General features: G+C 60.2%; 44 protein-coding genes. 23 read left to right on the forward strand and 21 right to left on the reverse strand.

Translation table 11 applies throughout. The annotated features are described in order from the left end of the window. Nucleotides 1-268: 268 nt before the first annotated feature. The 5 genes from oscA to ACSFE6_RS19250 all read left to right on the forward strand — a co-directional run bounded on the left by oscA (nucleotide 269) and on the right by ACSFE6_RS19250 (nucleotide 4,511). Complete coding sequence (gene oscA, locus ACSFE6_RS19230; protein ID WP_022643503.1) at nucleotides 269-451, forward strand: sulfur starvation response protein OscA; 183 nt, start codon at nucleotides 269-271, stop codon at nucleotides 449-451. Nucleotides 452-593: 142 nt separating this feature from the next. Continuing rightward, nucleotides 594-1,607, forward strand: coding sequence for a sulfate ABC transporter substrate-binding protein (locus ACSFE6_RS19235; protein WP_435429075.1), 1,014 nt, complete (start codon nucleotides 594-596; stop codon nucleotides 1,605-1,607). Nucleotides 1,608-1,812: 205 nt separating this feature from the next. Beyond that, entirely contained in the window at nucleotides 1,813-2,631 is an 819-nt protein-coding gene (gene cysT, locus ACSFE6_RS19240) for a sulfate ABC transporter permease subunit CysT (protein ID WP_053160682.1), read from the forward strand. A 13-nt stretch (nucleotides 2,632-2,644) separates the two neighbouring features. Further along, nucleotides 2,645-3,517: a sulfate ABC transporter permease subunit CysW gene (gene cysW / locus ACSFE6_RS19245; RefSeq protein WP_435429076.1), complete on the forward strand. Its 873-nt coding sequence runs from the start codon at nucleotides 2,645-2,647 to the stop codon at nucleotides 3,515-3,517. Nucleotides 3,518-3,521: 4 nt separating this feature from the next. Further along, nucleotides 3,522-4,511: a sulfate/molybdate ABC transporter ATP-binding protein gene (locus tag ACSFE6_RS19250; RefSeq protein WP_435429077.1), complete on the forward strand. Its 990-nt coding sequence runs from the start codon at nucleotides 3,522-3,524 to the stop codon at nucleotides 4,509-4,511. A gap of 91 nt (nucleotides 4,512-4,602) precedes the next feature. Here ACSFE6_RS19250 and ACSFE6_RS19255 read toward each other — a convergent pair whose 3' ends face one another. Then, nucleotides 4,603-5,124 carry a DUF962 domain-containing protein gene (locus tag ACSFE6_RS19255; RefSeq protein WP_435429078.1) on the reverse strand — a complete coding sequence of 174 codons (522 nt, stop codon included), beginning with the start codon at nucleotides 5,122-5,124 and terminating at the stop codon, nucleotides 4,603-4,605. A gap of 85 nt (nucleotides 5,125-5,209) precedes the next feature. Between ACSFE6_RS19255 and ACSFE6_RS19260 the strand changes: the two genes are divergently transcribed. Beyond that, complete coding sequence (locus tag ACSFE6_RS19260; RefSeq protein WP_435429079.1) at nucleotides 5,210-5,896, forward strand: Crp/Fnr family transcriptional regulator; 687 nt, start codon at nucleotides 5,210-5,212, stop codon at nucleotides 5,894-5,896. A 135-nt stretch (nucleotides 5,897-6,031) separates the two neighbouring features. Here ACSFE6_RS19260 and ACSFE6_RS19265 read toward each other — a convergent pair whose 3' ends face one another. Beyond that, on the reverse strand, nucleotides 6,032-7,036 hold the full coding sequence (locus ACSFE6_RS19265) for an AraC family transcriptional regulator (RefSeq protein ID WP_435429080.1): 1,005 nt from the start codon (nucleotides 7,034-7,036) through the stop codon (nucleotides 6,032-6,034). Nucleotides 7,037-7,136: 100 nt separating this feature from the next. On the opposite strand from ACSFE6_RS19265, the gene ACSFE6_RS19270 reads away from it, so the two are divergent. The 10 genes from ACSFE6_RS19270 (at nucleotide 7,137) to ACSFE6_RS19315 (ending at nucleotide 17,345) form a co-directional block, all read left to right on the forward strand. After that, nucleotides 7,137-8,210, forward strand: coding sequence for a fatty acid desaturase (locus ACSFE6_RS19270; RefSeq protein ID WP_435429081.1), 1,074 nt, complete (start codon nucleotides 7,137-7,139; stop codon nucleotides 8,208-8,210). 456 nt (nucleotides 8,211-8,666) lie between these two features. Next, on the forward strand, nucleotides 8,667-9,248 hold the full coding sequence (locus ACSFE6_RS19275; RefSeq protein WP_435429082.1) for an alpha/beta hydrolase: 582 nt from the start codon (nucleotides 8,667-8,669) through the stop codon (nucleotides 9,246-9,248). A gap of 53 nt (nucleotides 9,249-9,301) precedes the next feature. Next, the gene (locus tag ACSFE6_RS19280) at nucleotides 9,302-10,225 is read left to right on the forward strand and encodes a sigma 54-interacting transcriptional regulator (protein ID WP_435429083.1); all 924 of its coding nucleotides are present in this window, start codon (nucleotides 9,302-9,304) and stop codon (nucleotides 10,223-10,225) included. A 262-nt stretch (nucleotides 10,226-10,487) separates the two neighbouring features. Continuing rightward, the gene (locus tag ACSFE6_RS19285) at nucleotides 10,488-11,270 is read left to right on the forward strand and encodes a MetQ/NlpA family ABC transporter substrate-binding protein (protein WP_368556474.1); all 783 of its coding nucleotides are present in this window, start codon (nucleotides 10,488-10,490) and stop codon (nucleotides 11,268-11,270) included. 422 nt (nucleotides 11,271-11,692) lie between these two features. Next, complete coding sequence (gene speB / locus ACSFE6_RS19290) at nucleotides 11,693-12,643, forward strand: agmatinase (protein WP_433739309.1); 951 nt, start codon at nucleotides 11,693-11,695, stop codon at nucleotides 12,641-12,643. 9 nt (nucleotides 12,644-12,652) lie between these two features. After that, nucleotides 12,653-13,075, forward strand: a complete 423-nt coding sequence (locus ACSFE6_RS19295) for a YybH family protein (protein WP_435429084.1) — start codon at nucleotides 12,653-12,655, stop codon at nucleotides 13,073-13,075. 55 nt (nucleotides 13,076-13,130) lie between these two features. Then, entirely contained in the window at nucleotides 13,131-14,642 is a 1,512-nt protein-coding gene (locus ACSFE6_RS19300; protein ID WP_435429085.1) for a purine-cytosine permease family protein, read from the forward strand. Between the two features lie 205 nt (nucleotides 14,643-14,847). Continuing rightward, nucleotides 14,848-16,227: a sodium:solute symporter gene (locus tag ACSFE6_RS19305; protein ID WP_435429086.1), complete on the forward strand. Its 1,380-nt coding sequence runs from the start codon at nucleotides 14,848-14,850 to the stop codon at nucleotides 16,225-16,227. Nucleotides 16,228-16,312: 85 nt separating this feature from the next. Continuing rightward, nucleotides 16,313-17,038 (forward strand): MBL fold metallo-hydrolase, encoded by a 726-nt coding sequence (locus ACSFE6_RS19310; RefSeq protein WP_435429087.1) that lies wholly within the window; start codon nucleotides 16,313-16,315, stop codon nucleotides 17,036-17,038. 55 nt (nucleotides 17,039-17,093) lie between these two features. Beyond that, on the forward strand, nucleotides 17,094-17,345 hold the full coding sequence (locus tag ACSFE6_RS19315) for an acyl carrier protein (protein WP_435429088.1): 252 nt from the start codon (nucleotides 17,094-17,096) through the stop codon (nucleotides 17,343-17,345). A gap of 187 nt (nucleotides 17,346-17,532) precedes the next feature. On the opposite strand, the gene ACSFE6_RS19320 is transcribed toward ACSFE6_RS19315, so the two are convergent. Beyond that, entirely contained in the window at nucleotides 17,533-17,661 is a 129-nt protein-coding gene (locus tag ACSFE6_RS19320; protein ID WP_007914492.1) for a PA1414 family protein, read from the reverse strand. A 139-nt stretch (nucleotides 17,662-17,800) separates the two neighbouring features. Continuing rightward, a complete protein-coding gene (gene ptrR / locus ACSFE6_RS19325; protein WP_435429089.1) occupies nucleotides 17,801-18,694 on the reverse strand; it encodes a putrescine utilization regulator PtrR in 894 nt (297 codons plus the stop codon). A gap of 104 nt (nucleotides 18,695-18,798) precedes the next feature. Here ptrR and ACSFE6_RS19330 point away from each other — a divergent pair, with 104 nt between their 5' ends. Further along, a complete protein-coding gene (locus tag ACSFE6_RS19330; protein ID WP_435429090.1) occupies nucleotides 18,799-19,980 on the forward strand; it encodes an MFS transporter in 1,182 nt (393 codons plus the stop codon). On the opposite strand, the gene ACSFE6_RS19335 is transcribed toward ACSFE6_RS19330, so the two are convergent. Together ACSFE6_RS19335 and ACSFE6_RS19340 are read right to left on the reverse strand one after the other, a co-directional pair. Further along, on the reverse strand, nucleotides 19,925-20,857 hold the full coding sequence (locus ACSFE6_RS19335) for a DMT family transporter (RefSeq protein WP_435429091.1): 933 nt from the start codon (nucleotides 20,855-20,857) through the stop codon (nucleotides 19,925-19,927). The two genes, ACSFE6_RS19330 and ACSFE6_RS19335, sit on opposite strands and share 56 nt — an antisense overlap. 233 nt (nucleotides 20,858-21,090) lie before the next feature. Then, a complete protein-coding gene (locus ACSFE6_RS19340) occupies nucleotides 21,091-21,927 on the reverse strand; it encodes a CvfB family protein (RefSeq protein ID WP_435429092.1) in 837 nt (278 codons plus the stop codon). A gap of 350 nt (nucleotides 21,928-22,277) precedes the next feature. On the opposite strand from ACSFE6_RS19340, the gene ACSFE6_RS19345 reads away from it, so the two are divergent. The 5 genes from ACSFE6_RS19345 to ACSFE6_RS19365 all read left to right on the forward strand — a co-directional run bounded on the left by ACSFE6_RS19345 (nucleotide 22,278) and on the right by ACSFE6_RS19365 (nucleotide 25,725). Then, on the forward strand, nucleotides 22,278-22,466 hold the full coding sequence (locus tag ACSFE6_RS19345) for a hypothetical protein (RefSeq protein WP_016702300.1): 189 nt from the start codon (nucleotides 22,278-22,280) through the stop codon (nucleotides 22,464-22,466). 206 nt (nucleotides 22,467-22,672) lie between these two features. Next, entirely contained in the window at nucleotides 22,673-23,392 is a 720-nt protein-coding gene (locus ACSFE6_RS19350; protein WP_435429093.1) for a TorF family putative porin, read from the forward strand. Between the two features lie 77 nt (nucleotides 23,393-23,469). Continuing rightward, nucleotides 23,470-24,339 carry a DUF6279 family lipoprotein gene (locus ACSFE6_RS19355; protein WP_435429094.1) on the forward strand — a complete coding sequence of 290 codons (870 nt, stop codon included), beginning with the start codon at nucleotides 23,470-23,472 and terminating at the stop codon, nucleotides 24,337-24,339. Between the two features lie 145 nt (nucleotides 24,340-24,484). Next, nucleotides 24,485-25,219 (forward strand): DUF899 domain-containing protein, encoded by a 735-nt coding sequence (locus tag ACSFE6_RS19360; protein ID WP_435429095.1) that lies wholly within the window; start codon nucleotides 24,485-24,487, stop codon nucleotides 25,217-25,219. Nucleotides 25,220-25,449: 230 nt separating this feature from the next. Further along, nucleotides 25,450-25,725 (forward strand): hypothetical protein, encoded by a 276-nt coding sequence (locus tag ACSFE6_RS19365; RefSeq protein ID WP_435429096.1) that lies wholly within the window; start codon nucleotides 25,450-25,452, stop codon nucleotides 25,723-25,725. A 7-nt stretch (nucleotides 25,726-25,732) separates the two neighbouring features. Here the strand turns inward: ACSFE6_RS19365 and ACSFE6_RS19370 are convergent, their stop codons facing one another. From ACSFE6_RS19370 to ACSFE6_RS19395, 6 genes are all read right to left on the reverse strand, one after another. Continuing rightward, on the reverse strand, nucleotides 25,733-26,536 hold the full coding sequence (locus ACSFE6_RS19370; protein ID WP_433739294.1) for an IclR family transcriptional regulator: 804 nt from the start codon (nucleotides 26,534-26,536) through the stop codon (nucleotides 25,733-25,735). Nucleotides 26,537-26,596: 60 nt separating this feature from the next. Then, complete coding sequence (locus ACSFE6_RS19375) at nucleotides 26,597-27,907, reverse strand: MFS transporter (RefSeq protein WP_435429097.1); 1,311 nt, start codon at nucleotides 27,905-27,907, stop codon at nucleotides 26,597-26,599. A gap of 186 nt (nucleotides 27,908-28,093) precedes the next feature. Continuing rightward, complete coding sequence (gene dgoD / locus ACSFE6_RS19380) at nucleotides 28,094-29,242, reverse strand: galactonate dehydratase (RefSeq protein WP_016770960.1); 1,149 nt, start codon at nucleotides 29,240-29,242, stop codon at nucleotides 28,094-28,096. Between the two features lie 46 nt (nucleotides 29,243-29,288). Then, the gene (locus ACSFE6_RS19385) at nucleotides 29,289-29,909 is read right to left on the reverse strand and encodes a 2-dehydro-3-deoxy-6-phosphogalactonate aldolase (protein WP_435429098.1); all 621 of its coding nucleotides are present in this window, start codon (nucleotides 29,907-29,909) and stop codon (nucleotides 29,289-29,291) included. 19 nt (nucleotides 29,910-29,928) lie between these two features. Beyond that, nucleotides 29,929-30,921, reverse strand: a complete 993-nt coding sequence (locus ACSFE6_RS19390) for a 2-dehydro-3-deoxygalactonokinase (protein WP_435429099.1) — start codon at nucleotides 30,919-30,921, stop codon at nucleotides 29,929-29,931. A gap of 174 nt (nucleotides 30,922-31,095) precedes the next feature. Continuing rightward, nucleotides 31,096-31,578: an N-acetyltransferase family protein gene (locus ACSFE6_RS19395; RefSeq protein ID WP_435429100.1), complete on the reverse strand. Its 483-nt coding sequence runs from the start codon at nucleotides 31,576-31,578 to the stop codon at nucleotides 31,096-31,098. Between the two features lie 347 nt (nucleotides 31,579-31,925). Between ACSFE6_RS19395 and ACSFE6_RS19400 the strand changes: the two genes are divergently transcribed. Next, the gene (locus ACSFE6_RS19400) at nucleotides 31,926-33,128 is read left to right on the forward strand and encodes an MFS transporter (RefSeq protein ID WP_435429101.1); all 1,203 of its coding nucleotides are present in this window, start codon (nucleotides 31,926-31,928) and stop codon (nucleotides 33,126-33,128) included. Between the two features lie 105 nt (nucleotides 33,129-33,233). Here the strand turns inward: ACSFE6_RS19400 and ACSFE6_RS19405 are convergent, their stop codons facing one another. The 9 genes from ACSFE6_RS19405 to ACSFE6_RS19445 form a co-directional block, all read right to left on the reverse strand. Continuing rightward, complete coding sequence (locus ACSFE6_RS19405; RefSeq protein ID WP_435429102.1) at nucleotides 33,234-34,163, reverse strand: PfkB family carbohydrate kinase; 930 nt, start codon at nucleotides 34,161-34,163, stop codon at nucleotides 33,234-33,236. Next, entirely contained in the window at nucleotides 34,156-35,622 is a 1,467-nt protein-coding gene (locus ACSFE6_RS19410) for a purine-cytosine permease family protein (RefSeq protein ID WP_435429103.1), read from the reverse strand. The genes ACSFE6_RS19405 and ACSFE6_RS19410 overlap by 8 nt, the downstream gene beginning before the upstream one ends. A 186-nt stretch (nucleotides 35,623-35,808) precedes the next feature. Further along, on the reverse strand, nucleotides 35,809-36,807 hold the full coding sequence (locus ACSFE6_RS19415; protein ID WP_435429104.1) for an ADP-ribosylglycohydrolase family protein: 999 nt from the start codon (nucleotides 36,805-36,807) through the stop codon (nucleotides 35,809-35,811). After that, a complete protein-coding gene (locus ACSFE6_RS19420) occupies nucleotides 36,804-37,517 on the reverse strand; it encodes a GntR family transcriptional regulator (protein ID WP_435429105.1) in 714 nt (237 codons plus the stop codon). The genes ACSFE6_RS19415 and ACSFE6_RS19420 overlap by 4 nt, the downstream gene beginning before the upstream one ends. 187 nt (nucleotides 37,518-37,704) lie before the next feature. Then, entirely contained in the window at nucleotides 37,705-38,673 is a 969-nt protein-coding gene (gene araH / locus ACSFE6_RS19425) for an L-arabinose ABC transporter permease AraH (protein ID WP_433741331.1), read from the reverse strand. Between the two features lie 12 nt (nucleotides 38,674-38,685). After that, nucleotides 38,686-40,230, reverse strand: coding sequence for an L-arabinose ABC transporter ATP-binding protein AraG (gene araG, locus ACSFE6_RS19430; protein WP_435429106.1), 1,545 nt, complete (start codon nucleotides 40,228-40,230; stop codon nucleotides 38,686-38,688). 64 nt (nucleotides 40,231-40,294) lie between these two features. Then, complete coding sequence (locus tag ACSFE6_RS19435) at nucleotides 40,295-41,299, reverse strand: substrate-binding domain-containing protein (protein ID WP_435429107.1); 1,005 nt, start codon at nucleotides 41,297-41,299, stop codon at nucleotides 40,295-40,297. A gap of 124 nt (nucleotides 41,300-41,423) precedes the next feature. Continuing rightward, nucleotides 41,424-42,242 carry an SDR family oxidoreductase gene (locus ACSFE6_RS19440; protein WP_435429108.1) on the reverse strand — a complete coding sequence of 273 codons (819 nt, stop codon included), beginning with the start codon at nucleotides 42,240-42,242 and terminating at the stop codon, nucleotides 41,424-41,426. A gap of 284 nt (nucleotides 42,243-42,526) precedes the next feature. Next, nucleotides 42,527-43,402 carry an SMP-30/gluconolactonase/LRE family protein gene (locus ACSFE6_RS19445; RefSeq protein ID WP_435429109.1) on the reverse strand — a complete coding sequence of 292 codons (876 nt, stop codon included), beginning with the start codon at nucleotides 43,400-43,402 and terminating at the stop codon, nucleotides 42,527-42,529. Nucleotides 43,403-43,507: the final 105 nt, after the last annotated feature.

Here is a 43,507-nt window from a genome sequence, read left to right on the forward strand (position 1 = left end):
CCCCTCCTACCCCCCCTCTCCCCCCCCCCCCGCCCCCCCCCCCCCCCCCCCCCCCCCCCCCCCCCCCCCCCCCCGCTCCCACAGGGGTTTGTGTGCGTTTGAAAGTAATAAATCCCCGCAAACCCTTGTCCCGCCAAATAATCTCTTCTGGTTATATAAACATTCTTAAATAGTCTTTTTAAGAATATCCGCGCCTCTCTACTATTGGTTTCACGCCGCAAGCAGTGCCGCCACTGCCAGGCAACCTCTCAGTCGAAGGAGCAGCACCATGAGCGCATCTCTACGTAGCGTTGACGGCCAGGACGAAGCAACCATCCTGCGTGAAATCCAGAGCGCCCTGCGCGATCTGCGGTTTGGCGCGGTGGAAATCACCGTGCACAACGCCCAGGTGGTTCAGATCGAACGCAAGGAAAAATTCCGCCTTCAGCAACCAGGCAACAAACCGAGCTGAGGTGAAAGATCAAAAGATCGCAGCCTGCGGCAGCTCCTGCAAAGGATGGCCGGGGGCTGCCGCAGACTGCGATCTTTGAGCGGTACCCGGTTTCAGATCATAAGAAAAGCCAACACATTCAAGAATTCCAGGAGCTTTCACCATGTCGTCGATTCGCCATTTCGCCTTGGCCGCCCTGGCCAGTGCCCTGTTTGCCGGTTCCGCAGTTGCCAAGGATTACGAACTGCTCAACGTGTCGTACGACCCGACCCGTGAGCTGTACCAGGATTACAACGCCGAATTCGTCAACTTCTGGAAGAAAAGCAATCCAGGTGACACCGTCAAGATCCAGCAATCCCACGGCGGTTCGGGCAAGCAGGGACGGGCGGTAATCGACGGTCTGCGTGCCGACGTAGTGACCCTGGCCCTGGCTGGTGACATCGACGAAATCGCCAAACTCGGCAAGACCCTGCCGGCCGACTGGCAGAAGCGCCTGCCGGAAGCGAGCACACCTTACACCTCGACCATCGTGTTCCTGGTGCGTAAGGGCAACCCTAAAGGCATCAAGGACTGGGGCGATCTGGTCAAGAACGACGTCTCGGTCATCACCCCGAACCCGAAAACCTCCGGTGGTGCGCGCTGGAACTTCCTCGCGGCCTGGGCCTATGGCCTGAAAGCCAACGGCGGTGACGAGGCCAAGGCCAAGGAATACGTGCAGACCCTGTTCAAGCACGTGCCTGTACTGGACACCGGTGCTCGCGGTTCGACCATTACATTTGTGAACAACGGCCAGGGTGACGTATTGCTGGCCTGGGAAAACGAAGCCTTCCTGGCGCTAAAAGAAGACGGCGGCGCCGACAAGTTCGACATCGTCGTGCCTTCGCTGTCGATCCTCGCCGAGCCGCCGGTGGCCGTGGTCGACAAGAACGCCGAGAAAAAAGGCAACGAGCAGATCGCCGAAGCCTACCTCAAGCACCTGTACAGCCCGGCGGGCCAGGAAATCGCGGCGAAAAACTTCTATCGTCCACGTGACAAGGATGTTGCCGCCAAATACGTCAATCAGTTCCCGAAACTGGAGCTGGTGACCATCGACAAGGACTTTGGCGGGTGGAAAACCGCGCAGCCGAAGTTCTTCAATGACGGCGGCGTGTTCGACCAGATTTATCAGGCGCAGTAATCCTGATGCCAATTGGCTATTGTGTTTAGCCTGTGGGAGCGAACTGTGGCGAGGGGATTTAGCGAAACGTCGCACCGCCCCGTTGGACTGCGCAGCAGTCCCATTTTTTGGGGCCGCTTCGCAACCCATCGGGGATAAATCCCCTCGCCACAGCTCGCTCCCACATGATTGCACTTGGCAGAACAATATTTAACCAAGGACTTTTATGTCGCGTCGTATCTCCCCCGTCATACCCGGCTTCGGGCTGACGCTGGGCTACACCTTGGTGTACCTCAGCCTGATTGTGCTCATACCACTGGCGGCGATGTTCGTGCATGCCGCTCAACTCACCTGGGATCAGTTCTGGGCAATCATCTCGGCACCACGGGTGCTGGCGGCGTTGAAGCTGAGCTTCGGCACCGCACTCTACGCCGCAATCATCAACGGCATCATCGGCACGCTGCTGGCCTGGGTGCTGGTGCGCTACACCTTCCCTGGACGCAAAGTCATCGATGCCATGATCGACTTGCCTTTCGCGTTGCCCACTGCAGTGGCTGGTATTGCATTGACCGCGCTGTACACCCCGACCGGCCTGGTCGGTCAGTTTGCCGCGGATCTGGGTTTCAAGATTGCCTACACCCCTTTGGGCATCACCCTTGCCCTCACTTTTGTGACACTTCCATTCGTAGTACGTACCGTACAGCCAGTATTGGCCGATATTCCCCGTGAAGTGGAAGAAGCGGCGGCGTGCCTGGGGGCGAAACCGTTGCAGGTTTTCCGCCATATCCTGGTGCCGGCGCTGCTGCCTGCCTGGTTGACCGGGTTCGCGTTGGCCTTTGCCCGTGGGGTCGGCGAGTACGGTTCGGTGATTTTCATCGCCGGCAACATGCCGATGAAAACCGAGATCCTGCCGCTGCTGATCATGGTCAAGCTCGACCAGTACGATTACACCGGCGCTACCTCCATTGGTGTACTGATGCTGGTGGTTTCCTTCATTCTGTTGCTGCTGATCAACTTGCTGCAGCGGCGCATCGAAACCCCATAAGGAGGCGCAGAACATGTCCCAATCGTCTATTGCTGCCGCTTCCTCGGCCAACGCTGCCCGCCGTGGCAGTGCCACCTCGCGCCGCATCCTGATCGGCCTTGCCTGGCTGATTTTTGCGCTGTTTCTGTTACTGCCGCTGTTCATCGTGGTGTCCCAGGGTTTGAAGAATGGCCTGGGTGCGTTCTTCACCGCGATCTTCGAGCCGGACGCGTTGTCGGCCCTGAAGCTGACGGTGATCGCCGTGCTGATCTCGGTGCCACTGAACCTGGTGTTCGGCGTCAGTGCCGCCTGGTGCGTGAGCAAATACACCTTCCGTGGCAAGAGCATGCTGGTGACCCTGATCGACTTGCCGTTCTCGGTGTCGCCGGTGATCGCCGGTCTGGTCTACGTGCTGATGTTCGGCGCCCAGGGCCTGTTCGGTCCGTGGCTGCAGGATCACGACATCCAGATCGTCTTCGCCTTGCCGGGTATCGTGCTGGCGACGATTTTCGTCACCGTGCCATTCGTGGCCCGCGAGCTGATTCCGCTGATGCAGGAGCAGGGCACCCAGGAAGAAGAGGCCGCGCGCCTGCTAGGGGCCAATGGCTGGCAGATGTTCTGGCACGTCACCGTGCCCAACATCAAATGGGGTTTGATCTACGGCGTGGTGCTGTGCACCGCGCGGGCCATGGGTGAGTTCGGTGCGGTGTCGGTGGTGTCCGGGCACATTCGCGGGGTGACCAACACCTTGCCGCTGCATGTCGAGATCCTCTACAACGAATACAACCACGTGGCCGCGTTCGCCGTGGCGAGCCTGTTGCTGATCCTGGCGCTCTTCATCCTGCTGCTCAAGCAGTGGAGCGAAAACCGTATTAACCGCCTGCGCGCCAGCGCCGCGGAGGAATGATTTCATGTCGATCGAAGTGCGTAATGTCAGCAAGAATTTCCATGCGTTCAAGGCGCTGGACGACATCAGCCTGGATATCCAGAGCGGCGAGCTGGTCGCGCTGCTGGGGCCGTCCGGTTGCGGCAAGACCACGCTGCTGCGGATCATAGCCGGCCTGGAAACACCGGATCAGGGCAACATCGTGTTCCATGGCGAAGATGTCTCCGGCCACGACGTGCGCGATCGCAACGTCGGTTTCGTGTTCCAGCACTACGCTTTGTTCCGCCACATGACGGTGTTCGACAACGTCGCATTCGGCCTGCGAATGAAACCGAAGAACCAACGCCCGAGCGAGAGCCAGATCGCGACCAAGGTCCACGAACTGTTGAACATGGTGCAACTGGATTGGCTGTCGGATCGCTACCCGGAACAACTTTCCGGTGGCCAGCGTCAGCGTATCGCCCTGGCCCGTGCCCTGGCGGTGGAGCCCAAAGTGCTGCTGCTCGATGAACCCTTCGGCGCCCTCGACGCCAAGGTGCGCAAGGAACTGCGCCGCTGGCTGGCGCGTTTGCACGAAGACATCAACCTGACCTCGGTGTTCGTGACCCACGACCAGGAAGAAGCGATGGAAGTCGCCGACCGCATCGTGGTGATGAACAAGGGTGTGATCGAGCAGATCGGCTCACCGGGCGATGTCTACGAAAACCCGGCCAGCGATTTCGTGTACCACTTTCTCGGCGACTCGAACCGCCTGCATCTGGGCGAAGACAAACACGTGTTGTTCCGCCCGCACGAAGTGTCGCTGTCGCGGCATGAGCTGGAGGATCACCATGCGGCCGAGGTGCGGGATATCCGTCCATTGGGCGCGACGACCCGGGTGACCCTGAAGGTCGAAGGGCAGAGCGATCTGATCGAAGCGGAAGTGGTGAAGGATCACGACAGCCTGATCGGGTTGGCCAAGGGTGAGACCTTGTTCTTCAAGCCCAAGGTCTGGCAGAAAGTCGCCAACATCTAAAGCAAAAGCTTCGCGAGCAGGCTCGCTCCCACAAGGAAGTCTATGTGTACATAGACTTCCTTGTGGGAGCGAGCCTGCTCGCGAAAGCGATCTAAACAGCAGCGCGATTCGGATTGATCCGCACGCCCCCCGCCCGCGCCTCGATCTGCTCTTTGAGCTCATGGCGCATCCCCAGCATGAACGCCAGCTCAGCGACCACAAACAGAGGCCCGACAATCAACCCCGACACATCATCGACAAACGCCGGCTTGCGCCCCTCGTAGTGATGGCCGACAAACTGGATCGCCCAACCCACCACAAACATCGCTACACCGCTGCTCAACCAGACCAGCGTGCTTTGCTGCGCCAGTACCTGACCCGCCCAGACACATAGCCCCAGCAACACCGTCATCAGCACCCCGAGGCGCAGTTCCAGGCGCAGGTAGAACCAGGCCGACGCCAGCGACACCAGCACCGCCGGCGAAAGCCAGCCTCCGGCCCATTGCGGACGGGACAGCAACACCGCGACCGCCACGACGATCAATGGAATGCCGACAAAATGGGTGGCAATGTTGCGCGGGTCACGGTGATAGGCGGCGTATTGACTGAGATGGTCAACGAGGCTTTTTTTCATTGTTATTCCTCCTGTAGGGTGACTGATCTTGCCTCGCGGGCCGTTTCACGCTCTGTCAGCCAGGCGACAATCTCTAGGAGTTTTCATGGATATGCAGGTCTGGCGTGCGCGCCTGATGCGCGGTCAGTGGTTCAGCCATCTGCCTGTTTCCCTACAGGATAGTCTGCTGAATGCCGCGCGGGCTCGGCAGTTGCCTGCAGGCCAATGCCTGTTCCAGCGCGGTGATCCGCCCTGTGGCCTGTACGCCGTACTCGAAGGCGCGGTGCGCATCGGTGCCGTGAATGAACAGGGTAAGGAGGCGCTGCTGAGCCTGGTGGAGCCGCCGCACTGGTTCGGTGAAATTTGTCTGTTCGATGGCCAGCCGCGTACCCACGATGCGTTTGCGGCCGGTCCGTGCACGCTGCTGCACATCCCGCAAACCGCACTGCTCGCATTGCTCGACCAACAGCCGGCGCACTGGCGACAACTGGCGCTGCTGATGAGCCAGAAACTGCGCATGACCTTCATCAATCTCGAGCAGTTGAGCCTGATGCCGGCCCCGGCACGCCTGGCGCATCGTTTGCTGATGATTACCGAAGGCTATGGCCAGCTCGACGAACCACGACGCGTCCTGCAACTGCCGCAGGAGCAGCTTGCTGCGATGTTGTCGCTGTCTCGACAGACCACCAACCAGATCCTCAAGGAGCTGCAAGGGCAGGGGATTATCGGACTGAGTTACGGCGAAATCGAAATCCTGGATGCTGTGCGATTGCGGACTTTGGCCGCGATCTGACAGGCCCCTTCGCGAGCAGGCTCGCTCCCACAGTGGTTCGGCATTGTTGGCGGACTTTGTGTTCACTGAAGATCACTTGTGGGAGCGAGCCTGCTCGCGAAGAGGTCAGTCCAGACAATCCATCTCCCGGATCCGTCAGCGCAACCCATCCCGAAATTGCCCCGGCGTCATCCCCGTCCAGCGCTTGAACGCGCGACTGAAACTGCTGGTATCGGCAAACCCCAGCAAATAACTGATCTCACTCAACGACACCTGCGGATCGCGCAGGTGCAGCAGGGCCAGGTTCTCGCGGCTTTCGTTGAGCAGCGTATCGAACCGACAACCCTCATCCGCCAGGTGCCGTTGCAGGCTGCGCAGGCTCAGGTGCAGGGCCTTGGCGATGTGTTCGGCGCTGGGCTCGCCCTCCGGCAGTTGCTCTTCGATGGCGTCGCGGACCTTGCGCTCCCAGGTCAGCGGCTTGAGCTGCGCCAGGGTGCGCTCGAGCACGGTTTCGTTGTGCTCGGCCAGTTCCGGATTGGCATCGTCCAGGTGGCTGTCGAAATCGACGAGCGCGAACTCCAGCCGATCTTCGTCGGTGGAAAAGTACACCGGTGAGCGGAACACCTTGTGCCATTGATGGGGGTCCGCCGGCTCCGGACGACGCAGGTACACCGCCAATGGGGCGTAGTCGCGGCCCAGGCGATTGCGGCAGGTACGCACGTAAATGGCGGTGAAGGCGTCGATGGCTTCGAAGGCCGGGGCGAGATTGCCCACAGGGATTTTCAGGCGGAACAGGTAGCGGTCTTCGGCGCGGGTCAGTTCCAGTTCCAGGGCATCGCTGACCACCTGGTGATAACGCACGATGCGCTCGAATACCTCGCGCAAACTGCCGCTGGCCACTAGCGCATAACCGAGGGCGTGGAACGTCGTAGGGCTGACGAAGCGCGAGACACGCAAGCCAATCGCCGGGTCGCCGCTGGCCTGTACCGCCAGCTCCCACAGGCGCGTGGTGCCGGACAACGGGTAGCGGGCGTTGGGGTCGTCCATCAGTTGCGGGTCAAGCCCGGCTTGCCGGCACAGAGACGTGCTGTCGAGGCCCAGGGCATCGAGTTGCTTGCGCAGTGCGCGGGTCCAGCTGGCGAGGGAGGTCGGTTCAGTCATGCAGATTGGCGCTTCCGGTCAACAGGTTGGCGTTCACGGCTACCGCTACGGGAGCATGCAGCGGGCAGGATGCGAACATCAATAACCAGAGGATGGAAGCATGCACGGTACTTCTGCAAGCCCCCAGCGACTGAATGCAGCACAGCGATCAGCGCATATTCGTGAGGTGGTGTTGGCCAAGGGCGTCGAATTGCGCGAACGCTACCCGATTCTCAAGCACCAGGACGCCTTGGGCGCGGGCATTCTGGCCTGCGCGCTGGCCGGGATGATCGGTTCGGCGGTGCTCTACATGACCGGGCACATGGCGTGGTGGGTATGTCTATTGCTCAATGGCTTCTTTGCCTCGTTGACCCACGAGCTGGAACACGACCTGATTCACAGCATGTACTTCCGCAAACAGCGGGTGCCGCACAACCTGATGATGGGCCTGGTCTGGCTGGCGCGTCCGAGCACCATCAACCCGTGGATTCGCCGTCATCTGCACCTCAATCATCACAAGGTTTCCGGAACGGAAACCGACATGGAAGAGCGGGCGATCACCAACGGCGAACCCTGGGGCATCGCACGCTTGCTGATGGTTGGCGACAACATGATGTCGTCGTTCATTCGCCTGTTGCGGGCGAAAACCCTGGCGCAAAAAATCAGCATCGTCCAGCGCACGCTGAAGGTCTACGCACCGCTCGCGCTGGCGCATTGGGGCGCGTGGTATGTGTTCCTCGGCTTCCACGCCACCAATGGCGTCGCACATCTTTTGGGCGCACCGATTGAGTGGTCGGCGACCACGCTATCAGTGATGCAGGTCATCGACATCGCGGCGGTGGTGATCATCGGCCCGAACGTGTTGCGCACGTTTTGTCTGCATTTCATCAGCTCGAACATGCATTACTACGGCGACGTGGAGGCGGGCAATGTGATGCAACAGTGTCAGGTGCTGAACCCTTGGTGGCTGTGGCCGTTGCAGGCGTTCTGCTTCAACTTCGGCAGCACCCATGGCATTCATCATTTTGTGGTGAAGGAACCCTTTTACATCCGCCAGATGACGGCATCGGTGGCACACAAGGTGATGCGTGAAATGGGCGTGCGCTTCAATGATTTCGGCACGTTCGGCCGGGCGAATCGCTTTGTGCGCAAGGAGGCGACAGAGCCACAGCAGGCGCGTGCCGCTCAGGTCTAAGGCATGCACTCAACCCGGAAACCCAGAGGCGAAGGCCTTCGTCATCAATTTGACCCAAAAGGGCGTTAGGTTGTGACGCAAGCAACGATGATTGACGGATGACGTGGGGTCATCGGCTTATTCAATTAAGGTCTATCAAAGTAATTAAATATTCCTTTATTGGATAACCAATTTCGCCAATCATCAGCGCCAGGTTGTTGAACAGATTCTGAGTTTCCGGGGCCGTCTCCTTGGCAGGGTGCGGCCCCTTTTTTTTACAGAAGCAGCAGCAAGCTCCAAGCTTCAAGCTGCAAGAAAAAGCTCCTGGCTTTGAGCTTGCAGCTTGCAGCTTGCAGCTTGCAGCTAGAAACTTAAAGCTTCTTTTAGGTTATTAATAAATAGCTTCTTATTCCTTAACGAATATAACTCTCCTGCCTATACTCGACCGGGAACAGACACGCAGCAGGAGAGTTCCCCATGCGCAACGAATCAATTCGCTACCTGATTGTGCCGGGCTGGCAAGGATCGCCAGAAGACCATTGGCAAAGCCACTGGCAGAACAGTCTGCCGAACAGTGGACGGGTGGAGCAGGCCGACTGGCTGACGCCGCGCCGTGAAGACTGGGTCGCGGCATTGGCCGAGGCGATTGCCGCCGACAGCACGCCGGTGATTCTGATCGCTCATAGTCTTGGATGCATAACCGTGGCGCATTGGGCCGCGACTGCCCCCGTACAGTTTTTGCGTCAGGTTCGCGGTGCCTTGCTGGTCGCGCCTGCAGACGTGGAGCGCCCGGCCTGCGCACCGGCGTTGCGCAACTTTGCGCCAATTCCCACTGACTTGTTGCCATTTCCTAGCCAGGTCGTCAGCTCCGACAACGACAGTGCTGTCAGTGCGCCAAGGGCGCTGGAGCTGGCGCGCAACTGGGGCGCGGAGGCGGGGATCCTCGCGGGTGCCGGGCACATCAACGTGAAGTCCGGCCACCAACGCTGGGAGCAGGGCTTTGCCTATCTTTATCGCCTGCAAAACCGCATGGAACACCACGCCCTGCGCCGTGCCTGACCCCTTTTTTTCAACGCCCCCCGTCTCCCGGCGGTTTTGGGCGGGAGACTGCCATGAGCTTTGAAACCTTCGGTCAGCCGTTGCTGACCTTTCCCGACGCCGAAAAAAGTCCCCTGAGCATCCGCGCCAAGGCGCTGGTGTTCGTCGATCCACGTTCGCGTCAGTTGCGTCAGGAGCTGGAGCAACTGGCACCCCGTTCGATTTCCGTGCTGATCCGTGGCGAAACCGGCACCGGCAAGGAGTTGCTGGCGCGGCACATCCATCGCGCCAGCGATCGCGGCGGGTTGTTCGTCTCGGTCAATTGCGGTGCGATCAGCCCGACGTACGCCGATGCGGAATTGTTCGGGTATGCCGCCGGCAGTTTCAGCGGTTCGGCCAGCAGTCGTGCCGGCTGGTTCGGTTCGGCCAATGGCGGCACGTTGTACCTGGACGAGATCGGCGACTTGCCGTTGCCGATTCAAATCAAATTGCTCGCCGCCCTGGAAAATCACGAAGTCACCCGTGTCGGGGCGCATCAGCCGAGCCCGGTGGACGTGCGTCTGGTCGCCGCCACCAGCATCGACCTGGCCCAGGCCGTCGCCGCCGGAAAATTCCATGAGCGGCTCTACCACTACCTCAGCGAAGGCCAGCTCGAACTGCCGGCACTGCGCGAGCGGGTGGGCGACATCCTGTCATTGGCCGAATATTTCCTTGGCATCTACAGCCAGCGCCTGGACCTGCCGGTGCCGCTGATCAGTGAAGAAGCACAGCGCGTGCTGGAACGGCACAGTTGGCCGGGCAATACCCGTGAGCTGGAAAACGTCATCCACTTCGCGCTGTTGGTCAGTAACGGTGATGAGATTTTGCCGGAGCATTTGAATTTGCCGGATGAGGGGCTGGGGCAGCTCAAGCATCAGCTCACGCAGATACTCGACAATGGAACTAACGTCGAGAAAGCCGCGTTGAAACAATTACTTAAGGACGTCGGCCTCCTGTAGGAGCGAGCTTGCTCGCGATGGTCGTCAACGATAACGCGGGTCTCCTGGATGCCCGCGTTGCTCTGGCGTCCATCGCGAGCAAGCTCGTTCCTACAGGAAATGCGCGGGCTAGAGCTATATGAGAAAAATGGAATATGAAAGTGAATAAAAGATATTGTTCGGGAATAAAAAATCCGGGTAATGTCCGCTTCACGCCAGCGATAGCACTTCACTGGCACTCGTATTGATAGCCGTCGTCACAAGCGACATATAAGGACACTGCATGAAAAAGGTTCTGTTGTTCACCGCACTGGCGGCTGCCCTGACCGCGGGCCTGGCCCAGGCTGGCGAGAAACTGGTGGTTGCGGCAACCCCGATTCCACACGCTGAAATTCTCGAACTGATCAAGCCAACCCTCGCCAAAGAAGGCGTGGACCTGGAAATCAAAGTCTTCACCGACTACGTTCAGCCGAACGTGCAGGTCGACCAGAAGCGTCTGGACGCCAACTACTTCCAGACCCTGCCGTACCTGAAGAGCTTCAACGAAGGCAAAGGCACTCACCTGGAAACCGTGATCGGTGTTCACGTTGAACCGTTTGGCGGCTACTCGAAGAAAGTCAAAACCCTGGCCGAGCTCAAGGACGGCGCGACCATTGCCATCCCTAACGAAGGCAGCAACAGCGGCCGTGCCCTGATCCTGCTGCAGAAGGCTGGCTTGATCGAGTTGAAAGACCCGAAAAATGCCCTGGCAACGCCGAAAGATATCGCCAAGAACCCGCACAACTTCAAGTTCAAAGAGCTTGAGTCCGCGATGTTGCCGCGTGTGCTGGATCAGGTCGACCTGGACATGATCAACACCAACTACGCGCTGGAAGCGGGCCTAAACCCGGCTAAAGACGCGCTGGTGATCGAAGGTGCTGATTCGCCTTACGTGAACTTCCTGGTGGCCCGTCCGGACAACAAGGACAGCGCCGCCATCCAGAAACTGGCCAAAGCCTTGACCAGCCCGGAAGTCAAAGCCTTCATTGAGAAGAAGTACAGCGGCGCGGTACTGCCGGCGTTCTGATTTTCCAGGTAAACCCCTTCAAGGTTTCCAACGCCGACGGCTGATATAGCGTCGGCGTTTTTTTGCGTGCACATTTCACATGGGACGAGCTTTTGTGGGGGGGGGGGGGGGGGGTGTGTGTTGGGGGGGGTTTTTTAGGGGACGTTCCCCCCCCCTGGTTTTCTTTTTTTTTTGGGGGAAACCCCCCCCCCCCCCCCCCCACAAAAGCCCTTTGAAACAAAATTTCCTATCCCTGGAGTGCGGCACATGGCCGCAAGTCTATCGCCCTGCCAGCCATTAGTTTAGAAAAATCTGAACTAAGTATTTGCCCGTAGCGATTCTTCCCGGCCACTACATTTCGCAGAATCGGCCCAAAGCAGGTGTCTATGCCTTCCGTGTGCGGCTGCCTGCATAAATAAAACAACGACGATGAGGCCCTACCCGTGGACAAGATTCTTCACCAACCACTGGGCGGCAACGAGATGCCACGCTTCGGCGGCATCGCCACCATGCTGCGACTCCCCCATGTACCTACCGCTGCCGGTCTGGACGCTGCCTTCGTAGGCGTGCCCCTGGACATCGGTACTTCGCTGCGCCCTGGCACCCGTTTCGGGCCACGCGACATCCGCACCGAATCGGTGATGATCCGTCCATACAACATGGCCACCGGTGCCGCACCGTTCGACTCGCTGTCGGTTGCCGACATCGGTGACGTGGCGATCAACACCTTCAACCTGCTCGATGCCGTTCGTATCATCGAAGAGGCCTACGACAATATCCTCGAGCATGATGTGATCCCGCTGACCCTGGGCGGCGACCACACCATCACCCTGCCGATCCTGCGTGCCATTCATAAGAAGCACGGCAAGGTCGGCCTGGTGCACATCGACGCCCACGCCGATGTGAACGATCACATGTTCGGCGAGAAAATCGCCCACGGCACCACCTTCCGTCGCGCCGTCGAAGAAGGCCTGATCGATCCGGACCGCGTTGTACAAATCGGTCTGCGTGCCCAGGGTTACACCGCTGACGACTTCAACTGGAGCCGCAACCAGGGCTTCCGCGTGGTGCAGGCCGAAGAGTGCTGGCACAAGTCCCTGGAACCGCTGATGGCCGAAGTTCGCGAGAAAGTCGGTGGCGGTCCGGTGTACCTGAGCTTCGACATCGACGGTATCGACCCGGCTTGGGCGCCAGGTACCGGCACCCCGGAAATCGGCGGTCTGACCACCATTCAGGCCATCGAGATCGTTCGCGGCTGCCAAGGCCTCGACCTGATCGGTTGCGATCTGGTAGAAGTCTCGCCCGCTTATGACACCACCGGCAACACCTCGCTGCTGGCCGCCAACCTGCTGTACGAAATGCTCTGCGTACTGCCTGGCGTCGTCCACCGCTGAGGATTGGTCATGACCGAACGCGATCAGGTCTTGAAAGCGGCCGCCGACCTGGTGTCCGCCTTCGCCCGTAACGATCGCGAAGCCTACTTCGGCGCGTTCAGCGCCGATGCCAGCTTCGTGTTCTACACCCTCGAACAGCCCCTGCTGTCTCGCGATGCCTATCAGGCGTTGTGGGACAGCTGGCGTTCCGAGGATGGCTTCGAGGTGCTGTCGTGCACTTCAAGCAACGCCTTTGTCAGCCTGCAGGGTGACGTGGCGATTTTTATCCATGACGTGGCCACCGAGCTGCGCATGCAAGGGGAGCAACACTTCAGCCAGGAGCGCGAGACGATTGTTTTCAAAAAACAAGCGTCTGGCCAAGAACAACAAGGCCTTTGGCTGGCCTGTCACGAACATTTGTCCGCTATGCCGGAAGGGCTGCCAACCCCTTAGCCAACACAGGTGACGCTCACGCACGATGAGCGCGCCTTTATGATCGGAGCAGATCATGAATAACAAAAACAACGACCAAAGCCTTACGCAAATTGAAACCCACGGGGTCGAGCAGATCCCGGACAACGAACGCACCGCAGGCCCGACGGACTTGTTCCGGATGATCTTCGGTGGTTCGAACACCTTTGCCACCGCCGTGCTCGGCAGTTTCCCGGTGCTGTTCGGCCTGTCATTCCAGGCCGGGGCCCTGGCGATTGTGCTGGGCGTGTTGCTGGGTTCGCTGATCCTCGCGCCGATGGGTCTGTTCGGTCCGATCAACGGCACCAACAACGCCGTGTCTTCCGGTGCACACTTCGGCGTGCACGGGCGCATCGTCGGTTCGTTCCTGTCGCTGTTGACCGCCATCGCCTTCTTCTCGCTCTCGGTGTGGAGTTCGGGTGATGCGTTGATCGGTGGTGCGAAACGCCTGATCGGCCTGCCGGAAACCGACTTGACCCTGGGCCTGGCCTACGGCCTGTTCGCGATCCTGGTGCTTACTGTATGCATCTATGGCTTCCGCTTCTTGCTGTGGGTCAACAAGATCGCGGTATGGAGCGCCAGCCTGTTGTTCCTGCTGGGCGTGTTCGCCTTCGCCGGTCCATTCGATGTGAACTACGCCGGCACCGTGAACATGGGGCAGCCTGGTTTCTGGGCCGCCTTCATCGGTGCCGCGCTGGTGGCCATGAGCAACCCGATTTCCTTCGGTGCGTTCCTGGGTGATTGGTCGCGCTACATTCCGCGCGAGACGTCCAAGCGCCGGATCATGGCGGCGGTGGTGATTTCGCAGATCGCGACCTTCATCCCGTTCCTGTTCGGCCTGGTCACCGCCACCATCGTAGCGGTCAAGGCACCGGACTACATCGCGGCCAACAACTATGTCGGCGGCCTGCTGGCGGTTTCGCCGAGCTGGTTCTTCCTGCCGGTGTGCCTGATTGCGGTGATCGGCGGCATGTCCACCGGCACCACCTCTCTGTATGGCACCGGACTGGACATGTCCAGCGTGTTTCCACGGGTCCTGTCGCGAGTCAAGGCCACGCTGCTGATCGGCGTGTTGTCGATTGCTTTCATCTTCATCGGGCGCTTCGCGGCGAACCTGGTGCAGAGCGTGTCGACCTTCGCCGTGCTGATCATCACCTGCACCACTCCATGGATGGTGATCATGATCATCGGCCTGCTGGTCCGCCGTGGCTTCTACTGCCCGGATGACCTGCAAGTGTTCACCCGCGGCGAAAAAGGTGGCCGCTACTGGTTCACCCACGGCTGGAACTGGCGTGGCCTGGGTGCCTGGATCCCGAGCGCGGCCGTCGGCCTGTGCTTCGTGAACCTGCCAGGACAGTTTGTCGGACCACTGGGCGAAATGGCCGGTGGTATCGACATCAGCCTGCCGGTGACCCTGGGCCTGGCCTCGGTGGTGTACCTGATGCTGCTGAGCCTGTTCCCGGAATCGACTGCGGTGTTCGCCCCCAATGATCCACGCAGCAAGAGCACGGATTCGCTCGCTAAACCGGCGATGCGACAAGTCGCCTGATAAACGCATTACCTGTGGTCAACGGATGACTTGTGGGAGCGAGGCTTGCCCGCGAAGAACGATGACGCGGTCTGCCTGACGGACCGCGGTGCCCCTTTCGCGGGCAAGTCGGGACGCCGCATCGCACGCTCCCACAGGGATTGATGTTTGCTCAGGAATTGATTTTTAGTTTCACCATAAAAAAGACAATCGGAGACACGCCATCATGGCTTTGGATTTATTCGTCGTACTCATCTACGCCGCCGCGATGCTGGTACTCGGCTATTACGGCATGCGCAAGGCCAAGACCAACGAGGAGTTTTTGGTCGCCGGTCGTAACCTCGGTCCTTCCCTGTACATGGGCACCATGGCGGCCACCGTCCTGGGTGGTGCGTCCACCGTGGGCACCGTTCGCCTGGGCTATGTACACGGCATCTCCGGTTTCTGGCTCTGCGCCGCACTGGGTTGCGGGATCGTCGCGCTGAACCTGTTCCTCGCCAAACCGCTGTTGAAGCTGAAGATCTACACCGTTACCCAGGTGCTGGAAAAACGCTACAACCCGATGGCTCGTTCCGCGAGCGCCGTGATCATGCTGGCCTACGCGCTGATGATCGGCGTGGTTTCGATCCTGGCGATCGGCACCGTTCTGCAAGTACTGTTCGGCCTGCCGTTCTGGATTTCGGTACTGCTCGGTGGTGGTGTGGTGGTGGTCTACTCGGCCATCGGCGGCATGTGGTCCCTGACCCTGACCGACATCGTCCAGTTCGTCATCAAGACCGTGGGCCTGATGTTCATCCTGCTGCCAATCTGCCTGTACCGCGTCGGCGGCTGGGATGAGCTGGTGACCAAACTGCCGGAGGCAAGCTTCAGCTTCACCACCATCGGCATGGACACCATCATCACTTACTTCGTGATCTACTTCTTCGGCATCCTGATCGGCCAGGACATCTGGCAACGGGTGTTCACCGCCAAGACTGCCAAAGTCGCGCAATACGCCGGTACCGCAGCGGGCCTCTACTGCATCGTCTACGGTCTGGTCTGCGCCCTGATCGGCATGGCTGCACACGTCCTGATCCCGGATCTGGACAACGTCAACAACGCCTTCGCCGCCATCGTGAAACTGTCCCTGCCGGACGGTATCCGTGGTCTGGTCATCGCTGCTGCACTGGCCGCCATGATGTCCACCGCCAGCGCCGGCCTGTTGGCTGCGGCCACCACTCTGAGCGAAGATCTGCTGCCGAAACTGCGTGGCGGTAAAGAGTCGAGCCTGAGCCTGAACCGCCTGGTGACCCTGCTGACCGGTCTTGTCGTACTGGGTATCGCCCTGGTCGTGAACGACGTGATCAGCGCACTGACCCTGGCCTACAACCTGTTGGTCGGCGGCATGCTGATCCCGCTGATGGGTGCGATCTTCTGGAAACGCGCCACCACCGCCGGCGCCATCGCCAGCATGAGCCTGGGCTTCGCCACTGCCCTGCTGTTCATGGTCAAGGACGGTCTGGATGCCAACACCCCGATCTACTACAGCCTGGTTGCAGGTCTGGTGAGCTTCATTGTGGTGAGCCTGATGTCTCGCCGCCCGGTGGCGGTGGCCAGCGCCATCTAAGCTGAATATAACGACTTGATGCTTTCTTCGACGGGTGTGGCGTCGGTTGCCACACCCGTTTTTTTTCGCCTGGAGAAAACCCTTGATGAAGATTGTTTCCCGCGATCAGTGGTTCGAGGTAAAGCAACTCAGCGACGGCATCCGACTGATTCACGAGCCGTACATCCGCCCCTTCTACCGCTGCAATCTCTGGCATGTACAGGGTCGCGACAAAGACCTGCTGCTCGATAGCGGCTCCGGGCTGGTCAGCCTGCGTGAGCAATTGCCGTGGATCACCGAACGGCCCCTGGTGGCGGTGGCCAGCCACTGCCATTTCGACCACATTGCCGGGCATCATGAATTCGCCGAACGCCTGGTGCATCCGGCCGAAGCGCAGATCCTTGCCGCACCGGACGGCGAAAACGATTTGAGTCGGGCCTTTGTCGGCGATGACATGTTCGAGGCGCACCCCGATTGTCCATTGTGCTACGCCGAGTATCGGGTCAAGGCCGCACCGGCGACGGGCATGATCGAAGAAGGTGATGTGCTGGATCTGGGCGACCGTGTGCTGCAAGTGCTGCACACGCCGGGCCACTCGCCGGGGGGCATCAGCCTCTATGAAGCGGCAACCGAGACTCTGTTCAGTGGTGACATCATCTATGACGGCCCGCTGATCGAGGACGCCTACCACTCCAATCTCGACGACTACGCCCGCAGCCTGCAGCGCTTGCGCGCCCTGCCGATCCGCACGGTGCATGGCGGGCATTTCGGTAGTTTTTCCGGAGAGCACCTGCGTCACATGATTGACGAGTGGCAACGCTCGCACGGCTGAAGCCTGCTGTACTCAACGTCAGGGCCAACAACAATAACGCCCCTGAAGACCCCTCATGAAAAGAGCCGCCATCCGCGCCGCCGTGCATCACTACATCAGCCGCTTGCTGGAGGGTCGGGATGACTTCGACGACAACGCCAGTCTGGTGCAGTTGGGATTGGATAAAACGGATATTGAAGAGCTGATCTTCCATCTGGAAGACGAACTCGGTTTGACGGCATTTACCGCCGAGGAAGACCGGATGCTCAAGTCAGCCAGGACGGTGAATGACTTGAGTCGGTTTTTGATGGAGATTGGGCGGCATTGAAAGCATGCGCCATCAGAGCAGGTGTGCCTTTGTGGCGAGGGAGCTTGCTCCCGCTCTAGGGCGAAGCCCTCGCATAACCTGTCCAAGCGCAACAACTGAAACCGAGGTATCAAGAGGGGCTGCTTCGCAGCCCAGCGGGAGCAAGCTCCCTCGCCACAAAAAAGCACCCTCTCAACGGTTTGTTCGCTTACCGGCGACGCTGCTGGCGTCGGCGTTGTTCGTCGTCGGTACGAATGGGCACAGGTTGCAGAGGCGGTTCGATCAAACCGAGTGCGACACCCAGGTCATGCAGCCAGTTTTGGATTTTCTCTTTCATGATGCCCCCTTCAGGGTAGTGCCGAGCGACCGGAATTCTTAAGTCGCTTCGCACTGATAATAGTCCGAAGTCCCGAGCAATGCTCACCCAAAGTGGCAATGATCTGTTACTGAATCGATCACAATCGCACGGCATTAAATCACGCAATCGCCCGGGCCTGGCTTTGCGCCGACGGAAAGAGCGCCTGTTGCTCCTCGATCCACGCGTTCAGGTTGGCGCCGACCATGCCCTTGCGCCACATCAACCAGGTCGTCGCCGTGGCAAAGGGTTCAGCCAGAGGGTGCACCGCCACGCTTTCACGGCCCGGCAGGCTCGCCAACATTGACTCCGACATCAGCGCCACACCGGAGCCGGCAATCACACAGGCGAGCATCCCCGGATAGGACTCGATCTCAATGGCCCGCCCCATGGCCGCGTGATCGTGGGAAAACCAGGACTCCAGGCGCATCCGGTAAGAACAGCCCTGGCGAAACGTGAACACCGAACGCCCTTCCACGTCCCGCGCGCTCAGCACCGGCGGATGGTCGGCTTCGCTGATCAGCACCAGTCGTTCCTCGCACAGCAGCACACCATCGAGCACGGCCAGCTCCGGCGGACCGTCCACCAGTGCCGCATCGAGCCGGCCGGTGATCAATCCCTCGAACAACTCACCACTGGGCCCTGACTGCACTTGCAGGTTCACCGCCGGGTAACGCCGGTGATAACGCGCCAACAGCGCTGGCAGGTGAATGGCGGCGGTGCTGTACATGGTGCCGAGCACGAAGTCGCCGGCCGGCTGCCCGCCCTGCACAGCGGCGTGGGCTTCATCGTGCAGGGCAAACAACTTAGCGGTGTAGTCCATCAGGACTTTTCCTGCAGGCGACAACTGCAAACGCTGACGCTCGCGAACGAACAGTTCGACGCCCAACTGTTCCTCAAGCTGCTTGAGCCGGGTCGACAGATTGGACGGCACCCGATGCAGGCGTTCGGCTGCACGGGTGATGGACTCTTCCTGCGCCACCGCTTGGAAGATCCTTAACTGGCTGAATTCCACGGCATTCTCCAAACAAGAACAAGTTTCTCAATATTATTCATTTTTAAAGAAAGTCAATCGATCTTAGCCTGACGGTCATTAAAACCCGTACCGGAATCTCGACCATGTCTCCCTTGATTCGCTTGTTCGCCAGTTTTATCGCCCTGATGATGGCCATGGGCATCGGCCGTTTCGCCCTGACACCGCAATTACCGCACCTGATCAGCGAAGGTCAGATTGATCTCACCGCCGCCGGGTTCATCGCCGCCGCCAATTACCTCGGTTACTTCATCGGTGCCGTGGATGCGATGCTCTCCCGCCATCCCGCGCAAGTCCGACGCCGCCTGCTGGGCGGTTTGTGGTTGTGTGTGCTGCTGACGCTCGCCTCGTTCTGGGCTCACGGCTTTTGGTCGCACCTGATCCTGCGCTTCGGGACTGGTGTGGCCAGCGCCTGGGTGCTGGTGATGATCACCGCCCTGAGCCAGCCGTTGGCGACTGCCATGGGACGCCCACGCCTCGGTGCGCTGGTCTTTGCCGGACCAGGCCTGGGGATTTTTCTGACGGGGTTGTTGGCCTTGGGCTCGAACCTGCTGGGCCAGACGTCCGCCACCTTATGGCTGGTGTATGCCGTGGTCGCCCTGCTCATGCTGCTGGGGGTTGTGCGCATCCTGCCGCAACCGCCCGTGAGCGTAGCTGCCGCCATCAACGTCCCCCCATCGGGCAACCGGGGCATCGGCCGTTTGAGCGTGGTCTATGCGTTGTATGGCGTGGGTTACATCATCCCGGCAACATTCCTGTCGCAGATGGCCAACGCGCAGTTCGATGGCCAATGGCAAGCGGATCTGTTCTGGCCCTGCTTCGGCCTTGCGGCGGCGACCGGAGTGGTATTGGTGAGCCAGCGCCGGCAAAGCGCCCACACGACCCGTCAATGGTTGACGGCGACCTTGTGGATGCAAGCGGCCGGGGTCTTCGCCTGCCTGTTGGGCAACGCGGCGGGACTGGCCTTGGGGGTGATCCTGTGTGGCACGCCGTTCCTGGCCTGCATGCAACTGGTGATGCAGCGCTCCCGGGAACTGGCGCCCCAGGCCAGCCAGCGCAACGCAGGGCTGCTGACCGCCTGCTTCGCCGTGGGGCAGCTCAGCGGCCCGTTGCTGGCGTCATTGAGCAGTCATTTCAGTGGCGGCTTGCAACCTGCACTGGTGATTGCCGGTGTTGGCCTGCTGATCGCCGGCAGTTTGTCGCTCGCTCCGCTCAGGACTGCCCCAGCGCTTTGCGCAAACGGCGGCGCACCCACTGTTCAGCGCTGACAAAGGTGATACCCAACAGCACCAACACCGCGCCGATGACAAAATTCAGGGTCAGTTTTTCCCCCAGCAACACCACGCCGAACGTGACGCCGAACAACGGCGTCATGAACGAAAACACGGCCAGGTTTGCGGCCAGGTAACGGCGCAACAGCCAGAACCAGACCAGGTAGCTGAAGAACGACACCACCACCCCTTGGAACAGCACACTGGTCACCGTCACACTCGTCAAACTGACGTGGGTGATCTGGCCGCTGAGCAGCGCGATCAACAGCAGGCCGACGAAACCGACGATCAACTGGTAGAACAAGGTCAGGGTGACCGGCGCTTCCGACAGCCGCGAAGCCCGCACCACAACCGTCGTCGCGCCCCAGGCCGCACCGGCCAGTACGCCCAGTGCATCGCCCATCAACAGGCGGTAATCGAGGTTGTCCCAGGACATGCCACCGGCAAACGCAATGGCGATGCCGACAAAGGCGAGGAAGATTCCCAGCCATTGCACGGGCCGCAAACGCTCGCTCGGCAACAGCCAGTGCACGCCCAGCGCGGTGAAAATCGGTGCGGTATAGAGGAACACCGACATATGCGCTGCCGTGGTCAATTGCAGCCCTTCGGAAATGAAGAAGAACTCCAGACCGAACAAGGCACCGGCCAACAGGCCGCCGCGCCACGTGCTACCTACCTGATCCCAACCGCCCTTCCAGCAGATCACCCCCCCCACCAGCAACGCAGAGATACCCGAACGCCCGGCCGCCTGCATGACCGGTGCGATGTCGGGTGCCGCCCACTTGATCATGACCTGCTGAACACCCCAGACCAGGCACAACCCCAGCATCACTTGCAGGGCAAAACCATCGGTGCTACGCCGGGTGGCGCTCATTGGAAAACCTCGTTCGAACAATCCATGGCAGAGACTCGACCGTCAAAAGCAAAACCCCGACGCAGGGGCCGGGGCGAGAAAGGATGTTGGCGATTATTAACCAGAAAGACAGAAATTGTCCCTTGTAGGAGCGAGCTCGCTCGCGATGGACTTCAGAGCACCACGGGGCATCTGACAGTCCACGTGATCGTTCACCTCCATCGCGAGCAAGCTCGCTCCTACAAGGGGTGGTGTCAGGTCAATTCAATACGATCGGCATGAATAACGATCTGGCCGTTCTTGTACAACGCACCGATGGCTTTCTTGAAGTTGCCCTTGCTGACGCCAAACATGCTGCTGATCAGCGTCGGGTCGCTCTTGTCGCTGACCGGCAGGGTGCCATTGTTCTCGCGCAACTTGGCGAGGATCTTCGAGTTCAGGCTGGTGACCGCTTCCTGGCCAACCGGTTGCAGGCTCAGGCTGATCTTGCCGTCGGCACGAACTTCCTTGATGAAGCCTTTCTCTTCCTTGCCCGCGCGCATGAACTTGAAGATTTCGTTCTTGTGAATCAGGCCCCAGTGCTTGTTATTGATGATCGCCTTGAAGCCCATGTCGGTTGCTTCGGCAACCAGCAGGTCAACCTCCTGGCCCGCGGTGTAGTTGGCCGGGGTCTTGTCCAGATAGCGGTCCAGGCGGGCCGTGGCGGTGATGCGGCGGGTGTGCTTGTCGAGGTAGACATGCACCACGACATACTCGCCGGCCTTCATCTGGCGCTTTTCTTCCGAAAACGGCAGCAACAGATCCTTCGGCAGCCCCCAATCGAGGAATATGCCGATGCTGTTGACTTCAACAACTTTCAAACTGGCGAATTCACCTACTTGAACTTTCGGCTTCTCGGTAGTTGCGATAAGTTTGTCATCGCTGTCCAGATAAACAAAAACGTTTAGCCAGTCTTCATCTTCGCTGGGAATATCTTTTGGGATATAACGATTAGGCAAAAGAATTTCGCCATCCGCACCACCGTCCAGATATAAACCGAAGTTAGTGTGTTTAACCACTTGCAAACTGTTATAACGCCCGACTAAAGCCATGTCCAATACCCTCATTACGTGGGCGGCATTCTACCCGGTTTTGCGCACCGCGTTCGGTGGTCGGTCCGTTGCCGTGAGAAAATCCCGTGAAGGCCTTAATTTTCCTTGGGTTTCGCTCCAGCGATCGGCCGCTCGTCAGACCAGCCCCTCGATTTTCTTCGCTGCCCTCCGGGCACAAATCGCTGTTTTTCCAAGACACGTTTTTATTTAAAACAGCGACTTAGGGAACTCTGAAAATAATAATCAGCCCTTTATCCTACTCCTGTCGTCAATTATTCATGGGATATTTACCAAGCAAATTGCGGGCAATTCCTGTACGATGGCTGGCCAAATTAATTTTCTACAGGTTAATGGCCGCCATGCGCGTAAAAGCATCCAACAGCAAAGCAAAGCCAGCTCCAGCCGTCGAAACCAGCGAATCGATCAACGACCAGATCGCTGCGTTCCTCAAGTCCGGCGGTGAAATCCAGCAAATTGCCAAGGGCGTCAGCGGCCAGACTTTCGGCCCGTCCAAGCAGATTTCGCTGGGAAAAAAGTAAGCCCCCCTGCCTCAACTGGTCCACAAGCGCTTTGAGCTTCGAAGCGCTTGGGCTGGACTCAACGAACACCCTCGCCGCTATCCATTCAATTCCGTAAAAGTCGACGAACGGTCCCCGAATCCGGGCATTCGCGGTATCCTTGCACGCGTCTGGATCAAGCGTTTCAACAGGTTTTCAAACCTGTGATCGCAGCCAAGGAGTGACGCATGCTCAAACTTTCCTGCTCATTGTTGCTGGCTTTTACCCTGGCATGTCCGATGGCGCACGGACAGGTCTTTCAGCGCGAGCTGGGGGATTTCGATCTCAAGCTCGGCACCAGTCCCAGTCGCAGCATGGCCCAGGGCCTGGTCAAACCGTCAGCGGTGGGCTCATTCCACGGAGGCCTGGATCTGACCCATGACAGCGGCTTCTATGTTGGCCAATGGTCACCCAGCCTGGGCATCAGTCCGGGAAACAATCTGGAAATCGATTCCTACGCTGGGTTCAAACAACCTTTCGACCAAACCCTCGGCTACGAAGTGGGCGTCATCCATTACAGCTACCCCGAAGTGGACACCCTCGACAGCCAGGAGATCTTCGGCGGCCTGACCCTGCTGGGCAGCCGTTTCGGTGTCGCTTTCAGCAATGATCCGGACAAACGCAACAACACCCTATTCGCCGACCTGAGCGGCAATCAGCCGTTCGGCATCGGTATCAGCATGAAGTACACCACCCACCGGTTGAACACACCGGTGGCTGTGGACGATGGCTACGTAGGCAGTTTTACCGATTGGTCGCTGAGATTGTCCCGCCCCTTCATGGGTATCGACCTCGATCTGATCTACAGCGACTCCAGCCTCAGCGGCAGTTATTGCTCAGCCTATTCCGGGCACAACAGCCAGTGCGACGGCTTGGTGACCCTCAAGGCCGAACGCGCCTTCTATTGATCGGCTGAACTGCCGGGTTCATCCTGCGTTCACATGAGAATCAGACCCCGAAGCCAGGCTTTCGCAAGGATTCGCCCATGTCGCGCTGGTTGAAACACATCGCCTTCGTGCTCACCGTCACCCTCGCCCTCGGCGCGTGCAACCGCATGGGCCTGGCCTACCGCAACCTCGACGTGATCATCCCCTGGACGCTCAGCGATTACCTGGACATGAACGGCGAGCAAAAAGGCTGGTTCAGTTCACGCCTGAAAGAACACCTGAGCTGGCATTGCACCACGCAAATGCCCGGCTACCTCGACTGGCTGGACCGCTTGCAAACCATGATCGCGACCAATCAGGTTACCGATACCGCCCTGCAAGCCCGTACCGAAGAGGCCGAGCAGGCGATCGCCGAGACCGCCCGGGAAATCACCCCGTCAGCCATCGAGTTGCTGCAAGGACTGGATGACAAGCAGGTCGCTGAAATGAACGAGGCCTTCGCCAAGGACCAGCGCAAACGCCGGGAGCAATACCTCAAGCCAACCCTCGACCAGCAGATCAAGCAGCGCGGCGAGCGCATGGAAAAACGCCTGAATGACTGGTTAGGTCCACTCAGCCCCCCACAACAACAGCGTGTCGTCGCATGGTCCAATGCCTTGGGTGACCAGAATACCCAGTGGCTGGCCAATCGGGTCCATTGGCAGAAGCAGTTCAGTGCGGCCGTGGAGCAAAGACATGGCCCGCAATTCCCACAACGCATCGAGACACTTCTGGTGAATCGTGAGCGCCTGTGGACACCCGAGTACCGTCAGGCTTTCACCAGGACCGAAGCCCAGGCGCGTTCATTGTTCGTGGATTTGATGGCTCAGAGCACCCCACAGCAACGTGAGCGGTTGCTGACGAAAATCGAGGGTGTCAGGAAGGACTTCAGTGATTTGAAATGCCTGAAAGCGGCGAAACAGGGTTAAACGCTACACCTGTAGGTACTCTGTTCACGGTCAAGCCTTCAGCCCGGCTTTCTCTCGCGACCGACCGGCGGTATGTCGAATTGCGCAAGGGCCAAACGACTAGGCTGTGAAAGTCGCCTCCCCGCCCCTCGCAGGAGAAATCATCATGAACATTCAGAATCATCCCGTCGTATCCCGGGAAGAATGGCTCGTCGCCCGCAAACAGCACCTGGCCCACGAAAAGGCATTTACCAAGGAACGGGACAGGCTCAGCGCCGAACGCCGCGCCCTGCCCTGGGTGAAAATCGACAAGGACTACCACTTCCAGGGCCCCCACGGTGAACTGAAACTCGCCGACCTGTTCGGCGGTCGCAGCCAATTGGTTATCTACCACTTCATGTTCGCCGAAGGCTGGGACGAGGGCTGCCCCGGTTGTTCATTCCTCTCCGACCACATCGACGGTGCCAACCAGCATCTGGCCCATCACGACGTCGCCGTCGTCGCGGTTTCCCATGCACCTTACGGCGAATTCCAGGCCTTCAAGCGGCGCATGGGCTGGAAATTCGACTGGGTGTCATCGGTCGGTTGCGATTTCAACTACGACTTTGGCGTCACGGCCCGGGCCGAAGACGTTGCCGCCGGCAAGGCTACCTACAACTACGAAAAAACCGACGGCGCCGAAGAAGAACTCCCTGGGCTCAGCGTGTTTTATCGCAACGAGGCGGGGGAGATTTTCCACACTTACTCGACCTACGCCCGTGGCCTGGACCTGCTGGTCGGCGCCTACAACTACCTCGACCTGACGCCCAAGGGGCGCAATGAAGAGGAAATCATGGAGTGGGTGAGACATCACGACAAATATGAGGACGCAGAGAAATCCAGCTGCTGTCATGCCGGATAAAGGCCGCGCCACAGAACCTTTGTGGGAGCGAGCCTGCTCGCGAAGGCGTTGGATCAGTCAATATTGATGGTGACTGACCCACCGCTTTCGCGAGCAGGCTCGCTCCCACAGTAGGTTGGTGGTGTCTTTTAGCTGCTGCCGCTACCCAGCCCCATTACTGTGTCTGAACTTTTTCCATTCACCAGCCCTCAACCGGTTAACCCGCCTTACCCGGAACCGAGGCCTGACCGATGAAGACCCTGCTGAAACTCACCCTCGCCGCGACCCTCGCCTGCGCCCTGCCCGTCTGGGCCTGCACGCCGGAGGAAGCCACCGCCAAGCGCGAACAGCTGGCCAAGGAAGTCACCAAACTGACCGAGCAGAACCCGGTCAAGGCCAAGGAAATCAACGATGAGTTGCAGAAGATGGATTTGGAAACGGCCTCGAAGGATCTGCCGGACAAGTGTCAGCTGATCGATCAGCGCCTGAAAGAGTTGGGAGTGGCAGAGAAGAAAGCTGAAAGCTGACTCTCAGTTACACCTTCAGGCCAAGCTCTGCCGACAGCCGCGCTGTGACCCCTTTGATCAGGGGAATCAGCTCGGCCATTTTTTCCAGCGGCATGTAGGGCACGGTGCTGGCGATGCTGATGCCGGCGACGATGCGTTTGCTGGCATCGCGGATCGGCGCGGCCACGCAGCGGATCGACGGTTCGTTGTCTTCCAGGTCGAAGGCGTAGCCCCCGGCCACGTATTCCAGCATGCGCTGCTGGAACTGTTCCCAGGACTGCTCCGGATGCTGTGGCCAGAACTGATTTTTCCCACCGGCAGGCAGGCTGACTTCGTACAGCCGTTGCCACTCTTGCGGTGTGTCGTCGAGCATCAGCGCCTTGCCGATCCCGGTGCGCGCCAGCGGCATGCGATGGCCGACTCGTGAACGCATTTCCGGACCATTGCGCCCGGGGTTCTTGTGCAGGTACAACACCTCATCGCCTTCGCGGATCGCCAGGTGAATCGTGTCGCCGGTCAGTGCCGACAACTCATCCAGGTACGGCCCGGCCAACGTCACCAGCGGCAACTCTTCCCGCGCCTGAAACCCCAGCTCGATCAGCTTTGGCCCCAACAGATAGCCGACTTGCGGCACTACCCGCAGATAGCGCTCGTCCACCAGGCAACTGGCCAGACGATGGGTGGTGCTGCGCGTGGTGCCGATCAGCCGGGCGATTTCCTTGAGATCGCGGGCGCCGCTGGCCACAGCCTGAACCACACCCAGGCCACGAAGCAGTGTCTGGGTGCCGGTCGGTGCGGCGTCCTTGGCGATTTTTGGGGCGTCTTCCTGCATATCCAGCCTTTACCGTTGAGCGAGTGAACGGGCGGCATTATGGTCGCCCGCGTGCCACGACTACAACTTGATCCGCTCGACCTTGCCCACCAGCAATATGTAGGAAAGCGCACCGATCAACGCCAGAACCGAGATATAGGTGATCGCCGGAGCGAAGGAATCACCTGAGGCCAGGAAGCCGATGACAATCGGCGTGGCGATGGCCGACAGGTTGCCGATGAAATTGAACACTCCACCCGTCAGCCCCAGCAAACGCGCCGGCGCCAGGGTCGATACCAGCGACCAGGTGATCGACGCCAGGCCGTTGCCGAAGAAGGCCAACGCCAGGAAGGCAATCACCAGCGGTGTCGACTCAACGAAGTTGGCGCCGATGATCGAGGTGGAAATCAGCAAGCCACTGATGATCGGCAACTTGCGCGCAAACCCGACAGTGCAGCCGCGACGGATCAGGAAGTCGGAGAAAAACCCGGAGCACAGTACGCCGATGAAGGCTGCGAGAAACGGCAGCGACGCCAACAGACCGGACTTGATGAAGTCCATGCCGCGATATTTCACCAAGTAGGTCGGGAACCACGTCAGGAAAAACCACAGGGTCGAGTTGAGGCAGAACTGGCCGAGGTAGATGCCCCAGAGTTTGCGCTTGCTCAGCACGATACCCAGGTCGGTCCAGCTGAACCTGGCTTTGACCTTGGCCTGCTCCGACTGAATGTCCACCAGACCGCCACCCTCGCGGATCAGCTCGATTTCCGCATCGTTGGCGCCTTTGAAATCCCGGGGTTCGCGATACACCGCGTACCAGATCGCGGCCCAGAGAATGCCCACCGCACCAGTAGTGACGAACACCATGTGCCAGCCAAATTCATGCTGCAGCCAGGCCAGTACCGGCGTCAGAAACGCCAGGCCGACAAACTGCCCGGAGGTGTAGAAACCGATGGCCGTGGCGCGTTCGCGCTCGGGGAACCAAGTGGTCACCACGCGGCTGTTGATCGGATACGCCGGCGCTTCCAGAGCACCGACGGCCATGCGCAGAACGAACAGCGCGATGAAGCTGGCGGCGAAACCGAGCATCACCGTGGCGATCGACCACAGCAGCAGTGCAGCGGTGTACAGAATGCGCGGCGGCACCCGGTCCACCAGCCAGCCACCGGGAATCTGCATGGCGGCATAGGTCCAGCCGAACGCGGAGAAGATCAGGCCGACGTGAATCGGGTCGATGCCCAGATCGCTGGTCAGCGCCGGGGCGGCAATCGACAGGTTGCTGCGGTCCAGGTAGTTGATCACCACGGTGATGAACAGCAGGACCATGATGAAAAACCGCTTGCGGCTGGGCGTCACCAACGACGCCTGCCCGGTCAGGGTTTGCGGTTGCATGGGGGGTGCCTCTTGTTATGTTTATTGAGGTCGATATGGAACGCAGGATCTCCCTATCCATGGAGATCAAACTGTGGGAGCCAGCCTGCTGGCGATAGCGGTGTGTCAGTCACCATAAAGGCTGGATGTGCCGACCAAATCGCCAGCAGGCTGGCTCCCACAAGGGTTCAGTGGTGTGTCAGGCACTCACCACTCGGCAAAGCTGCCATCGGCGTGGCGCCAGATCGGGTTGCGCCAGCGGTGGCCGACGGCCGCGCGTTCGATCACGTACTCCTCGTTGATCTCTATGCCCAGGCCCGGGCCGTTCGGGATTTTCACGAAGCCTTGGTCGTAGTCGAACACCCGTGGGTCTTTCACGTAATCGAGCAGGTCGTTGCTCTCGTTGTAGTGAATGCCCAGGCTCTGCTCCTGGATGAACGCGTTGTAGCAGGCCGCGTCCAGTTGCAGGCACGCCGCCAGGGCAATCGGGCCCAACGGGCAATGCAGGGCCAGCGCCACATCGTAGGCTTCGGCCATGTTGGCGATCTTGCGGGTTTCGGTGATGCCACCGGCGTGGGACGCATCGGGCTGGATGATGTCGACGTAACCTTCGCTCAGCACACGCTTGAAATCCCAGCGCGAAAACAGGCGCTCGCCCAAGGCAATCGGCGTGCTGGTCAGTGGCGCCAGTTCCTTGAGCGCTTCATAGTTTTCGCTGAGCACCGGCTCTTCGATGAACATCAGTTTGTACGGGTCGAGTTCCTTCATCAGCACCTTGGCCATGGGCTTGTGCACCCGGCCATGGAAGTCGACGCCGATGCCGACGTTCGGGCCCACTGCGTCACGAACGGCGGCGACGTTGGCCAGGGCCAGGTCGACTTTTTCAAAGGTATCGAGGAACTGCAATTCTTCGGTGCCGTTCATTTTCACCGCAGTGAAACCACGGCTGACCGCTTCCTTCGCTGCACGGGCGGTATCGGCAGGACGATCGCCGCCGATCCACGAATACACGCGAATCTTGTCCCGTACCTGACCGCCCAGCAGATCGCTGACCGACACCCCCAACGCCTTGCCCTTGATGTCCCACAGGGCCTGGTCGATACCGGCCAGGGCACTCATGTGGATCGCACCACCGCGATAGAAGCCGCCGCGGTACAGCACGGTCCAGATATCCTCGATGTTGCGTGGGTCTTTGCCGATCAGGTAGTCGGACAATTCCTCGACAGCGGCGGCCACGGTGTGGGCGCGGCCTTCGACCACGGGCTCGCCCCAACCGGTGACGCCCTCGTCGGTCTCGACCTTGAGGAAGCACCAGCGCGGCGGAACGATGAAGGTGGTCAGTTTGGTGATTTTCATCTGTCGGTCTCTCTTGTTAGATGCAGCGCACGCAGCGCCAAAAGTCTTAGCGAAGGGCTTTCCAGGCAGCGACGTAGGCCTTGGCATTGGCCGCCACTTGCTCAGGGGTCATGCCCGGTTTGAACAGGCCGGAACCGAGGCCGAAACCTTTGACGCCAGCGTCGATGAACACTTGCATGTTGTCCGGAGTGATACCGCCGACCGGCGCCAAAATCGTCCCCGCCGGCAGCACCGCCAGCCAGGCTTTGACGACCGCCGGCCCCATCTGCTCGGCCGGGAACATCTTCAGCACGTCCGCACCTTCGGCCAGCGCCGCGAAGGCTTCGGTCGGCGTGGCAACACCCGGCGACAGGTACAGGCCGGCTGCTTTCGCCGCGCGCAGCACCTTGGGATCGCTGTGGGGCATGACGATCACCTGGCCGCCCGCCGCCTTCACTTGCTCGACCTGCTCCGGTGTCAGCACCGTGCCCGCACCGATCAGGCAATCGGCCGGCAAGGTACTGCGCAGGATGCGGATACTGTCGTACGGCTCGGGGGAATTGAGCGGCACTTCGATGACGCGAAATCCGGCCGCGTACAGGACTTCTCCGATGGCGGCTGCCTCTTGCGGACGCAGGCCGCGCAGGATCGCGATCAGACCGTTTTGCGCCAGTGCTTGTTTGAGCATGTCAGGGCTCCAGTCAGGTTTAACGGGATGGGGTTGCAGTAACCAGTCCGGCGGCAATCGCCAGTTGCCACAAGCCGCGTTCGGTGGCTTGCTCGGCCAGGGTCACCCGGGCAAAACCACAAGCGTCGAGGGCCCGGCTGTAACGCGTGCAAAGTTGGGAATTGCCAATCAGGATGATCGAAGGCAAATGAACGCTGTTGCGGCGGCGTCGCTGGACGTTGGCCAGGGCCGACAGTTCATGGCCGATCAGCAGGCCCGACAGGTAATCCGACTGCGCCGTGGCACTCAGTTCACCGGTCAGCCCCAGGCTACGGGCGCTGAACAGGGTCGACAGCACACCGATTTCGCCGTCCGCCGACAACGCCACCTGCACGCCGCGATCGAAGGCTTCGCCATCGAACGACCCACCACGCTGCTGGGTGCGCCCCAGAATGCTGTGTTCGCTGAGCACGGCGAAAACTTCGCCGGTCATGAAGGTATCGAAATGGACGATGCAGCCATCGCTCACTTCCACCCATTTCGAATGGCTGCCCGGCAGGCCGATCAGCAGATCGGCGCCCGCTTCGCCCGACAGGGTTTGCAGCACGCCGAGCACTTGGGTTTCTTCGCCGCGCATCACATTGGGCAGGCTCGACCGTTGAATCACCCCTGGCACGATGTGCACGTCGACGCCCCGAAGGCTGCGCACGGTTTGCAGGGAGGTGCCGAGACTGGCGACGTTCGCCGGCGTATCGCGGTAGGTCGCTTCGCGCCAGCCCTGGGCGCTGCCGACCATGCCACAGGCAATTACCGGCAGATTGGGCTGGGCGTCGAGCCAGTCGCCGCAGGCCTCATCGAAAGCCAGTTCAAAACCGTCGGTGCATTCACGACCGTCGATGATTCGCGGCGCCTTGGGCAACTGCATGATCCCCGACGACAGCGAACGCTGCTCGAGCACCTGGCCGCCTTCGGCAAGTTTGTAAGCACGTAATGAGGTTGTTCCCCAATCGAGCGCGATCAATTGCGCCTGCATCGCTTCACCTGTTCTGGTTTTTGGCAGTGAGTGAGGCGGACTATAAACCCGGACGGGTGAAAATCTCAATATATAAATACACATCCCATATTTTGGGATTAAGACAAAAAAAGATCGCAGCCTTCGGCAGCTCCCCTGTAGGCGCTGCCGAAGGCTGCGATCTTTTAAGGCCGATTAATTACCTTCGGCGAACTCGCGCAACACCTTGCCATCCATGCGATACCGAACCCACTCCTCCTGCGGCTGCGCCCCCAGGGATTTGTAGAATTCGATGGCCGGGGTATTCCACTCCAGCACGCTCCATTCGAAGCGGCCGCAGTCATTGGCGCAGGCGATCTTTGCCAGGTGGCGCAACAAGGTTTTCCCTGCACCGCCACCGCGCTGTTCCGGGGTGATGTAAAGGTCTTCGAGGTACAGGCAGTTGCTGCCCAACCAGGTGGAATAGCTGAAGAAGAACATCGCGAAACCGATCGCCACGCCATCACGCAGGCAGATCAAGCCATGGGCGGTGGCGCCTTCGCTGAACAGGCTGCGCTCGATGTCGGCCACGCTGGCGATGACTTCATGGCGTGCTCGTTCGTAGTCGGCCAATTCAGTGATGAACGCGAGAATTTGCGGGGCATCACTGGGAGTCGCCGGGCGGATTTCGATCGTCATGGACGGGCCTTGTCTGAAAATGGAAAACGCCATACTAATTCGACGCAGGACCTGTGGCGAGGGCGCTTGCTTGTGGCCTGGGAATTCATTGTGGCGAGGGGATTTATCCCCGCTGGGTTGCGCAGCAACCCCAATAACAAACAACCTGATCTTTCAGGAGATATCGGTCGCCCCTAGGGGACGGGACTGCTGCGCAGTCCAACGGGGATAAATCCCCTCGCCACAGAGGGATCTGGGTCTTTACTCCGGTCATCGCTAACCCTGGCATCGTGAACCTCGGACCTAACATTGACGCGTTGCGTGTTAGATAGATGCCCTGCGCATTTATCAGGTCAAGGAACCGCGTCATGTCTACCGCAACACCCCGTGTCTCCGGCAAATTGTTCGGCCTTTTTTGCCTGGCCAGTTACCTGCTCTCGCTGTCCTATGGTTCGACCTTTTTGCTGTCGCTGCTGATCGGTTCGCGCGGCGGTAACGAGCACGATGCCGGTACCGTGATTTCGGCGGCGATGCTCAGTACCTTTGCCGCCGTGATTGCGTCCGGTCACCTGTCCGACCTGCTGGGTGCGGCCCGTTCCGTGGCGCTGTTCGGCCTCTTGCTGGTGGCCGCCAGCCTGGGCTTTGCGATGACGCCGGGCTTCGGTCATTGGCTGCTGTTTTTCGGCCTTTTGCTGGGATTGGGTTGGGGGGTGTTCTACACCTTGGGGCCGATCATCGTGGCGAGCCTGGTCACCCCTGCACAGCGCACCAAATACTTTGCCTTGCTGTCGGGCAGCATGATGACCGGGATCGGCAGCGGCCCCTTGCTCGGTCGCGCCGCAAGTGCCTTGGGCTATCCCGTGACCGCAGCGTTTTATCTGGCCGCGCTGGCCAGCCTGATCGGCGTGGTGCTGTTCTGGCAACTGGATCGCCACTTGAAAAACGCCTCGGTGCAATCGACGGCCGTTTCACGGATTTCCTGGCGTGCGGCAACCCAGGTGCTGTCGTCCAGGGCCGTCTTCCCAATCATCATGGTCGGCCTCGGCGGCTGTGTTTTCGGAGGCCTGTCGAGTTTCCAGACCAGCTACGCCGCCGCACGCTCACTCGACTATTCGCTGTTCTTTCTTGGCTTCATGAGTGCCGCGATCAGCAGTCGCATGTTGATCGCCGGCATCGTGGTCAAGCGCGATCCATTGCGTGCATCGTGCCTGTTGTCGGGCGTGATGATGAGCTCGATCCTGATGTTAGGCTTCATGGTCGATGACGGTTTTAGTTATGTACTCGCGGCGGTGATGCTCGGGGTCGGTTACGGACTGACCTATTCGGTGATCAATGGCCTGGCCGCCAATGAAGCACCAAGCGGCACCACCGCCCAGTCCCTGCTGCTGTTCAGTCTGTCGTACTTCATCGGCGTGTTTGGCTTTCCGTTGCTGGCGGGGAAGATCATCGTCGAACACGGGATGGCGACATTGCTGCTGACCGTGCTGGCGGTTGCTTCGCTCAACTGGCTGATTACCGTGGGTCGGTTGATCTGGCGCCGGACCACGGCCAGGGCGTTGCAACACGCCTGAGTCTGTTGTCGAGAGGGCCCCTTCGCGAGCGGGCTCGCTCCCACAGGGGATTTGTGTCGTTCACAGATCCAGTGTGGGAGCGAGCCTGCTCGCGAATGCGGTTGATCAGGCGCCGAAAGTCTTGCGTATCAACTCATCCACTTCAGCTGTCCCCGGCGAAGTCGCCGGCCCCCACCGAGTCACCGCCAGTGCTGCCGCCGCATTCGCCCGGCGCGCCGCATCGAACGGCAGCAACCCTTGCGCCAATCCCGCCACAAACACCCCGGCATGGGCATCGCCGGCGCCATTGCTGTCCACCGCTTCGACCTTGAAGCCCGGCACATGCCGACGTTCTGAACCCTGACTGACCCAGCAACCCTGCGGCCCGTCGCGCACCACCATCAGCACCTTGGTCGGCAAATGTTCGGCCATTCGCTCCAGCGCTTCATCGATCTGCGACGCTCCGGTAAACCGCAGCGCCTCGACGCTGTTGCTGGTCCATAGATCGATACGCGGCAACAAGGCTTTCATCAACGGCGCATCCGGCGAATCCACCAAGGGGCCCGGATCGAACACCACCTTTACGTCGCTCGGCAGGTCCAGCACCCAGTCCACCAGCGCCTGCGCCTTGCCGACATGCAGCAGGCTGTAGCCGCTGACGCAGACGTAGTCCCCCGCCTCGGCTGCCACACTGGCCAGGTCCTGGGCAGTCAGTTCGCCCTCGGCACCGATGTAGGAGACGAAACTGCGCTCGGCCGAGGCGTCGGTGATCGCCACGCACAACCCGGTATCGCGCTCGGCGGGATGAGCGATGCCGATACGAATGCCTTCGGCCTGCATCGCAGCGCGGGCCAGATCGCCAAAACGCCCGGTACCGTGGCGGCCCAGATAGACCACCGGCAAGCCATTGCGCTGCGCGGCGGCCATCACATTGAAACCGCCACCGGCTTCGAAACTGGCCGATTGCGCCAGCACGTCGCCGCCCGCTTGGGGCAATTGGTCCACGGCCATGACCAGGTCGATGATGACCTGGCCGGTGTACAACAACTTAGGCATGAGCATTCTCAACCAGCGCGGCACGACGATCCTTCGCCCCGCCGAGTACGAAATAAAGGCCACCGGCGACGACAAAGGTCACGATCCAGCCAAGACCGTTGTGCCCCAGCCAGGAGTCGGACAGGAAGCCCTTGAACCAGACGTTTTCAGCCGTGGTGCCAATGGTGGTGAAGCTGAAACCGAGCACGATCGCCACCGCCCAGGCACCGAACGCGCGCCATTCGACGCCGCCGCGGTACCAGTAGGCGCTGCTCGGGCTGACGTCCAGCAGGTCCTTGGGGCTGTAGTAGTGACGGTGGATCAGATCGACCACGAAGATCCCGACCCACGCGGTGATCGGCACCGCCAACAGGGAAATGAAGGTGATGAACGGGCCGTAGAAGCTGTCGGCGATCAGCATGAAGTAGATGGAACCGGCGAAGATCGCGACGATGTCCACCACCACGGCGTAGACGCGCTTGACCTTCAGCCCCAGGGTCAACGTGGTCAGGCCGGCGGAGTACACCGACAGGTTATTCGACAGTAGCAAGCCACCGAAGGCGGTGATCAGGTACGGCACAGCCATCCAGGTCGGCAGCATGTCGCGGATCGCCACGATCGGGTCGGTGGCCGATGCCAGGTCGTTGTTGCCCACTGAAAGAAGGCCGCCAAGGGTGATCAACAGCACCAGCGGAATCCCCGCGCCAAAGGCCGCCGACGCCACCAGGCGCACGGCCTTGACGCTGCGGTGTTGATAGCGTGACATGTCCGCGCCGGCGTTGGCCCAACCGATCCCGGTGCCGGCCGCCATGGTGCCGATGCCAATGATCATTGCGCTCATCGGTGCAGGGGTGGCATTGAACACCGCGCTCCAGTCGATGGTGGCGCAGAGGAAACCGCCGACCAGAATGTTCAGCGCGCCGAACACATAGGTCGCCCACTTCTGGATCACCAGCAGCGTGGCGTGACCGAGGCCCGACACCGACAACGTCAGCAGCACGAAAATCGCGATGAACACCAGCGTCAGCAGCGGCGCACTTTTCGCTTCCACCGGCGAACCGAACAGGATCGAACACAGCGACAGCAGCACGAACGCAGCGGTGGTGGTGTTGACCGTTTCCCAGCCCAGACGCGACATCAGCGACACCAGGGTCGGGCCGATATTGCCGCGCACACCGAAGATCGCACGGGACAGGGTCAGGCTCGGTGCGCGACCGCGACGACCGGCAATGGAGATGATCCCGACCACCGCAAAGGAACCGGCGGCACCGAGGATGGCGACGATGATCGCCTGCCAGATCGCCAACCCGCGAAAGGCCACGAGGGTCGCACCCAGCGGCAGGCCGAGGATGGAAATGTTGGCGGCGAACCAGACCCAGAACAGTTGCAACGGATGACCATTGCACTCGGCCTCCGGCACCGGTTCGATGCCACGGGTTTCCAGTTGCCCGGCGTTCTGCCCGGCGTTCGATGAACTCATGAAAATGCTCCTGTTGCCATTCTTGTGGTTGTGGGCAAATCAGATTTTTACAGTCAGTAATGCCCCCTGTAGGAGCGAGCATGCTCGCGATGGACCTGAGAACGACGCGGGGTATCAGGAACCCTGCGTTATCGTTAACGTCCATCGCGAGTGAACTCGCTCCTACAGGGGAAGGCGTCAGTCCAGTCAGCGCAGGGCGAGAAGCCCTTTCACCAAAGGCTCAAGTTCCAGGTCATTGACCGCTTTGACCTTCTCGATCATCGCCGTCGGCCAACTCTCAAGCCCCAGACAAGCCCCCAGCATCGCCCCGAGAATCGCGGCGATGGTATCGGTGTCGCCACCCAGGCTCGCGGCCATGCACAGCGACTCGAAGGCGCCGATTTCGCCGACGGCCACTTGCTGGGCCAAGGCAAACGACACCACCACCGACTCCTGCGAGGCCACCGAAGTGCCGATCACGTCGTACAGCAGATCGGCGAGCATCGCCTTGTCGTTATCGACGCTGATCGTCCTTGCCCAGCTTATCCGTGATGCGATGCGTCCACCGGCGACCCAGTGGCCATGGCTTTCCGCTTGCTGGGCCATTTGCTGGCCGAGGTTCAACGCCTCGCCCAGGTCCAGGCCATTGATTCCGGCCGAGACCACCGCCGCCACCGCCGCTGCACTGGAGATGCCCAAGGTGGTGTTGTGGGTGACCTGGCAGGCCTGCACCACGGCGTCGATGAAACGCGCAGGATCGGCCACATTCGCGGCAATTCCGACCGGCGTGATACGCATCGCCGCACCATTGGTGGTGCCATAGCGCCCCGCCTCTTCCGGCGAATGACCGGCAAGGATCATCTCGATGGCGCGCTTGGTCGAAGGGCCGAGCAGGTCCTGCGAGCCCTTGGCCTGCATCTCGGCTTCCCACTCGATCAGTCGTTGGGCGAGCAGCGCCGGTTCGATCCGTCCCTGGCCATCGACCAACAACTGACCAACCAGAACGGCCTGCTCGGTGTCGTCCGTGATCGAGCCCTTGGGCATGTTGGCGGCAATCGGCTGAAGGGGACCGGCGTCTTGCAAGTCGATGATTTTGCCGAAGCGCGCCCTGATTTCGTCGCGGCTCAGAGATTGGGTCGGCATGCCCAGGGCATCGCCCAGGGCCAGGCCGTAGAACGCGCCCAAGGCACGGTTGAGCGCAGTCATTTCATGGTTCCAAATTGCAGGTGCATACGGAAATGCACAGGGTCGAGCAAGCTTTCCACCTGCTCCATGAAGCGGTTTTGCCGGTCGTAGGTGGTGCGCAAAGCCTTGAGGAATACCGTGCCGGCCGGACGCCCCAGCAGTTCGGCGTCTTCGGCATTCAGGGGTTCGGCGCCGATCCATTGATCGCCGCGCTCACCGATATAGCCGTAGGCCGCCAGGGTGATGGTCAGGGAGTTGTCGATCAAACCGACCCGAGGAAGGCTTTCCAGGCCTCCGGAGGCGGGCATCAATGAGCGTTCGAGGGAGACCAGCGTACCGTCGTTGGAACGGCGGCGACGGTCGAGGGTAATGAATTGGTCGGTGCCGAAACGTGGCAACAGGTCAGGACGGGTCACCGCCTCCAGCCGCAGCACTTCGGTATTGACCAGCGCGCCGCTGTCGGCCAGGGCCTGGGCCCAGCCGCTGCGCTGGTCGAGCGCCACACCGTCGAACGTGACGATGGAGCCCACCCCGCTTTGCGTCGCGATGTAATTGCGCCGTTTCAATTCGGCCAGGGCTTCACGCAAAGTACCTCGGCTGACTTTGAATTCCTGAGCCAACTGATGCTCGCCCGGCAGATGAAAACCGTCCTCCATGAGACCGCTTTCAATGCGCCGGATGAGTTCGTCGACCACCCTTTGTTTCTTGTCGAATCGTACCTGTCTAATCATGTACAAATTGATACCGGAAAAGGCCCGGAGCGGGCAAGGGATATTTAGGGGAAGTGACGGAAGGTGGGAGGATTAACACCTAACCTGTGGGAGCGGGCTTGCCCGCGAAAGCAATCTATCTGACACATACATAGCGAATGTGCCGACGCCTTCGCGGGCAAGCCCGCTCCCACAGGGAATTGCGGGGTTAGCGCTGTTTGAGGCGGTCAATCACGACAGCCAGCAACAAAATCGAACCCCGAATCACATACTGGTAGAAGGTATCGATGTTCTTCAGGTTCATCGCATTCTCGATGATCGCCAGAATCAGCACCCCGGCAATCACATGCCGGATCATCCCGATCCCGCCACTCAGCGACACCCCGCCCAACACGCACGCCGAAATCACCGTCAGCTCGAAACCCTGGCCGATCATCGGCTGGCCGGATGTCATGCGCGACGCCAGGATCACCCCGGCCAGCGCGCCAATCACCCCGTGTACGGCGAAGATGATGATCTTGGTCCGGTCAACGTTGACCCCCGCCAACAACGCCGCTTCCTGGTTGCCGCCAATGGCCATGGTGTTGCGCCCGTAGGTGGTGTAGTTGAGCAGCCAGCCGAAGAACAGGAAGCAGACGATGGTGATCAGGATCGGGACCGGCACGCCGAACAGTTGGCCGTTGCCGAACACGAAGAACGACTCCTGGGACACGCCTACCGCTTTGCCGTTGGCGAAGATGTAAGCCAGACCGCGCACGATCTGCATGGTCGCCAATGTGGTGATCAACGCATTGACCCGCAGCTTGGCGATCACGATGCCGTTGATCAGTCCGACGATCAGCCCCATCACCAGGGCCGCACTGACGCCAAGGAACACGCTGTTGGTGTCGCGCATCACCACCGCGGCCACCACGCCGGCACAGGCAATCACCGAGCCCACCGACAAGTCGAAATGCCCGGACGCCAGGCAATACAACATGGTGCACGCGGCGATGCCGGTGGTGGAAATCGCCAGTCCCAGGCCGCGCATGTTCAGTGGCGAAAGGAAGTTGTCGATCAGCAAGGTGCAGAGCACGAAGATCCCCACCGCTGCCGCCAGCATCACCCAGTCATCGAGAAAACGCCGCAGGTCCAGGGGTTTGCGCGCGGTCGGCAGGGTTTCGTTTTGGGTCGTCATCATAGTCACCTCTCAGTTCGCCACGCCGTCAGCGCGTTGGCGCGGCAAAGCCAGTTGCAGCAGGTTGGATTCATTGGCCTGTTCGCGGCTCAGTTCGCCGCGCATGGCGCCCTCGCACAGCACCAGGATGCGGTCGGAAATGCCCATCACTTCCATCAGGTCGCTGGACACCACGATCACTGCGATGCCGCTGGCGGCCAGGTTGTGGATGATCTGGTAGATCTCGGCCTTGGCACCGATATCGATGCCTCGCGTAGGCTCATCGAGCAGAAGGATTTTCATCGGCATCGACAGCCAGCGACCGAGGATCGCCTTCTGTTGATTGCCACCGGACAGGAACTTGATCGGTTGTCCGGCGTGGGGCGTCTTCACCCTCAGTGACTTGATCTGTTTGTCGGCATTGTCCTTTTCCCAGAGCCCGCGGATCAGGCAGCCAAGACCGGCGTGGGCGCTGCGGGCACTGATGTTGATGTTCTCGGCGACACTGGCCAGCGGAATGATGCCCTCCTTCTTGCGGTCCTCGGGGCACAGCAAAATCCCGGCGGCAATGGCATCGCGGGGCGAGCGCAGTTTCAGCTCATGGCCGCGCAGCTCCAGGCGTCCGGCGCTGTTGCGCTCCAGCCCGCTGAGCAGGCGAAACAGCTCCGTGCGACCGGCGCCGACCAAACCGAACAGCCCCAGGATCTCGCCTTTGTGCGCCTCGAAACTCACCGGCTCGCGCAGGCCAGGTCCGAGCAGGCCGTCGACCTTCAACGCCACTGCGCCACGCGGGCGAGGACGATAGTCGTAGATGTCCTGGATATCGCGACCGACCATGCAGGTGACCAGTTGATCGTGGGTCAGCTCGCCCATGTCTTCGAAGGTGCGCACGTAGCGACCGTCCTTGAACACGGTTACCGCGTTGCAGATGCGGAACACTTCTTCCATGCGATGGGAGACGTACAGCACCACTTTGCCCTCGTCACGCAGGCGACCGATGATCGCCATCAAACGATCGATCTCCCGCGCCGACAGGCTGCTGGTCGGCTCGTCAAAAGCGATCACATGGGCGCCACGGGACAAGGCCTTGGCGATTTCCACCAGTTGCCGTTGGCCGAGGGACAGGCGCCCGACTTTCTCCTGCGGGTCGATTTCGTCGGCCAGGCCCTTGAGGCAGGCCAGCGCCTGCTGGCGCAAGGTGCGTCGATTGATCAGGCCGAAGCTTGCAGGCAGATGACCGAGAAAAAGATTTTCGGCGACGGTCATTTCCGGCACCAGGTGCAGCTCTTGATGGATAACGGCAACACCGCTGCCAATGCTGTCGGCCGTGGACTTGAAGTCCATCGTTCGCTCGCCGATCTGCAACGTGCCGCTGCTCGGGATATAGGCGCCACCAAGGATTTTAAGCAACGTCGACTTGCCGGCGCCGTTCTCGCCCATCAAGGCATGAACCTGCCCCGGATGGGCGACGAAGTTGATGTTGTCCAGCGCCTTCACGCCGGGAAAGGTCTTGCCGATCCCGTTGAAGCGCAAGCTGCCACCTGCTGACTGCTGTTGTACTTGTGTTTGCGCGTGCATAACCACCTCATCACACAGATCAGGCAGCCCCGTTGCCGAGGCCGCCGATGAAATCAACCGGCCTTCAGTTCCACAGGCCGATCTTTTCCAGTTCCTGCTTGAAGTTGTCACGGGTGATCAGCGTCACGTCGTCCATGGCGGTGTACTTCGCCGGCTCTTTGCCGGTGGTGACCCACTCGTACATCATGCTGGCGGTGTTGTAGCCCTCGATGTGCGGACTTGGCAGCATCGAACCGTGGAAGCCGCTGTCGGGTTTCTTCAGTTCGCCAATGGCGTCGGTGCCGTTGATGCCGATGCCGATCACGTTCGCTGCGGCGAATCCGGCACTTTCGGTGGCGCGCACGCCGCCCAGCACGGTGTTGTCGTTCATGCCGCCGATGATCAGGTTTTTCGCCGCGCCCGGCAGTTTCACCAGCGCCGAGTTGGTGGCGTCCATGCTGCCCGGTACGTCGAGGGTTTTCAGGGCCGAGAACAGGATGTGATCCTTCGGCATGCCGGCATCTTCCAGCGCCTTGACCGAACCGTCGGTGCGCTTTTTACCGGTGTCGAGTTCGTTGTAGGTGTTGATCACCGCGTAAGTGTCTTTCCAGTCCCAACCGCGTTTTTTCGCTTCAGCCGCCATGGCACTGCCCTGCTTCTGACCGACTTCGAAGGCGGCCATGCCCAGGTACGGCACGTCTTCCATGAACTTGCCACTGGCGTCGACAAAACGGTCATCCACAGCGATCACTTTCAAATCGTTGAGCTTGGCCTTGGCCATGATCGCAGGGCCCAGGGACACATCCGGCGGGCAGATCACGAAGCCCTTGGCGCCATTGGCCGCCAGGCTGTCGATGGCCGAGAGGGTTTTCTCTCCGTCCGGCACGGCGATCTTGATCAGGGTGAAGCCCTTCTCCTTCCCGGCCTTTTCAGCGAACGCCCATTCCGTCTGGAACCAGGGCTCTTCGGCCTGCTTGACCAGGAAACCGATTTTCACTTCCTCGGCTGCAAACAGCGTGCTGCTGAGACTGAAAGCGGTAACCGCCAGAGCGGCACCGCACAGGGAACGGATGGCATGACGACGATTCATAAGCTGACTCCTTGTTATTTTTGTGAGCATTCTTTGAAAGCGTTCTTCGAAACCGTACTACCAATAGTCATATCGTATGATGATTGGATTTCAGGCGTAGCTGTGCGCCTGAAATCCCGAACACTCAGTCGTGGTACATCACCGAGCGCCCACCATCGATGGTGATACAGGAGGCATTGATGAACGGCGCTTCATCGCTGGCCAGGAACACCGCCGTCATCGCCACTTCGATCGGCTGACCGATGCGCCGCGGCGGATGCAGGTCGAAGGCACGCTGACGCTCAGCGTGAGGGTCGGCAAAGCCGTTCCAATAATCGACGTTCAATTGGGTTTCGATGTAGCCCGGCGCGATGGCGTTGACGCGAATGCCCTTGGGCGCATATTCGATGCCCAGGGCACGGGTCAGGCCGAGCAGACCGTGCTTGGCCACCGGGTACGGGAAGCAGCCCGGAATGATGTGGTTTGAATGGGTGGAGGCAATGTTGATGATGCTGCCGATGCCCTGCTCGATCATCTGCGGCAACACGGCCTTGCAGCCATACCAGGCGCCGTCGAGGTCGATGGCGAAGCAGCGACGCCAGTCTTCTTCGGTCATTTCCAGCGGGTCGCGGAACACGTTGACGCCGGCGCAGTTGACCAGCACGTCGATGCGGCCATGACGCTCGACCGCCAGTTTAGCCATGGCGTGCAGGTCCTCCTGACGCGATACATCGGCCTTGATCGCCACGACATCGGCGCCTTTGTCCCGCCAATGCGCCGCCACCTTTTCGACTTTCTCGGCCTGGATATCGCTGATGATCAGCTTGGCTTGCTGTGAAGCGAAGGTCGCTACGATGGCCTCACCGATGCCTTGGGCGGCGCCGGTCAGCAGCACGACTTTGTTTTTCAGGCGCTCGCCCTTCGGCGGTTCGGGCACCGGTGGCAAGGTAAGAGGTTCAGCCATGGATCAGGACTCCTGTACGAAAGCACGACGAAAACCGGACTCCTGTGGGTGTCCGGTCAGAAAGCTTTGGAGAAGAAACAGGCAGGCGCGAAAACGTTTCAGCATAGGGGCGGTCTGAATCGCTGACTCCGCCAAGGAGTGCGGGGGCATATCGCTGCATCACTTCACCTGTTTTGTTTTTTTAAGTGTGAGTGCGTGTAACTGAGCGTGGAACGATGGTGCCGACTATAAACCCGACCCGCAAAAAATCTCAATATATAATTTTGCATCCCATATTTTGGGATCTAACCTGCAAACAGGATGCATGGCTTGCCAGGGACATCGACTCGAATCGCCAGCACTGCGCCGTCCAACGGATGCTCGAGCGGGCTGGCGGCACTGGTGATGTACAGGGTTTTCAGGTCCGCATCGCCGAACACGCAACTGGTCGGACGGCTGACAGGCAGCTCGATCACCCGATCGACCTTGCCGTCCGGCGTCAATCTGAGTAGGCAACTGCCATCCCACCGGGCATTCCAGACATAGCCTTCGGCATCCATTGCCGATCCATCCGGACCGCCGCGCCGATGGGGACCGAACCAGGTCTGCGCGGGCTCAAGATTGCCGTCGGTGCGAATGAAATGCCGATACAGGGTGCCGTCCAGGCTGTCGCCGAAATACACGGCGGTGCTGTCTTCGCTCCACAACAGCGTATTGGGAATGCCCAGGCCGCGTAGCAACGGCGTCACCCGGGCGTCGCGATCAATGCGGAACAACCCGCCGGAGCGGCGCTCGATGGGCAAGTCTTCGCCTTGTTCACCGATGTTGTTTTGCATGGTGCCGAGCCAGAGCCGACCGAAGGCATCACAACGGGCCTCGTTGGCGCGGTTGCCCGGTTGCGGATCAGCGACGCAGAACAAGGTCAGGCGCGGTTCGAGCCCCGGTGAATCCAGATCGAGCCGATACACGCCACTGCTCAATGTCACCAGCGCATCGCCGCTTGCGCAGGGGATGAACGCCGATACGTGCTCCGGCATCTGCCAGATCTGCACGTTGGCGCCGATCAGCCGCAGCGCTTGCTTGCCGGCGATGTCTACCCAATACAGCGCCTGGGTCGGGGCATCCCAGAACGGACCTTCGCCGAGTTGGGCGCGGTGTTCGGTGACTGCGGTCCACTCCATGAAACCTCCTGCGTTGTTCTTGTTATATGTGGGAGCGAGCCTGCTCGCGAAGGCGTCGTTGGATTCAACTTCTCTACTGCCTGACACACTGCATTCGCGAGCAGG

The organism is Pseudomonas baetica, assembly GCF_051216495.1.
Lineage (GTDB): Bacteria > Pseudomonadota > Gammaproteobacteria > Pseudomonadales > Pseudomonadaceae > Aquipseudomonas > Aquipseudomonas baetica_B.

Coding starts and splice junctions, on each gene's coding strand:
- oscA (WP_022643503.1), top strand. CDS start 269: ATGAGCGCATCTCTACGTAGCGTTGACGGCCAGGACGAAGCAACCATC.
- ACSFE6_RS19235 (WP_435429075.1), top strand. CDS start 594: ATGTCGTCGATTCGCCATTTCGCCTTGGCCGCCCTGGCCAGTGCCCTG.
- cysT (WP_053160682.1), top strand. CDS start 1,813: ATGTCGCGTCGTATCTCCCCCGTCATACCCGGCTTCGGGCTGACGCTG.
- cysW (WP_435429076.1), top strand. CDS start 2,645: ATGTCCCAATCGTCTATTGCTGCCGCTTCCTCGGCCAACGCTGCCCGC.
- ACSFE6_RS19250 (WP_435429077.1), top strand. CDS start 3,522: ATGTCGATCGAAGTGCGTAATGTCAGCAAGAATTTCCATGCGTTCAAG.
- ACSFE6_RS19255 (WP_435429078.1), bottom strand. CDS start 5,124: ATGAAAAAAAGCCTCGTTGACCATCTCAGTCAATACGCCGCCTATCAC.
- ACSFE6_RS19260 (WP_435429079.1), top strand. CDS start 5,210: ATGGATATGCAGGTCTGGCGTGCGCGCCTGATGCGCGGTCAGTGGTTC.
- ACSFE6_RS19265 (WP_435429080.1), bottom strand. CDS start 7,036: ATGACTGAACCGACCTCCCTCGCCAGCTGGACCCGCGCACTGCGCAAG.
- ACSFE6_RS19270 (WP_435429081.1), top strand. CDS start 7,137: ATGCACGGTACTTCTGCAAGCCCCCAGCGACTGAATGCAGCACAGCGA.
- ACSFE6_RS19275 (WP_435429082.1), top strand. CDS start 8,667: ATGCGCAACGAATCAATTCGCTACCTGATTGTGCCGGGCTGGCAAGGA.
- ACSFE6_RS19280 (WP_435429083.1), top strand. CDS start 9,302: ATGAGCTTTGAAACCTTCGGTCAGCCGTTGCTGACCTTTCCCGACGCC.
- ACSFE6_RS19285 (WP_368556474.1), top strand. CDS start 10,488: ATGAAAAAGGTTCTGTTGTTCACCGCACTGGCGGCTGCCCTGACCGCG.
- ACSFE6_RS19295 (WP_435429084.1), top strand. CDS start 12,653: ATGACCGAACGCGATCAGGTCTTGAAAGCGGCCGCCGACCTGGTGTCC.
- ACSFE6_RS19300 (WP_435429085.1), top strand. CDS start 13,131: ATGAATAACAAAAACAACGACCAAAGCCTTACGCAAATTGAAACCCAC.
- ACSFE6_RS19305 (WP_435429086.1), top strand. CDS start 14,848: ATGGCTTTGGATTTATTCGTCGTACTCATCTACGCCGCCGCGATGCTG.
- ACSFE6_RS19310 (WP_435429087.1), top strand. CDS start 16,313: ATGAAGATTGTTTCCCGCGATCAGTGGTTCGAGGTAAAGCAACTCAGC.
- ACSFE6_RS19315 (WP_435429088.1), top strand. CDS start 17,094: ATGAAAAGAGCCGCCATCCGCGCCGCCGTGCATCACTACATCAGCCGC.
- ACSFE6_RS19320 (WP_007914492.1), bottom strand. CDS start 17,661: ATGAAAGAGAAAATCCAAAACTGGCTGCATGACCTGGGTGTCGCACTC.
- ACSFE6_RS19330 (WP_435429090.1), top strand. CDS start 18,799: ATGTCTCCCTTGATTCGCTTGTTCGCCAGTTTTATCGCCCTGATGATG.
- ACSFE6_RS19335 (WP_435429091.1), bottom strand. CDS start 20,857: ATGAGCGCCACCCGGCGTAGCACCGATGGTTTTGCCCTGCAAGTGATG.
- ACSFE6_RS19340 (WP_435429092.1), bottom strand. CDS start 21,927: ATGGCTTTAGTCGGGCGTTATAACAGTTTGCAAGTGGTTAAACACACT.
- ACSFE6_RS19345 (WP_016702300.1), top strand. CDS start 22,278: ATGGCCGCCATGCGCGTAAAAGCATCCAACAGCAAAGCAAAGCCAGCT.
- ACSFE6_RS19350 (WP_435429093.1), top strand. CDS start 22,673: ATGCTCAAACTTTCCTGCTCATTGTTGCTGGCTTTTACCCTGGCATGT.
- ACSFE6_RS19355 (WP_435429094.1), top strand. CDS start 23,470: ATGTCGCGCTGGTTGAAACACATCGCCTTCGTGCTCACCGTCACCCTC.
- ACSFE6_RS19360 (WP_435429095.1), top strand. CDS start 24,485: ATGAACATTCAGAATCATCCCGTCGTATCCCGGGAAGAATGGCTCGTC.
- ACSFE6_RS19365 (WP_435429096.1), top strand. CDS start 25,450: ATGAAGACCCTGCTGAAACTCACCCTCGCCGCGACCCTCGCCTGCGCC.
- ACSFE6_RS19370 (WP_433739294.1), bottom strand. CDS start 26,536: ATGCAGGAAGACGCCCCAAAAATCGCCAAGGACGCCGCACCGACCGGC.
- ACSFE6_RS19375 (WP_435429097.1), bottom strand. CDS start 27,907: ATGCAACCGCAAACCCTGACCGGGCAGGCGTCGTTGGTGACGCCCAGC.
- dgoD (WP_016770960.1), bottom strand. CDS start 29,242: ATGAAAATCACCAAACTGACCACCTTCATCGTTCCGCCGCGCTGGTGC.
- ACSFE6_RS19385 (WP_435429098.1), bottom strand. CDS start 29,909: ATGCTCAAACAAGCACTGGCGCAAAACGGTCTGATCGCGATCCTGCGC.
- ACSFE6_RS19390 (WP_435429099.1), bottom strand. CDS start 30,921: ATGCAGGCGCAATTGATCGCGCTCGATTGGGGAACAACCTCATTACGT.
- ACSFE6_RS19395 (WP_435429100.1), bottom strand. CDS start 31,578: ATGACGATCGAAATCCGCCCGGCGACTCCCAGTGATGCCCCGCAAATT.
- ACSFE6_RS19400 (WP_435429101.1), top strand. CDS start 31,926: ATGTCTACCGCAACACCCCGTGTCTCCGGCAAATTGTTCGGCCTTTTT.
- ACSFE6_RS19405 (WP_435429102.1), bottom strand. CDS start 34,163: ATGCCTAAGTTGTTGTACACCGGCCAGGTCATCATCGACCTGGTCATG.
- ACSFE6_RS19410 (WP_435429103.1), bottom strand. CDS start 35,622: ATGAGTTCATCGAACGCCGGGCAGAACGCCGGGCAACTGGAAACCCGT.
- ACSFE6_RS19415 (WP_435429104.1), bottom strand. CDS start 36,807: ATGACTGCGCTCAACCGTGCCTTGGGCGCGTTCTACGGCCTGGCCCTG.
- ACSFE6_RS19420 (WP_435429105.1), bottom strand. CDS start 37,517: ATGATTAGACAGGTACGATTCGACAAGAAACAAAGGGTGGTCGACGAA.
- araH (WP_433741331.1), bottom strand. CDS start 38,673: ATGACGACCCAAAACGAAACCCTGCCGACCGCGCGCAAACCCCTGGAC.
- araG (WP_435429106.1), bottom strand. CDS start 40,230: ATGCACGCGCAAACACAAGTACAACAGCAGTCAGCAGGTGGCAGCTTG.
- ACSFE6_RS19435 (WP_435429107.1), bottom strand. CDS start 41,299: ATGAATCGTCGTCATGCCATCCGTTCCCTGTGCGGTGCCGCTCTGGCG.
- ACSFE6_RS19440 (WP_435429108.1), bottom strand. CDS start 42,242: ATGGCTGAACCTCTTACCTTGCCACCGGTGCCCGAACCGCCGAAGGGC.
- ACSFE6_RS19445 (WP_435429109.1), bottom strand. CDS start 43,402: ATGGAGTGGACCGCAGTCACCGAACACCGCGCCCAACTCGGCGAAGGT.